Origin of the sequence: Maribellus luteus (assembly GCF_003576475.1) — a bacterium.
GTDB lineage: Bacteria > Bacteroidota > Bacteroidia > Bacteroidales > Prolixibacteraceae > Draconibacterium > Draconibacterium luteum.
Genome location: NZ_QWGR01000008.1, coordinates 115,343 through 173,013 on the forward strand (window position 1 = coordinate 115,343; position 57,671 = coordinate 173,013).

Consider the following 57,671-nt stretch of genomic DNA (forward strand, 5'->3'; position numbering starts at 1 on the left):
AACATGCTCAATTTCTACAAAATAGTAAAAGAGAACCTGAACTTTAACCGCTTTGAGTTCAAAGAAACAGTCTGCCTCGAATACACCTGCCCGATTGAAGCGGAAGAAATCGGGATCTTCTCCCGAAACGATTACATCGTATACGTTTTGAGCGGAAAGAAAACCTATAAAACGCTTCACGACGAATGGACATTGGAGCCGGGACAAACACTCTACCTGAAAAAAGGAGCAGAAATTATCCATCAGTATTTTGATGACCAGTATTGCATGCTGGGCTTTTTTATTTCGGATGAGTTAATTCGCGAAACCATAAAAGAACTTCAGGGAAACCAGGTTCTTAAAGCCGGAAACGACAGCAATAATTTTGCCGCCCGGCCCGTGCAGGCTTCCGATTACCTTGAAGGCTACTTCAATTCGATGCTCACCTATTTCAGGGGAATCAACCGCCCGCCCGATCCCATCCTGGTGCTAAAACTAAAAGAGTTACTAATCAACCTGGTGAATTGTGACCCGATTTTAACATCCTATTTTATCGCCCTCACTGAAACCGACAAACCGTCGCTTCGGCAAATTATGGAAAAGAATTTCTGTTTCAACCTCAAGATTGAGGATTTTGCCGAGCTTTCGCACCGCAGCCTCTCCTCTTTCAAAAGAGAGTTCAACAGTATTTTTAACGAGCCGCCCGGGAAATGGATACAAAAACGGCGTGTTGAACATGCCGCGCATATTATCGCCAATTCAAACCAGAGTGTCACACAAATTGCCTACGAAAGCGGCTTTGAAGATGTATCTCATTTTAGCCGTGTTTTCAAAAGTATCATCGGCAAAAGCCCTTCGGATTACAAAAAATCGCTGGCTTTCTGATACTTTTTTTTGCTCGTGAACCAATCAGACCATTTTTCGGACTTTTCAGCCAATTCGTTCGGAAGAATAGTTCTCAACTTTGTACCATCACAAAAACAGAGAACTATGAAAAACTTGATTTACACCAACATCATTGAATCTTCGAAACTAAAAAGATTCTTTTCCTTTACCTTTCTGAAAGGAACTTCAAAAACAAAAAATGAGCTCCAACTTGTTAGTGGTTACAGTGCATTCACCAAAGTGCTGGCGATTTTAATCATTGCTTCGCTTATCAACTCAAAAGTAAATGCGCTGACTTTACCGGAAACGGCAGGTGAGGTAAAAAACATTTACCTTCTTTCTCCTGATTCGGACCAAAAAGCAAGTGTAAATACAAGTGCACCTTTGCAAAACGATACCGAATTATCTGTCAGCTTATTGGAAGTTGAGCCCGAAGCCAGGCTTGAAATGAAAGTCTGGATGCTTGCAGCAACAACGTTTATCCCTACCATTGATAGTATTGAAACGGAAATGGAACCTGCATTGAAGTTGGAAGCCTGGATGCTCGATCACCAGAGTTGGAGTTATTGAAAACAAGAACAATGAACGGGAGCCGCCGCCTGACAGTCGACTGTCAGGCGGCGGTTTTGTTTATACGACTACAAAAAACAGATATTAGCTCCTGTTCAAAAGCATCAGAAACTACACATCCAAGGCATTTTCTGGCACTTTTTTAGCCGCTGAACCAAATAGACAACACTTCGGACTTTTCAGCAAAGCCCAGCCTCTCAATACTTCGCAACTTTGTACCAACGAAAAACAGAAAACTATGAAAAACTTGATTTACACCACAGCAAACGAATCCTCCTCCGTAAAAGGATTCTCTCCTTTCTTCTTTCTAAAAGGAAACCATAAAACAAACGATGAACTGGCAAACAATGTACAGACATCTTTTAATGCAAGCGGATTACTGACACCCGAAGCATCGCTTAAAATGAGTGCCGGAATAGTTCCTAATCTGTATTCGGTATGTCGCGACTTATTCAACACATTTCACACCTCCCGGGCTCCTTACTCGGCACTTCAGTTTTTGCCGGTCATACAACAGGTACGCGCCCTGGATCAGGAGCAGCTAAAAAGGTTTGTAAAGACCAGGGAAACCCGCCATGTACTGGTTGATAACACATGGATGAAAGTTGTTTTAATCCACTGGAAACCGGGAAAGGTAAGTTCCGTTCACGGTCACCCGGCCGGAGGTTGCGTTTTTAAGGTGCTGCATGGCAAACTGGAAGAGTTGCGGTATTCCACCGACGAAAAGCAACGAATACTGGCATCCAATGGTTACAAAGCAGGCAGCATCGCCTACATCGACGACCGGCTGGGATATCATGCGGTGGGAAATCCGTTTGGCACTTCGGCAGTCAGCCTGCACGTTTACACTCCCGGTTCGGCCAATTCAGTTAGCAAGAATATTTTTTAAGCAATCCATTTAATAATTAATCATTTAAAACTTTTTATCATGAAAGCAAAACAAAAATTAGTAGTAGTTATTTCGAGAGGTCACGACGACGAACGTTCATCCGTAGCATGGAGCATTGCAAACGGCGGTATTAACAACGGACTCGATGTATCCATCTTCCTGGTAAGCTCAGCCATCGACTGGGTGCGCAAGGGAGCCGCCGAAAAAGCACGGCCCAATCCGGAGGACCCGACCATGAAAGAAATGATCCGGAACGTGTTTAGCAACGGTTGCAGTATCAGTGTTTGCCCACCCTGTGCCAAGGTAAGAGGCTATTCGGAAGAAGACCTGGTGGAAGGCGTAAAAATAGTCGGCTCGGTGGCCATTCACGAACGAGTAAAAGAGGGAGCAGCTTTATTGAGCTTCTAACAAAGAGGTACTTTTTTATGATCGCTGCAATCACTGGAGTTTTCCGGTGGTTGCAGTTTTTTATAAAAATAATGGAAGCGCATTTTTCTGCTAGTTTACCCTCTCTCCTGTCCCCGTCCGACCAGGTCATCCGGGTGGATCTCCCTTACAAAGGGAAAGATGATTCGCCGGTGAGAATAAGTACAAAAATGAATAAATCGACTTTTATCAAAGAACAACTGACTTATCGTCCCTGCCTACCGCAGGCAGGCTTCCTTGCTCGCACAAAAGGAAAAGAGGATGGGTAAAAATAGATAATCCAAGTAGCTTTCGACATAAAAAAAGGGACGATCCGTTTTAAATGGACCGTCCCTTTAGTATTTTTTTGATTGACTGATTATCCTACAGCAATGTTGATGATCTTTTTCGGAACATAAATAAACTTCCGAACCGACTTACCTTCGATCCATTTTTCGGCGCGCGGATCGCTTAAAACGGCCTTCTCCACTTCTGCCTGTTGCATATCGAGCGGCAACTCCATTTTAAAACGCATTTTACCGTTGAATGAAACCGGGTATTCGTGTGTATCTTCGGTAAGCAAACTCTCGTCCACCAAAGGCCACGGTTCGTAGGCCAGTGTTTCGGCGTTGCCGTAAATCGACCAAAGCTCCTCACCCAGGTGCGGTGCATACGGAGCAAGAATTTTGGCAAAGGTTTCAGCGGTTGCTTTGGTTACCTTGCCTTTTTTGATGGCCAGGTTGTTAAACACCATCAAAGCAGAAATGCCCGTATTGAATTTCATGTTCTCAATATCGGAACCCACTTTCCGGATGGTTTGGTGCAACAGTTTTGCCACTTCGGGATCTTCCTCCCCTTCCACAATGTTTTCAGTATTGGAAAAGAAGCGGTAAACACGTGCCAGAAAATTGAAAACTCCTTTTACACCGTTTTCAGCCCAGGGTTTGCGCTCGTCAAGCGGTCCCATAAACATTTCGTACAAACGCAGCGAATCGGCCCCGTAACGTTCAATCACATCATCAGGATTTACCACGTTTTTCAACGATTTCGACATCTTGGCAACGATCTGTCGCAGCTCTTCTCCGGTTTGGGTATGGAAATATTTCCCGTCTTTCTCTTCTACCAAATCAGAAGTTACTTTTGCTCCGGTAAGCGTTTCGTAAGCAAAAGCCAGGATCATTCCCTGGTTGTACAACTTCTGGAACGGCTCGTCGGTCGAAACAATTCCCAGATCGAACAGCACTTTGTGCCAGAAACGCGAATATAACAGGTGCAATACGGCATGTTCAGCTCCACCTACATACAGGTCAACCGGCATCCAGTATTGCTCTTTTTTAACATCAAAAATCGAATCTGCATTCATCGGATCGATGTAACGCAGGTAGTACCAGCACGATCCGGCCCATTGAGGCATGGTATTGGTTTCGCGGCGGCCTTTTCTTCCGTTCTTATCGGTTACAATCAGCCAGTCTTCGGCATTCGCCAGTGGCGATTCGCCTGTTTCGCTGGGTTTGTATTCTTCCAGATCGGGCAACTCCAATGGCAGATTCTCATCTTCCACCAAAGTAACTTCACCGTCTTCCCAGTGAATAACCGGGAATGGCTCGCCCCAGTAACGCTGACGGCTAAACAACCAGTCGCGCAGTTTGAAGTTCACCGTCGCCTTTCCGATACCTTTTTCTTCGAGCCAGTCAATAATTCTTGCCATACCGGCGGCTTTGTTCAAACCGTTTATATCGATACCGGTTTCGGCGCTGGCAGAATTAATGTAAGCACCGTCTTCGGTCCAGCAAGCGTTTCCTGTCAAAACCTCATCACGGTTTTCCACCTCTTTTGGATCAAGGATACATATTACCGGAATATCAAATTCCTTGGCAAACTCAAAGTCGCGGGTATCATGCGCAGGAACCGCCATAATAGCGCCTGTTCCGTAACCGGTTAACACATAATCGGCCACCCATACCGGGATTTTTGTATTGTTCACCGGGTTAATGGCATAGCGCCCCGTAAAAACACCCGTTTTTTCTTTTGCCAAGTCGGTACGGTCCAGATCCGATTTCAACGCAGCTGCCTTTATATAAGCCTCCACTACCTCTTTTTTGTCGTCGGTTACCAGTTCGCCTACCAACGCATGCTCGGGCGCCACTACCATGTAGGTTGCGCCAAACAGTGTATCCGGACGGGTAGTGTAAACCCGTAGTTTTTTGCCCAGGCCATCGATTTCAAAATCCACTTCGGCCCCGGTTGATTTCCCAATCCAGTTACGCTGCATGTCTTTTACTCCAGCAGGCCAGTCAAGTGTGTCCAAACCGTTTAGCAGCCGTTCGCCGTAGTGCGGAATGCGCAGCAACCATTGTTTCAGGTTTTTCCGGATAACCGGATTGCCACATTTCTCGTGAGAGCCATCGGTTAAAACTTCCTCGTTGGCACAAACGGTTTTACACGAATCGCACCACCAAACCTGTGCATTGTCGTAATAAGCCAGGCGCTTCTCACTTATGTATGCTTTTACGGCTTCTTCGCCGTTTGCTTTTACCTCTTCCGGAATCACCAATTCAGAGATCGGACGGCCTTTTTGCAGTTCTTCATCAAACCAGGTATTGTACAGTTGTTTGAAGATCCACTGCGTCCATTTAAAATACTTCGGATCGGTGGTATTAATCTCCCGGTCCCAATCGTAACTCAATCCGATGGCCTTGATTTGTCTGCGGAAATTATCACAGTTATTCCCGGTTGTAACCGCAGGGTGTGTTCCGGTTTGAATCGCATATTGCTCGGCCGGAAGCCCAAACGCGTCGTACCCCATCGGGTGTAACACATTAAAACCTTTCATCCGTTTGTAACGGCTCAGAATATCTGTTGCCGTATAACCTTCCGGATGCCCCACATGCAAACCTGCCGCTGAAGGATAAGGAAACATGTCGAGGATATAATATTTCTGTTTCGAAAAGTCGTCTACTGTCTTAAACGTTTTGTTTTTTTCCCAATACTGCTGCCATTTCGGCTCAATTTCCGCAAATTTATATTCCATCTTATCGAATGATTATACACGATTCAAAGTTCAAGCGGCAAAGATACACAATTTGTTGGATGTGAAAGGGAAGTTGACCAAACCGGAAAGCAGGATTCAGAATATTAATTTTCCGTTTAATCTAAACGAATCTATTTATCATTTGTAAATATAAACCCGAAAATTCTTATAATTTCGTAGGCAACATACCTTCACTTTGACAGTATATAAAACAGACTAAATTTTTTTACCGGGTTATCCGGAAATCGATTTGCACTTTTAATCTTGAACAGAATAACATAATTATTTTTTACCGTATGAATTTTAGAGATCCAGCTCAGTACACTGAAGATTTTATCTCGTATTTAAAAGCAAAAAACCCAAGAGAAAATGAATTTCACCAGGCTGTTTCCGTAGTTGTGGAAAGCCTTGCCGAATTTCTGGTAAAAAACCCGCGCTACCTGCAGGCCAAGATACTCGAAAGAATGGTGGAACCGGAAAGGGTTATCATGTTCCGTGTTCCATGGAGCGACGACCTTGGCAATATACACGTAAACCGCGGATACCGGGTTGAAATGAACAGTGCCATTGGCCCCTACAAAGGTGGGTTAAGATTTCACCCGTCCGTCAACCTGAGTATTTTCAAATTCCTGGCTTTCGAGCAAGTTTTGAAAAACAGCCTTACCTCTCTGCCAATGGGAGGCGGAAAAGGTGGTTCTGACTTTGATCCCAAGGGCAAATCGGACAACGAAGTAATGCGCTTTTGCCAAAGCTTTGCAACCGAATTATCCCGTCACATTGGTCCGAATACCGATATCCCGGCCGGAGACATCGGTGTTGGAGGTCGCGAAGTTGGCTTCATGTTCGGACAATACAAACGCTTACGCAACGAGTTTACCGGCGTATTTACCGGAAAAGGAATCGAATGGGGAGGCTCTCTTATCAGACCCGAAGCAACCGGTTACGGAACCGTATACTTTGCCGAAGAGATGTTAAAAATGCGTGGCGACAGCATTAAAGGAAAAACAGTAGCCATTTCTGGCTCAGGAAACGTAGCCCAATATGCCGTTGAAAAAGTACTCGACATGGGTGGAAAACCGGTTACCCTGTCTGATTCGAACGGAACGATTTACGATCCGGAAGGAATTGACCGTAAAAAACTGGAATACGTAAAAATCCTGAAAAACGGATACCGCGGAAGAATCAAGGAATATGCAGAAGAGTACAACGTAACTTATTTTGAAAACCAACGTCCGTGGAGTGTAAAATGCGACGTAGCGCTTCCATGTGCCACTCAGAATGAAATTAGTGGTGAAGATGCGGACACTTTGCTCGGAAACGGATGTTTTGTGGTAGCCGAAGGAGCGAATATGCCTTCGACTTACGAAGCCAAACATAAATTTCTGGAAGCAGGCATTTTATATGCGCCGGGGAAAGCAGCAAACGCCGGAGGTGTGGCAGTTTCGGGTCTCGAAATGACTCAAAACAGCATGCGCATCAACTGGACACGCGAAGAAGTGGATCAGAAGCTGAAAACCATCATGGTTAACATCCACAACACCTGCGTAAAATACGGTCAAAATCCTGACGGCTCTGTTAATTATGTTAAGGGAGCAAACATTGCAGGTTTTGTAAAAGTAGCCAACTCAATGATTGCCCAGGGACTTGTATAAAACATATTATACATAATTTCAAAAATCCGGTTTCTTCAGGGGAACCGGATTTTTTTATCCGCACATCACCACACCCGTTTACAGGTACGATTTTTGTTACAATCGCGCGTAATTATACTTTTGCCAAAACTTGACGACTAAATATAAACGAATGAAACGACCATGATAAAAAGTTTCTGCTTTGTTCTGATTTTATGGCTGACCACCCTTTCCTTGCACGCACAAAATTATGTAAAAATAACCGACAGTAAATCAGGCGCCCCCATTGAAGGCGTTGTACTAATTTCCGACAGTTTTTCCTCGCAATCGGATGAAAACGGAAAAGCCAACATGGACGGCTTTTTACCGGGCGAAAAAATCCTGTTCAAACATTCTTCCTATCTGTCGCTCACTACTACCAAAGAAAAGATCAGCAAACAGGGCAACCAGGTCATATTGGTAGAAAACCCGGTTCGGCTTGACGAGGTGGTGGTTTCTGTTAACCGCTGGGCCGAATCAAAATCAGAAATCCCGCATTACATTCAAAGCATCCAGGCAGAGCAAATACAACATTACAACCCGCAAACTTCTGCTGATCTGCTTGGAAATCAAAACGGCATTTTTATTCAAAAAAGCCAGATGGGCGGAGGAAGCCCGATGATCCGTGGCTTTTCAGCCAACAGCATATTGCTTGTTGTTGACGGAATCAGGATGAACAATGCCATTTACCGCAGCGGCAACCTGCACAATGTAATTTCGGTAGATGCACAAAGCCTCGAAAGCGCCGAAGTTATTTTTGGCCCCGGCTCAGTCATCTACGGAAGCGATGCACTCGGGGGAGTAATGAGCTTCAACACGGTAAATCCCAAGCTTTCCACCACCTCGACCCCCGAGGCGTCGGGAAAGGTGTTCACCCGCTATTCGAGTGCCAACATGGAACAAACCGTTCATGGTACCTACAACCTGGGCGGCGAAAAATGGGGAGCTGTCTTGAGCACGACCTACACCGACTTCGACGACCTCCGGATGGGAAGCCAGGGGCCGGACGCATACCTTCGTCCCCAATATGTTGCGAACGGCCCGTTCAATGGCTTTGACAGAATTGTGGCAAACGACAACGACCTGGTTCAAAAATACACAGGCTACAGCCAGTTCAATCTACTGGGAAAACTGCGTTACCGCCCGTCGGATCGTTTCGACCTGGTTTTTAGCGCCAACCATTCGCGTACCGGCGATATTCCGCGCTACGACCGGCTGATTGAATACAAGAACGACAGGCTGGCCTACGCCGAATGGTATTACGGCCCGCAGATCTGGACACTGGCTTCGGCCCGCGCGCAGTACACCGCTCCGCACTTGCTCTTCGACCGCATTAGCCTGCAAGTGGGCTTCCAGGACTACACCGAAAGCCGTAACGACCGGAAACTGAACTACGAAAACCGAAGAAGCCGGGAGGAAAACGTAAAGGTTCTTTCTTTTAACCTCGACTTTGGAAAAGATTTTGACGAAAAAGCCGAACTGTTTTACGGTCTGGAAGCCTACCTGAACGATGTTGGCTCAAGCGGAATATCCAAAGACCTGCTTTCAGGTGAAACGGAAAACATTGCCCCACGCTACCCCGATGGCTCGAAATACAACAGCTTTGCTGTGTATTCTTCCTTTAAATACAATGTGAGCCCGAAGTTTATTTTCCAGGTGGGTGCGCGTTTTACCTACACTCAACTCGAAGGAGTTTTTGACAAACAGTATTACAATTTCCCCTTCGACGGATTTGACATGGACAACTCGGCTTTTAACGGCAACCTGGGAGTTGTTTGGCACCCGACGGAAGAATGGCAAATCAACCTGCACGGTTCTACGGGGTTTCGCTCCCCCAACATCGACGACATCGCCAAAGTGTTCGACTCCGAACCGGGCAACGTGGTGGTGCCGAACCCCGATCTAAAGCCCGAATATGCACGAAACCTGGAAATCAACGTTCTCCGGAATATTCACGACCATGCCAAATTCGAGATCACCGGTTTTTACAGCTGGCTGAAAGATGCCATGGTGCGGAGGGATTTCTCGCTGAACGGGCAGGATTATATCATGTACGACGGGGAATTGAGCAAAGTGGAAGCTCTGGTAAATGCCGAATCAGCCAAAATTTACGGGCTAAACCTGAACCTGGAAATACTGTTTGGCAACAACTGGCGTACCCGCCACGACATCAGCCTTACCCGCGGAGAAGATTCGGATGGTTTTCCGATGCGACACGTACCGCCCACCTTTGGCTCGTCGCACCTTGTTTTTGAAAATCAACTGTGGTATGTTGACCTTTACCTCAACTACAACGGAAAGCTCGGCTACAACGACCTGGCGCCCGACGAAAAAGACAAGCCACACTTGTACCTGCCGGATGAAAACGGAAATCCGCACCTGCCTTCATGGTGGACACTCAACCTGAAGTCGAATTACAGGATCCACCCTAAAATCACGCTTAGCGCGGGCGTTGAAAACATATTCGACAAAGGTTACCGATCCTATTCTTCCGGGATTGTGGCACCGGGAGTAAATTTCATGTTCTCGGCCTTATTCAAAATATAACTGAAGACGCATATTCGCAGACAATGAGTCAGTTATTGAATTTTCAATATCAAATCAATCAAAATAATCGATTTTATCTAATACTAAAAAAATTCATTTGCCGTTTCTAAAGCAGGAAGGCAGAAAATCATTGAGATTTTTTAATTTATTTAATTCGGTATTGCCTTCAAGAGGGGTGCTTGCATCCCTCTTTTTTTTTTACGGATTCCTACTAATCTCCGACAATGGAGGCGCAGTTAACTCTGTGGAAGACCTTTGGGGACTTTGCGTCTTCTTTGCGCAACTTTGTGTAAAAAAAAAGCGTGACACCAAGAACCGCAAAGAAAACACGGAGACACACGGAGAAAATAATCCTACTCGTTCCCCTTTCATTCAGGCCAACATTCAAATTTCAGAAATGCCTATTTTTATGGGATGAAGAAAATCAAAGATGAAGCAGAGTTTTTGGTTCTTTGTGATTGGTGTGCCGGGCAGGAATCCGCGCTGGATACCGTGATCCGGAAATATGCTTATCCGCCGTTCTGGCACCGCGATCCCAATTTTGCCACACTGGTACTTACCATTCTGGAGCAACAGGTTTCGCTGGCTTCGGCAAAGGCGGCGTTTGTTCGCCTGCGGGAACGAGTGGGAGAAATAACACCGGAAAATATTCTGAAATTGAGCGACGAAGAGCTGCGTTCCTGTTCTTTCAGCCGTCAAAAAACCGTTTATACCCGTTTGCTGGCCCGCGAGATTGTGGACAAAAAACTTGATCTCGATGCGCTAAATCAACTCCCCGAAGAAAGCATCCGCGAAAGCTTGCTCCGGCTAAAAGGAATCGGACACTGGACCGTTGATATGTATGTGCTGATGAGCCTGCACTTCTCCGATATTTTTCCGCCCGGCGACCTGGCTACCATAAAAGCAGTGTACGAACTAAAACTGGTTCCACCGGAAGCGTCAAAAGAAGAGATCATCCGCTACATGGAGAAATTTGCCCCTTACCGTTCGGTGGCTACTTACATTTTATGGCATTCCTACATTCAACGGCGCCAACTAACACTGGAATAAACAGTTTTGCTTAACCGCTAAAATTCGTAGCTTTGAGAATCAACAAGCAAAAACCATGACTCGTCCAAAATACTTTCTGTTTCTGTTTACATTGATTTACGCCTGTACTTCTTCCCCTAAAAAAACACCCGAACCACAACCCCTTCGAGTTGAATTAAGCACCGACAAGGGAAATGTACTGCTCGAATTGTCGAACGCAACTCCACTGCACCGCGACAATTTTGTAAAACTGGTAAAAGAAGGATATTTTGACGGAATGCTGTTTCACCGGGTCGTTAGCGGTTTTGGGATACAGTCGGGAGACCCCGACAGCAAAAATGCCCAGGCAGGTGAAGCGCTCGGAAACGGAGGCCCCGATTATACCATTCCGGCAGAAATAAATGCGGAACTTTTCCATAAACGCGGGGTACTGCTTGCTGCCCGCGATAACAATCCTGACCGTGCCTCATCGGGTTCGCAGTTTTTTATTGTTCAGGGAAAAGTTCAAACCGACAGTACGCTTGAGCGAGCCGAACAAAGAATCAACGACTGGCTGGCAGCGCATTATTTTGTAAACGACCCGGCCAACAAAGTCCTTCGTGATTCGCTGGAACTGGCCTTGCAGGAAGAAAACGAAGAAGCGAACCGGAAATGGTCAGACAGCATACAGTCGGGAAGTAAAAACTATACAAATTTTGAAAGATACTCGATCCCGGAGCCTCACCGCGAAGTCTACAAAAGCATTGGAGGCGCCCCGCATTTGGATCAGAATTACACGGTTTTTGGAGAAGTTATCGACGGCATGAGTGTGGTGGATTCGATTGCGGCCCTGCCTGTTGATTCGCTCAGCCGGCCATTCAGCGACATACGAATTGTTGCTGCCAGTATTATTGAACCATGAAGATCGACAACAAAATATCGCACTTTTTAACCGGCCCGTATATTTTCTTTGGCTTTCTTTTTATACCCCTGCTTTTGATGGGCTTGCTCGAGCATCATCCAGTCCTGGCCGGAGTCAGTTCGCTGGCCATAGCCTATTTGTTTGCCACCTATTCCGGAGTGGAAATAGATACGGAAACAAAGAAATTCAGAAACTACAACAAACAATTCGGGCTGTTTAAAACCGGGCGCTGGCGATCGCTCGACGAATACATTGGCGTAACACTTGTTCCCATACGAAAAGTTTACCGGATGTACAGCCGCTCTAACCGAAGCAACACTTCGCATAAAACCGAATACCGGATTTACCTGGTGAACCAAGCCAAACGCCCGGCCATTCCCATCAAAAAATGCAAAACACAAGATGACGGTTACAAATGTTTGGATGAATTTGCCATCTGGCTGCACAAACCGGTTTATTCTCCGAAGTAAAAACAGTATCCGGCCCGCTTAAACATCTCTCCCTCCCCAACCGTTTATTCAGGCAGATAAATCATACTATATTCGTGAGCGTAAAAATAAATGATCCTTACTTTTCGTTTTTTAGTTATTCAGTTCAGTAAAAAATTCAGATTCATGAAGATAACCGGCCTTTTACTCCTCCTTGTTATGCTGTCAACCACCGCTTTTACCCAATCAAAAAAACGCGACAAGGTAAAACGCAAGTACCGCAGCACCGAAGCGGTTACCAACGAAATGCCTTCGGTTTTTATCCGGGGATCGGTGTACGACGAAGATTACAATGCACTGCCGGGTGCCACGGTTACCATCGACGGGACAGCAAAGGGCGTAAATACCAACGAAGACGGGGAATACCTGATTACCGGTTTGGTTGAAGGCCGGACGCGGGTGCGGGTCTCGTTTATCGGCTACAAAACCCACACGGCCGACATTATTTTACGTAAGGGACAAAACGTAAAAAACGTCATGCTACCGCTCGACAACATTCATCTTGAACCCATTTTGGTGAACTCACAAAAACGCGAACAGCAAATACTCGATGTTCCAACGGCCATTAGTTCGGTCAGTGCCCAAGCCATGGAACAATCGAATATTACCGACCTTAGCCTGATGAGCGAGTTTGTTCCCGGCTTGTACATTCGCGAACAGGGCGCCAACCGCCCCACTTTTGCAATCCGCGGCCTCAGCAGCGACGAAGTAAGCCCGAGCGCCCAGCCGCGTGTTTCGGTGTATTTCAACAATGTTCCGATCAACCGTGCAAGCGGGGCCTCGCTCGAATTGTATGACATGGACCGTGTGGAAGTGCTAAAAGGCCCGCAGAACACGCTGTTTGGCCGGAGTGCCCAGGCCGGGGCCGTGCATTATGTCAGCAAAATGCCTACCGGAGAATTCAATGGAAGTATGACTGCCGGATACGGAGAATACGGACAAAAAGAAGTGCGCGGTTTTGTAAACCTGCCCCTTATAAAAGACAAACTGGCGGTGCGGGCAGCGGGTATTTACAACTACCGCGACGGCTATGTTGAAAATACTTTTGGCGGCGACCTGATGGGAAAAAACACCTACGGCGGACGTTTTTCGGTGCGCTTTAAACCGGCCTGGAACCACAAATTCGACCTGGTGGTGAATTACCAGAAAGACGATACCCCGGGAATTGCCTTTATGCCCGACAGTCTGGCCAACACCAACGGTACAGTCGGAATCTTTAGCGGCGTAGCCTCGCACGAACAGGGAACCAACCTGGGAACCGGGAAGGAAGTTTTTGACGTCACGCTGAATTACCGTCTCTACATGAGCGAACACAATTACTGGACGTCCATTACCTCGTACCGCACCAACGATGCTTCGGCGCGCTGGGACGGCGACGGAACGGCATCGGCAGCCATTGACATGGCAGAAAATTCGAGTGCCAGCCAGTTTTACCAGGAGATCAGGGGGAATTTCTCGCAAAACAGCCGCCTGAACGGAGTGCTGGGCGGAAGTTACTGGCGCGAAACGGCCGACCAGACTTACTGGTTTTCGCCCAACGAGCAACAACTGGCCAATCTTTTGCTTTCCAGTCCGCCCATGCCTTTGGTCGACAACAACGGGCAGCCAATATCAGTCCCCGTCATTCCCGTGGGATACGACTCTATAAACAACGTTCCCATTTATGTTGATCTTCCCACCAATCACCAGGAAGAAAACTACAGCAAGGCAACCAATTCGGCCCTCGAAGGTTTTATCGATGTAAGCTACCAGCTAAGCCGGAAGTTTTTTGTTTCGGGTGGTGCGCGCATTGTTTACGATCGTTATAAATTAGGAAATGAAGCCAGTATGACCGGTGGTGATCCCTCTGTTTTGGGCGGATACCTGGGCAATGCTCCCAACGTATTTTTCCGCCCAAGCGACTGGCAGGAGATCAGCAAAAGCACTTTATCGTTTACCTACCACGGGGGGGTGAAATACCGCTTGAACGAATACGGAAACCTTTTTGCCAATTATTCGCGCGGACGCCGGCCCAACGTATTGCAATTTACCTCTACCGGCGAAAAACAGGTACTGGATGCCGAAACACTGGACAACTTTGAAGCGGGTTTTAAAGCTGCTTTCTTCGACCGCATTTTTGTGGATGTTACCGGCTTTTACCAGCTCTACAAAAACTTTCAGACCCGTGCCTGGGTGGCCGATGCATCTACAGGTGAATTTAATTACATCTCGAAAGACGGAGGACAGGCCACTTCGTACGGAGCGGAAGCCAGTCTTCGGGTAGCGGTTATTGAGCAGCTTCACTTATTTGCCAATTACGCCTGGCTAAAGACCGAATTCGACTCTACCGATGTGGACGGGCAAACCCAGGAATACGCCGGAAACGTATTTAGCCTCGCGCCCGAACACAGCCTGAACGTGGGATTTCATGCACGGGTAAACATCACGCCCACCATTCAGCTTTTTGTAACGCCATCGTATGCATGGAAATCGCACATGTACTTCGAAGATGCCAACACTCCGGGGCTCGAACAGGATGCTTACGGTTTACTAAACATCAACGGAGGACTGGAATTGGATGATCCGAATCTTATCCTGTCGGTGTGGGCCAGCAATGTGCTGGATGAACCATACATTACCAGCGCCGGAAATACCGGAAGTTTGTTTGGGGTGCCGACTTTTGTTCCCGGCCCGCCCCGTATGGTGGGAACCAAACTCACGTGGAATTTCACCAAAAAACCAAAACCTTATTTTAAAAGAAGCAAGCGAAACAGGTAGCAGAGTATTGCAATAGTAGATTTCACGCAAAGCACGCCAAGCTTTACGCAAAAGAACGCAAAAACAGAAACTGAAATATCCTCTTTGCAAAAGGACTGGATTTGAATATCCGTCAACTGACGGAATAACCGATGGTGCTTGAATGAAGGTTATCTCTTCCCAATAGGAATTACACGTGACAGTAACATTCTTTTTTTATTTTATTCAACCCTATTCAGGGCTGGTGTTCGAATCCGTTTTCTACCGTGCGTTTCACACACGGTTATTCATGTTAAGTCCTTTCAGGACATTCGTAATTATCAATTGAATCAAATCAAACAAATACCAAACAACATGTCACAATATTTCAGAAGGTTACATGCAATCCCAATAATTAACGCATAGCTTTCGATGTCCAACTATAAAAAAGCCCGGCTCTACGGGCTTTCTGTCAAACTTAATTTTCCAACTTATGACAAATCTCTATTTGCCCATAAGATCTTCAGTTTCTTTATATGTTTCATTGATAATCATATTGAAAGGATCATGTTTCTTTGGCAACACATACGGGACCACAATTTTACATAACTTCGAGTTAGTCACTTTCAAATGAGCTTCTGCCAAAACCCAACATTCTTTATTCAGTTTTAACGGTGATAAAAGAAAAGCTACTTACTCATGGAATTGGTTGAATTCAATGACTCCATGGACCCGTTATAATTTGTTTTGAATCTCCTTGTATTTGTCCATCATCTTTAAACGGTAATAGACGTTTTTCAATGACTCACGTATAACTTCATCATTTGGATTTATCAGATAACATTTCTCCATATACGGCAATGATTTTCCCCACCATATCTCAGACTTTTTGATGAAACTTTTATATGCTTCCTGATCATTTACCGGAACATCTGCTGCCAACTCAACTTGTTTAACTCCCCGGTTATAATAAATAACACCAAGATTGTACAAAGCAATAAAATTCACTGAATCTACTTTCAACGCCTCCTCGTAAAGTTTTATTGCATTTTCTTCATCATCAATTTTATTATACAAGTCTCCTTTGGTAAGATAATAATCTATATTATCCGGTTTTTGGGTAATCGCAATATCGAGATATTGGATCGCCTCATCTCGCCTGTTAAGGTTTAATAAAATCTGAATCATGCTGTTCATGATTCTTTCATCGTTCTGATATTTGAGCAATGCTTTCTGCAAGGTTTCCAGTGCTTTTACTGTATCTTGCTCACTTTCGTATGCATTGGCAATCCAGATGAGAGCGGTTTCCTCATTGTACCCCAGTTCTGCTGCCCGTTCCAAATAATGAATAGCTTTGTCGTGCTGGCGGGCATTCATCGCTGCCAGTCCACAATTATAAACAATAGCCGTGTCAACCAAAGCATCTTTATCATCCTTCACAACAGGCATTTCATTAATTTCCAGTATTTGTTCGAAACGGGTTAACGCTTTATTATATACACTGTCGTTGTATGCATTTATTGCATCGCTCTGCAAATCGTTGACCAACAAAACAAGATTCACTTTCAAACTTTTCCCGTACCGATTTTTGATATCCAGTTCTACCGCCTTTTTGTACGAATCGAAAGCATCGGTTAAAGGATCGCTGCTTAAAGTGCCGTATTTCTTATCGGCCGATTTATAAATAGCCTGATATATTTCGCCCTGTACCTGCCAGGTTCGCGGCCAGCTAACCGACTTCGCTGATTTCTCATTTGCAGGATCAGTAGCTGATTGTATACATCCCAGGGCCTTCTCCAATTCGCCCGAATCTTTGTAAGTGACAGCCTTGGTTACCTGCCCTTTTTGAGCCAACAAGGCATGACAAACCATTACCAGTGCAATGGTAATAAACAATTGTTTCATAGGGTCTCTGATTTAAATGATTTAAAAACTGGAAGTGAAACTTACACTCGGCGAAGAACTTTACCTTTAATTTCGCCGAACATCCACCTTCAGAAAACCGGCCTCCAGCAACACTTTCGTTACCGCATCTATTTCTGCTTGCGTAGCGTTTTTATCGGGGGATATGCTGGTGTACAAACTATAATTCCCATTTTTTGACAAAAAAGCTTCTGCTTCGCGCTTAACCTTATCCAAATCAGGAAGACCGCTCCCCGACCATGCAAATCCAAACATTTGGGACGGTTCTCCTGCTTTTGTTCCCGGATTTGTTTCCCGAACCGAATGCTGCTGAATACTGTAACCAACCTGGTCGATGTTTACTTCCTTTAGCATGCGTTTTACAGTTTCTATCTGAAGATACGTAACCTCGTCTTCAACTTCCAACACAACATTTGTTTTTGCGGGCTGTTTGCCCATTTCCCTGAGTTTTGTTTCAAACTCCGTTAAAGTGTATTCCCGGTTATCCAGGTCAATCTTACCGTTTGCTTTTACCAGAACTTTGTGCTGTGCCACAGCGGCCGGTTTCTGTTCCATCTTCAAAACCGTTGTGCTGACTTTTACGAAAGGAACCTGGTTCAGCTCATTTAGAACGTTATTCAGTTTTTCTTTAGGAACATCGCTGAAAGACAAAACAGAAATCGTCGTTTTATCATCCCTTGACTTTACAGACTCTTCGACTTTCTGTTTAACGTTTTCAACGGCAGATATTTTGTTAAAAACCTCCAATCTATCTGGATAAACTCTCACATCGTATTTTCCAATATTTTGCAAAGAAGATGTATCATCTGCTGCTCTTTTAAAATTTGCGTTTTTTATCCCGGCAAAAAACAAAGTTTCTTTTAGCTCGGCAACTACTTTATCACTGGCGCCATTTTCGACGCTTACATTTACTCCCTGTTCGTGATTGGTCTCATTCTTTCGATTTGCTGCATCATTCAACTGATTCCGTTGTACTAAATAACGCTTTAGTTCTTCGATTGTAAGTTTTTTGTTTTCTATCAGCTGCCATTTTTCCTCTTTTGTTTTTGGCTCGACATAATACCTTTCAACATAAACACCTCCATCTTTTGTAATTTTTAGATTTACAAATGGCGGAGGAGGTGGTGGTGGAGTTGCTGAAGTTGTAACCTTTGGCTCCATGATCGAAACGCGTACCGGAAGCATTTGATTGATTACCTCCTTCTTTTCGGCAGACAAGGAGAAATAATCCTGATTAAACTTTTCCTGCGCCAGTTTCTGCCGCTTTTCAAGATAAATTTTCCCGATGGAGCGAAGCATTTTATCAACAAAGGCTTTATCTGTTTCAACGTCGTATCGCAAGGCAATTACCCCTTTTGAGATTTTCACGTCTCCCACGAGTGGCATATTTTTGCTTATTGCTTCCGGCCCTTTTTTGACCGTTTCAAAAGGAGGATTTCCGTTTAAGAATTTCGTTACCCCTTCAAGTACTCCATCAACAGTTGCGAAAGAACCACAGGCTAAAATCTTACTTTCCCGGTTAACAAGGATTGTCATAATATTCTCCGACGGTACCGGATCACCGTGTTTTGTTTTATCATACTTCGGCAAATTCGATGGTTTGCTTCCCGGCGGTGGAGGAGCAAGCTCAAATTGGTTCATCTCTAGTCCGTGGCTTATTTTCGACAGGTTCTGAATGTTCCAGTTATCGAGCCAAACTTCGGAGCTGTCTTTCTGAACACTCAATGAAGGTACCAGATCACTGATTTTATCAGGGATCATCTCAGGTCTTGCAAAAGCCTGTAAAAGCAGCGCTACAACCGGTACAAACAAAGCCAGTTTAAGGCTTGTGCGACGACGATTGGTTTTCATGTGCATCATTTTGATTCGTTTTAAAATTGGTTTTTGTGTAAAATGGTTGGCCAGGGCAAAACGTCTTTCGCCTACAGCCTTTTTAAGAACCAACAGTTGGTATGTTTTTGCATCGATGCCTTGGTTAAGTACGGCCTGGTCGGCCTGGTATTCGTGTATCAGTTTCAGATCGCGGCGCAACAGCCACACCACCGGGTTAAACCAGAAAAGGGCGGTAAACAGCTCGCAGATCATCAGGTCGAGCGCGTGTTTGTGTTGAATGTGGGCGTATTCGTGGGCTACCACAATGTCTTTGTTTTCTGTGAAATCTTTTTCCGACAAAACAATGTGCTGCAAAAAAGAGAAGGGCTGAATAAAATCTTTGACAATGGCCAAAACCACATCGCGGAAGTGTTGTTTCTCGGCCCGGCGTATGATTTGCCACACCCGCACCACCGAAAAGGCCAGCCGACCAACCAGCAGTCCGATCACCGAAAGGTAAAACACCACCCACGGGTTAAACGGCGCTTTTACGGGAGCTGACTCACGCAGCGGCAGGTTTTCGGTAACAACCACCGGCTCGCTTGCGACGGGTGCCGCTACCCACTCGTGAATAACTTCGAACGGCGGGATCACCTGTGTTTCGCGAATAAGCGGAACATCGGCAAAAGGAAGCACCACCGATGTGAGCAAAATACCCAGCAGCACCAGGCGGTTGGCGGTGTGCATTTTGTCGCGGCTAACCGCCAGCTTAAACACCGCATACAACAGCGCCAGACTTACCGACGATTTTAGCAGCCAGACCAGGAATGGGTTCATTGCGGGTTGTTTTGTTGATTTTCTATTTCTTCGATCAGCTTTTTCAGATCATCGAGCGAAAGGTTTTCTTCTTCCACCAGCAGCGACACCACGTTTTTATACGAGTTGTCGAAATACTTTTTCACCACGCTGCCCAGCGTAGTTTTGCTGTACTCTTCTTTTGTTACCGCCGCAAAATAGCGGTAGGTATTTCCAAACTGTTCGTGATCGATGAAACCTTTTTCCTCGAGTGCCCGCACCATGGTCGAAAGCGTGTTGTAATGCAGCTTTTGCCCCGCATACAACTCCTTTAACTCTTTTACAAACATGGGCCCGCGGTCCCAAAAAAAGTTCATGATCTCCTCTTCCTTCTGTGTCAGTTTTTTCATCTTTTCAGTATTTTAAGTATCGAGAATCAAGTATCGAGTATCGAGCTTGTAATAAACCAGATTCCTTCCCCCGAATACCCAGGGTCGGAATGACAAGGATTTCCCTGTTCATCCGCGGCGCAAAAACAATCGTTAACCAGCTATACCTATCACCGCGCCGCCAAACCATTATCCCGGTTCGTCATCCCGATCCCGTTCGTCAACTGACGAGGGAGAGGGATCTGAAACCGCTTCGAGCTTCGAGTATCGAGCTTCGAGTATCGAGCTTCGAGTATCGAGTGTCGAGTATCACCCCCTCCGTCATTCCGGTGGCTAATGCCCCGGAATTCCTCGTCCCCCTCTAAAAGGGGGACAAATCAGCAGGCGGTGAGCTTCGATCACTCTGAACTCTAACCTCTTTCAAAACAAATGTAACTATATTTTCTAGTTTTCAAACTATTTTTCATAGTTATTCGGGAAAACTTTTTATCAAAAACACGTACAATGCACTGTATCAGGCATCTATTTTTTATGTTTTAAAAAACATTTCTTGTTTTTAACGAGCAATCGGCTTATCTTGAATACACCATTAAACAAAATTCTAGTTCGTAACATTTAAATTTAATCCTCATGGAAAACATCGTAGATTTTATTATTCCCGACGAGGTAATTACCGACGTCCAAACAAAATTAGCCGAAGTACAAACAGCTTTACAGCCTTATTTAATTGCACTAACGCCCGAGGAGCGGCGCACCGTGCCAAAAATGAGTGACAAAACCCTTCCGTTTGTGGAGAAAACACTTGATTACACCACCTCCGACCCGCAGTTTGCACCGCCTTACATGGATAAGCAGGAACTGGCCAACGATATGAAGGTGGTAGGGCAACTGGTTCCGCTGCTGCGGATGGTTGAGCAGCTTAACGACGGGCTCGACGACACGCTGATGGCGGCAGGCGGCGAAAGCTACGTAAATGCACTGGGCTACTACAGCTCGGTGAAACAAGCCACCAAAATGAATGTACCCGGCGCCAAAGCCATTTTCGAGGACCTGAAGAAACGATTTACGAAAAGCCGCCCGGCAAGTAACGCTGAGCAAGCTTAATAACAGAGCTTTTAGTGAAAAAAGGAGGTGCGGCAAGTCTGCACCTTTTTTTTGGCCTGTTACGCAACTCAAAAAAACGAAAATGCTGAATAAAGAAAGTTGCCATTATTTTTGTTTTATGCTTTAACCTTGTGCGGGCACGTCAAAATTCCGTCAATCGGGCCAAATAGCTTCATTGAAAAATTGCCAAGGTTAATTTTGACTTGATTCTTTTTGCTTCGTTTTTCTCATCTAAGGAGAAAAATGAAGTGGGGTTTGGGGCAAAGCCCCAATCAGGCAACAACGCAATACAGTTTCGATGCAACCAGAGGACCACTGTGAAAATTATCGGGACAGTTAAAATACGAAATGGAAATTTCTGGCATCAATTTGACATGTGTAACTTGATTTGCCCCTCCGAGCCCCAATGTCACCCTTCCGAAGTACTCCTTTGGGCTTCAGAGAAACTAATTTCAGCCTCGGAAGAACTAATTTGAACCTCAGAGCCTCAAACGAGAGCCTTTTTGCCCCGAATTTTAACAATTGAGGCCCGCGCTTGAGCCTCAGAGCCCCGGCTTTTAACAAAAAAGGCTAAAATTAGTTTCTCGGAGCCTCAACGTTGAGCCTCGGAGGCCCAAACGCGGGCCTCTGAAGTACCCCCCCCCACTTCCGAAGTACCCCTCTCCCTATCAAAAAGCCTTGAATTGTACGTCATTGCGATCTGTTCGTCGGATCAGGAACGCAGAAGCAATCTGTAAGGTTAACCGGCCCCTAATGCTATTTTTTCATTCTTGCTGTTGCAGAATGTTCCGCCCCGATGGGGCTTATTTTTTCTCACCTGGAGTTTTCGATTAATAGCATCGCAACGCTGTTGCTAAAAAATCAGCTGCAGAGCAGCAAGATCGTTGTAGACAAACAGACAAAAAAACCGTTAAGCGGCAGCGCAGCGTAATCGATTTAATCGTCGGAATAGTTGTTTTTCCCGGACAGCAATGATTAAGAAACGTTTGTATTTTTCTTCGAGCTCCGGAAAAAATGTGCACCGGGAATCGCACTTCGGAAGTACCCCTATTAAACTGAAAACTACTCTATAACATATCGGCCGCTGTACTACCAACAATCTTTATGTTTATTTTAGAGCACGAAAAATCAATCATTCCCAATACATTGAAAATATCTCTTGCAAATACGAAACACAAATACACTTGGTTTTTCAGGATCAAAGCCAACGAAATCAACGACTTAAAACAACAACAACAACTAAAGTGTATCGCACAGTGTGATATACAGGTACGTTAGGCCCAAGTTAAAACCCAAAAATAAAAATGATGAAAACAACATCTTCGTTAATCTTAGCAATCTTTTTTGCAACATCTTTCATTACCTCAACCAACGCACAAAATGATTACCGTGACTTTAAGATAAGAGATACGGTAAAAGATGAGAACTTTACAATCTTCAATATGAACGACTTTAGGGATGCTTTGGTGCAATTGGGCATAAATGTTTATAAATGGGATATGCCTATTCCAAGAGACAATGACTACCAATTAGAATTTTATGTACAGGAATATGAAAAAGCAAAACTTATAAAAGATAGTGTAGTTAGAACCTGGACAACAAAATTTTGGGGATTCGATGAGAATAGTAGGGCAGAATTTCAGTATATCAAAAACCTAAGAATTATTAGTGAAATGCCAGATTTTAATGACAAATCAGATAAACTAAGACTCAAGGTTTCATTAAATTCAGGCAAATTCCAATTCACAACAAGTATATTACCGCGACCAATTTATGAATGTTATTATCTGATAAAGTTTGAAGAAACAAATTTTGAAATTGGAAAAGATATACCATTGCTATTATTCAACGCTGGTTGGGAAATAAATTTTGAAGGAGAATTGGTTCGTCAATATTGTGGACCGAATTTCATTCCGGCAGATTTAGATGATGATTCATTGCGCCAATCGGACCACTTCTTTGTTTTTGGATATCGTGTTGTTGACGAAGAGTTTTATAGAAGAGATTAAATCAATGATAAAAACAAATTAAAATATTAAAACCGGCGCATAGCAAGTGGTTAAAGTAACGGCTGGGTTTAGCTCTATTCGACACGGTCGAATCTCGTGCCAACCTCAGTTTCGGTCGGATAATCCCGAGTATTCGGGACCGCCACGACCTCATACCACCACCGTCAGCGGGAACATTGAAGATTTGAAATAGTGTAACCATGTTAGCATTCGAATAAATCATTGATAATTATTATAGAAAACTAAAACACTCAAAATTTTAGATCATGAAAACGATATTATCTCTTTTACTAATTCTATTATTTGCCTCGTGCAATAAGAAAGACGAAGAGCCTATAAATGAAAAACTCCCACCAAAAGTTTATATGAAAGAAATGATTGAGCCCGATACTTTAAATATCTATCAGGGGGAGTATTATATACGTGTAGACTTTAAAGAAAATGGTTCGTCAGGAAGTAAGGAATTAGTTTTTACAGAAACAACTCAGGATATGACAGTATGGCGGCATCCATCACAGCCGAGCCTTGGAATGTCATCTCAAGGAGTGATTTTTTCGGATTCTGAAACAGGTGAAAACCTCAGTGTAATGTTCTATTTTAACATTGAAACAGATACCCTGTTTACCTTGGCTTTTGCTGATTATCAATGGGCTAATCCATGGAAAAATAAAGCAGGAATGAATATTGAGCACTACGTACCTGTGCCTGATAATACAAGTACTTACCTCTATCTGGGTGGAAATTCGAGTGATAGTTACTGTCAAATTTCATACATCGGAAGCGACCGAATTAATGGAAGTTTTCATACAACCTGGCGCGAATGCTGTGGTGGCTCGGAGATTTTTGATGTTTATGGTGATTTCTCCATCCCCCGAATTAATGCTTCAGTTTATGTAACGCCTTGAATATTTTGAAAATGTAATCATACTGCAATCGAGCTATGACTAAATAAATTAAAATGCTAGCGCTAACACAATGTTAATCTAATCATATATGAAAAAATTTCCCATCATTATTATTGTTATTGTACTATTCAGTTTAATGGGCTGTCAGGAGGATAGCCTGGAAATCTCAGACATCAGATTTAAAGGAGATATCCTCGGTGAAACGATATCTCTGAATGAAAACAACTTGTCGTTTGTAGATATTATTGATTTAGACGGACCGTTTAATAGCAGGACTTTCGTTTCAATATTTAAAAAAGGGAACACATCCTATTCATTGAGTTTTGCCATACCCAAAGACTCTACGTCTAACTCATTATTATTTCCGGTTCAACAAACGGGGCAATACGGATTTGAAAGAGTTGGTAGTTATAACTCAAGTTCTCCTTTTCGGTTTAGTGTAGCTGAAAAAACAGGTCAAGAATGGATAATGCATTCAACATATTCAAACAATGATGATAACAAAGTTGAGATATTGGATATTGAGTTCGAAACAGATACAACACTGATTATTACGGGGACATTCGATTGTAATCTCAGTATCTTAACTAACGATGAAATTGTGGGTAATGCAAAAGATGTGGAATTCAAAACCAGGTTCTTAATAAAATAAACACCGGGTAAATTGCAAAGTGGGGCTTCCCACTTGCAAGCGACCATTAGCAACACAACATAAAACATCATGGATAAGCGCACCACTACAGAAACCATTATTGCATTGGAGACAGCGGCTCTTGATGCATGGCACCAGGGCAATCCCTCTCCCTATCTCGCACTTTATTCAAAAGACTTCACGTATTTCGACCCGGCGCATGAAAAACGGCTCGACGGGTGGGACACGATCAGAGAGTTCTACGAACGCATGCGCGGAAAGGTAAAAATGGATAAGTTCGAAATAATAGATCCCGTAGTGCAGGCAAGCGATACAATGGCGGTTCTTACCTACAACCTGCGTTCCTACTCGGGTGAAACGCTCTGGAAAGAGAATTGCACCGAAGTGTACCGGCTCGAAGAAAACAAGGAGTGGAAGATCATCCACAGCCATTGGTCGGTAACCCAGGCTGCTGTAGTTTAGCAGCCCATAGTGACACAAACTTGCCATGGGCGCTGCTAGCTTACAAAAGCAATTCACCCGGTGACTTAGAGTCACCGGGTGAATTATTTCGTAGCTATGCCTGTTGCAAAACTATTCCTTCCAGTCGATCAGTCGGCCGGGAGTCCACGGGGCATTGATCTTGTTTAGTTCGGCTTCCAATGCCGGAATCTCCTGTTCAACGATCTTTCTCAGGCTTTCCAGTACCGGCGGGAACTCTTCCTTCAGAATTTCGTATCCGCGTTTTTCGGTGGTGGTAATTCCACTGGTCGAACCCATGTGGGTGTAAGTAATATGTCCCAGGCGGTCGTTCAGCGGCACCTGTTCCGGTGGCACTTCTTCGCCACTGGCCTTGGCCGGAACTCCGTTCATTTTGTAGTTCAGTGCTTCCAGTTCCACACCCAATGCACGCGCTTTATCCATCAACTGCTGGCCGGCGCCCGGTGTAGAATAGATGGCTTGTTTTATCTGTTCCACTTTATCCATCGATTCGCTGATCAACCTTCCGGCTCCCACCACCGACAAGGCGAGCTTGTTGACTTTGGCCGCAAAATCAACATTTTCGCGGTAGTCTTCAGCCGGCAGCGTAGTGTTGTTCAGTTTCCGGCAAGTGAATTCAAGCGGCTCCACCAAAGTAGTCAGTTCGCCTTCGTGCCACAGCTGCATTCCTACTTTGTAAGTTCCCGGCAGCACCATAATACCCCGATTGCGCCCCGAAGAAATAGGATCGAACTTACCGCTAAAGCGCATACCGGCCGTGGCAGTGTAGGTCATGTTCCAGTTTACCCGGTTGATTCCTTTGGAAGGTGATTTGTTAAACTGACTCACCACATTTCCTCCCTGGTCGTAAACCGTAAAAATCAAGTGTGTTTTCTCCTGCTGATCTTCGAGTTGAAGTTCCCGCCAGCTGGGCTGCGGAATCGGTTTTCCTTCTTCGAACAATTTCTTTTCCTCGTCTTTCCGAAGTTCTTTTTTCGTCTTCGGAACTTCTTTCAGAAAATAAGTAAAAGTAGCTCCGTATTCCGGGTTTTTCGAATAAAAATACGTATCGCCCTGGTTGTCTTTTCCATCGGTTTGAATGTACATCAAAGCATCTTTCACCGGGAAAATTGCCGCTGCCTTGTTCTCCAGATCGGGTGTTACTTCGCGTAAAGAGCTGTAATCATCCAGAATGTAAAACCCACGCCCAAAGGTAGCAATCACCAGGTCGCTTTCGCGCTCCTGAATGGCGATATCTCGAACAGCAATGGTGGGCAGGTCTGCTTTCAGTTCTACCCAGTTTTGCCCGTTGTCAACGGTAAAATAAATGCCAAATTCGGTACCGGCAAACAACAATTCAGGGCGCAGGTAATCCTGTGCAAGTGTGTGCACGGTTCCGTTTTCAGGCAGATTACCTGTAATGGAGGTCCAGGTCTTTCCTTTGTCGGTACTTTTATACACGTATGGTTTAAAATCGTCGCGTTTCAGGTTGTCAAAAGTGGCATACACCACATTTTCGTCGTAGCGGTCGGCCACAAGATCACTCACATAAGTATATTCCGGAACACCGGGAAAAGATTTTACCTGCGTCCAGTTATCGCCGCCGTTTTCAGTGATGGAAATTACGCCGTCATCGGTTCCGGCATACAGCAAGCCCTCTTTTAACTTTGATTCGTCGAGCGAAACGATGGTTCCCCACTGCGAAGTAGAGACATCTTTCGCCACGGCATCAGCCGGCCAGTATTTGCCCATTACCGGGAAGGAATTACGATCCACCTGCGCTGTAAGATCATCGCTGATCACCTCCCAGGTATTTCCGCGGTCGTCGCTGCGGAACACCTTGTTGGCTGCCACATACAAACGCGTTTTCATGTGTGGGCTGACAATGAGCGGAGCATTCCAGTTCCACTTATAGGTAAGTTCACCTTTTCGCTCGCGTGGTTTAATACTGATGGTTTCTTCGCTTTTTTTATCGTAGCGGAACATATTACCGTACTGATATTCGGTATACACGATGTCGGGATTTCCAGGTTCGGTAGCCGCCCAGAAACCATCGCCGCCCATGGTAATGTACCAGTCGTCGTTGATCACACCGTTGCGGCTGGTATTGCGCGAAGGTCCTCCCATGGAGTTGTTGTCCTGCGTGCCACCGTACACATTGTAAAATGGTTCAGCATCGTCAACAAACACCCGGTAGAACTGGGTTACCGGAAGGTTTTCCTTAAAATCGAAGGTCTCTCCGCCGTCCCAGCTTTCATAGATCCCGCCGTCACCACCGATGATAAAATGTTCGGTATCTTTCGGAGCAATCCAAATCGCGTGGTCGTCCACATGGCGGGTTTTGGTGGTGATGTTGTTCCAGGTTTTTCCGGCGTCGGTTGTATACACCGAACGCGTTTCCACCGAATAAACTTTGTCCACATCTTTCGGATCGCAATAAATTTCGTTGTAATACTGTCCGCTCGAAGAATGGCTACTCATTTTCTCCCAGCTTTCCCCCTTGTCGGTCGAACGGTAGAAGCCACCCTTGTCCTCAGCAGCTTCCACAATCAGGTAAACCACGTTGGGATCTACCGGCGAAACATCAATTCCCATACCTCCCAACTGAACGCCTGGCAAACCTTTGCTAACCTTGCGCCAGTTTTCGCCGCCATCGGTTGATTTGTACACCGCCGACTCTGGCCCGCCACCGATTTTAGTGAACGAAGTACGACGCCGCTGTTCCGAAGTGGCATACATAATGTCCGGATTCGAAGGATCGATCTTTACATTATTGACACCAGTATTTTCACTTATCTCAAGTACTTTTTTCCAGTTTTCGCCACCGTCAGTCGACTTGTAAAGACCACGTTCTCCGCCCGGTCCCCAGGCCGAGCCTTCGGCGGCAACAAACACGACATCCGAATTCCGGGGGTCGATCACAATTCCGCCAATCTGCCGGCTTTCCTTCAGCCCCATATTTTTGAAAGACTTTCCGCCATCGAGCGACTTGTAAACCCCGTCGCCATACCCTAACGCCCGCTGGTGGTTGTTTTCGCCGGTACCCACCCACACTACGTTTGCATTATTGGGATCGAGTACCACCACACCAATCGAATAAGTTCCGTAGTTGTCAAAAACTGGTTTCCAGGTAGTCCCGTTGTTCTCGGTTTTCCATACATTGCCGCTGGCAACGCCCACATAATACTCCTTGGTGTTGTTGGGGTTTACGGCAAAATCGGCAATTCTACCACTTGCCCAGGCCGGGCCGATGCTTCGCCATTTTAGGCCGCTCACCAGGCCGGAGTTAATAAAGGATTTGGGTTCCTCTTTTTTCTCGTCTTCTTTCTTTTTTGCATTCACCACCGTCGAAAACAGAAATACGACGGCCAGTAATAGTAACAGTTTCTTCATAAGTTATCGTTTTTGTGAAAATTCAAGTTGTGGTAAAGTCAGGATAAATGCCGTGCGAAATGAGGTTGAGGAAAGTCAGCATGTCTAACGATCTTTCATTTCCGGTCATCATCTCAATGGTTTATGATTCAAATCAAGATCCTGAATATACTAATTATCTGCTTTCAGAAATAAGACAAAACTCACAAAGCTATTCAGGATGAGACAGAAGGGAAAAGTTTCAGGGGTAAAGGGCTTAGAGTTTACAGAAAACTCACAACAAACGAAGAGAATTTTACAGGCTGTGAGCCGCCAGCCCATACTGACCGCAGCACACAGCAACACCCAAGACGACGAGCCGTCGGCTAAGGGATTAGAAGTTGAGTATATCTTTCAGGTTTTTATACCCGGTTTTGGAGACTTTTAGCTTGGTTTTATCGTGAAGAATGACCACATACGACTCTTTTTCGTATTGCTGAATCTCAGAAATTTCGTTCACCTTAACAATGTACGAACGATGAATACGTACAAAATCATTGGGATTCAACGATGTTTCGAAATACTTCATGGTTTTTTGCTTCATCCAGCGGCCTTCGGTGGTGTAGATCATCACGTAATCATCCATCGACTCGATGTAACGAATGGCATCCACCGGCGCAATATGGATTTTATGACGGTCTTTCACTACCACACGGTCGAGATAACCTTCGCGCGGAAAATCGCTCACCTTCTCTGCCACGTCCGATTCGCGCCCTTCTGTCTGCATACGCTCTTCCACTTTTGCCACAGCTTCCACCAAACGATCTTTTGAGTAAGGTTTCAGCAGGTAGTCGGCAGCATTGTACTCAAAAGCCTTTAACGCATACTGATCGTAAGCGGTGGCAAATATAATCTGCGGTTTATGTTCGAGTAATTCGAGCATCTCAAAACCTGTAATTTTGGGCATTTGAATATCGAGAAAAACCAGGTCGGGCTTTAATTCATTGATCATTTTCACCCCTTCAAACCCGTTTTCACATTCGGCAATGATCTCAATGGATTCAATATCCGACAAAAAATTCTTCATAAGGTTGCGGGCCAGCTCTTCGTCTTCCACAATGATGGTGCGCAATTTTTCGGTCATTTTATTTCTGTTTTTGTGGTATGTTCAAAGTTACGGTAAATTCGTTGTTGTTGTCCTCGATCCTTAACAAATGCGGGTTTCCGTAAATCACCTGCAGCCGGTCGCGAATGTTGCGCAAACCAATGCCCTCCCCTTTTTTACTCACCACATTTTTATCGTAGGAATTGCTGATAACAATTTCGAGCATGTTTCCGTTGAGGCGACAGTGAGTAATCACATCGATGGTTTCAGTGGCTTCGTAAACCCCATATTTTATGGCATTTTCGTACAAAGGCTGAAGAATCATGTTCGGAATCTCGGCTTTCATACAATCCTCTTCGATGGCAAAAACCGGGTTCAGTTTTTTCCCGAAGCGTACTTTTTCGATGCTGAGATACAACTTATTATTTTCGAGCTCGCGCATAACAGTTACCTTCTCATCCTGGTCGTGTTTGAGCGAATAGCGCATCAGTTGCGACAGGTTGATCACCATTTCCTGTGCCCTTGCGGGATCGGTCATGGTAAGTGACGAGATACTGTTTAAACTGTTGAACAAAAAATGTGGGTTTATCTGCGATTTTAAAGCATGCAATTCAGCCTCTTTTACAAGCGCCTTCAGGTGTGTTTCGTTCTTCGATTTTTCTTTGAAGGCATAGTAGTAATTTACGGCATAGAAAAAAACCACAAAGCCAATATACATGATATATCCGGCCACCGTGCGACCTAAAACGGTTTGATCGAGCCACTGCCGCGCATTGGGATGAAAGGCTTTTACAAACACAACCCCAATGTACATCCAGATAAAAACGATAATAGTGGCTGCGATCAGATGCGCCAGAATAACCCGCAGAATGCTGTTGTCTTCGAGTGTACTGAACTTGATCACGTACCAGATAGCCGCTCCAATCAGGGCATAAAGAATAAGAAATGTAAAGGTTTCAACAACAGAGTTGCCGAGCGGAACTCCGTTTACCAATGTGGCAATCAGCACCAGAACCGTAGAAACAAGTATCCAGAACAGTCCGTAAGCGATGGTGAGCTTTGGATTGGATATAAACGGATGGCGGATGTCCATTTTACATGTATTTTACTTCCACTCCCCCAAACGCGGCAAATCCTTTTATGACCAGCGTTTTTGAAGGATCGGAAACAATATGATTAATGGAAGATCCGCGTTTATCGGTAAATGCCCCAAAAACAGCTGTAACTTCATTTTTAATGGTCCAGTCGGGCGGAACTTTAAAACTGCATCCTCCGAATATGGAAACACAGTCGATAACTGCTCCGTTTTGCGAAAGCTGCGCCTGACGAAGGTCGTAATCAGCGCCACCAAAAACAGAAGTTGTTTTTCCGCCCACAAAACTTTTTGAATCAATGTACACTTCCCTGCCGCCAAACATTACAAATTCATCAAAGTAATTAATTCCGTATGCTCGTCCGGGATCGAAGGTCGGTTGTTCGGGTTGAGTGTTGTGCTTTCCGAAATGCGTAACAAGCAAAACCACCCCGATGAGAATGATCAGCAATGGCCAGCCAATTCTTTTCAGTTCATACGGAATGCTCATCATCTCGGGCAAAAGAAAGAAACCGCCGATAACGATCAATACGGTTCCGCTTGTTTTGTTTCCTCCGATAAGTGAAAACACTCCGATACCAATCAGCAGCATTTGCCAGGAGATAAGAATATCGTTCCAGAAATCCGGAATCAGGTTGAGTCGTTCCATAATCCACAATACGCCGATAACGATCATGAATACGCCAAAGTATACTCTTTTATTCGATGATTCTTTTCTCTCCATTGCTCTCGAATTTTAGAAATTCAAAATTAGGTTCGTTGCTTCTAATGCCTGCTCTCTATTCGGTAAACAAAGCATAATTGTCGGTTAAGATACACATTATAACAATCGGGCAACAATTGCCACTCCAAATCCGATCAGAATAAGCGGTAATAAAAGGAAAATTGTAATTCCGGGGAAGAACAATTTGGGGATTAAAAAGATGCCTCCCACTACCAAAAGTACCAGTCCGACCGGACGCCGCCCAGCCATCAGCACCAGCCCGACAATGATCAGTATCATCGGCCAGGAGAAAATCAGATGTCCCAGTTTAGTGGCTGTCAGCTGAAAAGGAATAAAAACATTCTGAAAATGATGAAACGGGAACATCGAAAAAGCCCCGCCTTGTTTCATTAGCCACAAAATTCCGAATACAATCAAAAATACCGCCAGCAGTTTTTTTGAGTTGTCGTTGTGTGGTTTCTCCTGCATGATGTTGATGTTTTATGATTTCGGGATTAAAGGTAGGAAACACCTGCACACCGCGCAGTTTGCATTCGGTTAACAAAGGGGATATGTCGGTAAAAGGAAGATCGCAAACCGAAAGCATAAAAAAAGCGGGAAATGATCCCGCCTTCTACTTATTCTTTGCCCTGGGCTTTTGCCCACGAATCTCTTAATGCAACCGTTCGGTTAAACACCGGTTTTTCGGGAGTCGAATCCGGATCCATGTTAAAATACCCGAGTCGTTCGAACTGGAAATGGTCCAGCGGTTTCGAATCTTTAATAAACGGCTCCAGGTAACAATCGCTCAGTACGCTCAACGAATCAGGATTCATAAATTCCTTGAAATCTACGTCCTTGTGACCATTGGGATCTTCATCGTTAAAAAGACGATCGTACAAACGTACTTCTGATTTTACGCCATGTGTAGCCGACACCCAGTGAAGCGTTGCCTTTACCTTACGCCCGTCGGGTGAATTGCCACCTTTTGAAGCCGGATCGTAAGTGCAATGCAACTCTGTGATTTCTCCGTTTTCGTCTTTGATCACATCGGTGCAAGTCACAAAATAAGCGTAACGCAACCGTACTTCTCTGCCTGGTCCGAGACGGAAGAATTTACGTGGCGGATCTTCCATAAAATCATCGCGCTCGATGTAAAGTTCTCTTGTAAAAGGCACTTTACGCATTCCCATAGTTTCATCTTCCGGGTTATTGACCGCATCCAATTCTTCCACCAAATCCTCCGGATAATTGGTAATCACCACTTTCAGCGGGTTGATCACTCCCATTACCCGCTGTGCTGTTTTATTTAAATGCTCGCGTACACTGAATTCCAGCAGCGAAACATCGATCATTCCGTCCACTTTTGTTACCCCAATCTTATCCGAGAAATTCCGGATCGATTCGGGAGTATAACCACGGCGGCGCAAGCCTGAGATGGTGGGCATCCGCGGATCGTCCCAACCGTTTACGTGCCCGTCTTTTACCAGTTCGAGCAGTTTACGCTTGCTCATCACTGTGTAAGTCAGGTTCAAACGCGCAAATTCAATCTGGCGCGGGCGGTAGTCACTATCTTTTAGCTGATCGATAAACCAATCGTACAAGGGGCGGTGCACCTCAAATTCCAGCGTACAGATGGAGTGTGTAATTCCTTCCCAGTAATCGCACTGCCCGTGGGCAAAATCGTACATCGGGTATACACACCATTTGTCTCCGGTGCGGTGGTGATGCGCTTTCATGATCCGGTAAATGATCGGGTCGCGCATGTGCATGTTGGGCGAAGTCATATCAATTTTTGCCCGCAACACTTTTTCACCTTCATTGAATTCGCCGGCTGTCATCCGGTCAAACAAATCCAGGTTTTCTTCCACCGTGCGGTTCCGGTACGGACTTTCCACCCCCGGCTTCTGAGGGGTTCCTTTCTGGCTGCTGATGGTTTCCGCATTCTGATCGTCAACATAAGCCTTTCCCGCTTTGATCAGCTGAATCGCAAAAGCGTGCAGTTTTGGGAAAAAATCAGAAGCATAATACAGGCGGTCTTCCCAGTCGAATCCCAGCCAGTGTACGTCTTCCATAATGGATTCCACATATTCGGTCTCTTCTTTCGAAGGATTGGTATCGTCGAAACGCAGGTTGGTTTTACCTCCGTATTGCTGGGCAAGGCCAAAATTTAAGCAGATAGACTTTGCGTGGCCGATGTGCAAATAACCGTTTGGTTCCGGGGGGAAACGCGTATGAACCCGCTTGTCATTCTTCCCGGCTGCCAGATCAGCATCGATCTGCATGTTAATAAAGTTGGCCTTCTTTTTGGCTTCCGTATTGTTGGCTGTGTTATTTTCTGACATATTTTTAGAATTAACCCCTCATTTAAAAGCCTACAAAATTAAAAAATGATTTGTGAGAAAGGCGGCTACCCTCTCATTTTATTACTTTTGTGCCCACATATTTAAAAAACATGGGAGTTATTGAAATCGAGGGCATGAAGTTTTATGCCTATCACGGGCATTTTGCAGCAGAACAGATTGTTGGGAATAATTTTGAGGTGTATGCACGGATTGAGGCCAATTGCAGCAAAGCCGGAGAAAGTGATAATCTGGACGATGCACTGAATTACCAGGCGGTATACGAAACCATTCAGAAAGAAATGCAAATAAAATCGGCACTGCTCGAAAACGTAGCTACCCGGATTCTTGACGCGCTGTATGCTGAATTTCCGTCCATTGAAAAAGCAAAAATCAAAATTTCGAAAATGAACCCGCCAATGGGAGGCGAAATGGAACGCGTAAGTGTAACGCTGGAAAGATAGGGAAAGGTGGAGAAAAAGGCAAAGGCGGAGCAAAAAGGCGGAGGCGGAGGCTAAGGCGGAGGCGCAGATGTTCGAAATGTTTACTCCTTTATGGTTAAGTCAACAGGCTTCGTTATTGAAGGCATAAATGCATAAATTACAAAATAAGCTACCAGCAACAAAGAGCAAGTGATTGGTTATTCAATATTGGATATTGAAAATTCCTTTATGCCTGAAGAATGAGAGTGGGAACTCAACTCTCAATCTACCGCAATCCATCCGTCGAATCAATCCTCTTCCCCCGTTAATCAATCACAAGGATGTTATCAAATATTTAATTACCAATGCAATCCTGACATTTATCAAATTTTTCAAATTTTTAATTCGTATTTTCGAAAACACAAATATCAACCTTTACAACCATGTTTTTGAGTACGAAGAATTTGAGCGAAGGAGGCTGCCGCGACAAGTGTTTCGGCGGACGAAAGAGAGAGTTGCAGGAGGGAAAGAACCCAAAGTCGACACAAGAGAATGCGTATGTTGCACAAGGCACACATGTAAATTCTCACTGGCAAAAATTGCGGAAATAAGCACGATTTATCGTTCCCTGTTGCAGGAACTAATAAAATTTATATTTTTGCACACCGAAACAAACAAGGTTCCTTGGCCGAGTGGCTAGGCAGCGGTCTGCAAAACCGCGTACGGCGGTTCGAATCCGCCAGGAACCTCATCACAAAAATGCAATGACTTAAAAAAAGAGAACCTTAACGGTTCTCTTTTTTTAAGTCTAGAAAATATCTAAGCAATCCTGTATTTTTTTTACAATTTATTTCCCGAGACATGAATACCCAAGCATTTGCATGCCCTACCTCATTTTTTCAAATTTTGTTTGTGGAAACGGGTAATACGTCCTACTTTCCAAATTAAAACGTCCGAGTTTCTGAAAATTGTCGATTGCCCAGGTTTACCCCGATAATTTTGGTGAAAAATTTAATCATCAAAATTAAAAGTCATGAAAACAATTTTTGCAGTTCTATTCATTATTTCCATCTCAGTTGGAAATTTTTTTATTCCGCGAGATAAGCAAATCGGAATAAGCCCATGGGGGAAAAAAGACGAGATTGGAACACTTATTAAGATGCCCGAAAAATCTCAATTTCAAGTTTCATCAAAAAAAGGCAACCAAAATGAGCAAGCCAAAGTAGTCGCTCAACAGGCAAATAAAGAAGATATCACACTATCATTTAGTGATGGTAGAGAAGATGCCGTAGGTATAGTAGATATTAATGCTGTATTGCGTTCAGTTGGCGTGCAAGTAAGCACTGTAGAATTGCCGGAAAAGGTAAAACCAATTCTTGAGACATCAAAAACAAGAGCTTTAAATGAGGACGAGGCTAAAAATTTGATTGCTGCCTTTCATTTAGACAGAGATGCTTTACTCAATCAGATAGAAAGAGCAGGTAGAAAGCCAGTTGCAAAAAATGGAGGTTCTCTAACTACTGGAGAAGACAACATGGCTCCTTATCCTAAAGTGTATGATATGAAAGCATTATCGCCCGAATTAACAGTGTTTCTTCAGGATAAATTTGGAAAATTACATGTAAACAGCAATGATGATGGAATGGGAATCGATGAAGTTATGACGATCGTTTCTGGAGGTCCATGGACATGGTTTTTTGTATTGCCAGATAACGTTGTTGGCAAACTAACTTTGGGGCATGTGGAGGTTGATGGATTAGGATGGAGAATAAGCTACCCTGGACTTGGCCCGCACGGAGGTTTTTTTGATGCTGAATATGGTTTGGTAGTAGCATTTGCTCATGGCCCTGAAAGATTTGTAATGCGCTATCAAGACCCCGGGGTTAAATTAGATAAATGGATGGGGAAAAATCCCTGGATAGATTTTTCAGACGGCACACCTGAATTATTAGAAAACATCGATAATTTCGAATACTAACCTTTAAACAAAAAGCATGACAAATGTAGCTAACATAAGTCTTAATTCAATCGAATTTCCAGAGCCCATCATAATTTCAGTCAATGGTGTAGAGCTCGAAGTATTTGAAGCAGGTATGCAAAATGTGGGTAAACCGATAATACTCTGTCATGGTTTTCCAGAGCATGCATTTTCATGGAGGTATCAAATCCCTGCTCTAGTCGCAGCCGGTTATCATGTTATTGTTCCAAACCAAAGAGGGTATGGGAACTCATCTAAACCGATCGAAGTAACATATTATGACATAGAACATTTAACAGGTGACCTTGTGGCATTACTCAATTATTATGGGTATCATGACGCAACTTTCGTTGGTCATGATTGGGGAGCAAATGTAGTTTGGAATCTTGCGCTATTACACCCTACGCGGGTAAACAAAATAATAAATTTGGCTTTACCTTATCAAGAGCGAGGGAAAAAACCTTGGATTGAGTTTATGGAAGAGGTATTTGGTGAGGACTTTTATTTTGTACACTTTAACAGAAAACCGGGAGTAGCAGATAATATATTTGAAAAATATACTTCTCAGTTTCTTCGTAATCTGTTTCGCAAGAATATACCTCCTGCACCGCCAGAGTCTGGAATGTTAATGATAAATCTAGCCAGAGCAGCTAAACCACTTGGTGAGCCGATAATGACGGATAACGAACTGTCTGTTTTCGTTTCTGCTTTCGAATCATCAGGTTTTACAGGAAGTATAAATTGGTATAGAAACCTTGACCGCAATTGGCATTTTATGGCAGATGTGAAGCCAATGATTCTACAGCCGACATTGATGATATATGGCGAACGAGATATAATCCCCAAGTCTCAAAGCCTAAAAAATTTCGCACCAAATCTTGATGTGGTTAGCCTGGATTGCGGCCATTGGATTCAACAAGAGAGGCCAGAGGAAACAAACCATGCTATTTTAAAATGGTTGGAGCAAGAGAATACCCAAAAATAGATGTTTGTATTACGGCAGCGTACTAAAATTAAGAGGAGGAAGTGGATCTTTAATGCGACCAATTGCAATCCCCGAAAAGATTACAGCAAAATAGAATTTGGATTTCAACAATGAATTTAATAAACGCAAATATCGACAACATAACACAGTTGTGGACTACTGTCGGGATGAGAACAGCCACGTTTCATTCAGAGAAGAATATTGAATATTGCACAATTACTAATTCCGAATGGCCGAACAGGTTGTGGTTTACAGGAAGTTTCAACGTGTCGATAATAGAAAGAGCGAGAGAGATTCTCTTACGATCAAAAGTGCCAATGAAAGTTTCATCGTGGCACAATTCAGATTTCAGTGACGAGCTGTTTGTTCAATACAATTTTGCTCAAATATCAGAACAAACAGGAATGTCAGTGAAACTAACTTCTGAATATGAATCCGATCCGGGCATTGAACTTCGGAAAGTTTCCACACAACAGCAGGCTACTCTCTGGTCCGAATTACTCATTCATTCATTTGGATATAAAATCAGTCAAAAGGTGATAGTTCAAAGTTCTGCAGAAGTGAATTATTTTGTTTGTTACTGCAATAATTCTCCGGTTGGAGTCTGCCTTTTATACCACAACAATTCACAAATCATTGGAATTCATGCCATGGGTATTATCCCGGAAATGAGGAGAAGGGGATTTGCAGAAGAAATTCTAAGAAAAATCCTCACGAACTCGAAATACCTGGGATTTAGTTATGCTGTTTTACAGGCCTCAAAAACCGGTAAACCACTTTACCGCAAATACGGATTTACAGAAGAATTTACAATGAAAAATTATCAACTTAAAGTTTAAAAGTTATGGAATTAATAAAGAACATGGAATGGCGTTACGCCACAAAGAAATTTGATCCGGAGAAGAAAGTCAATCCCACTGAAATGGAAAAACTAAAACGCGCTATTCAACTGTCAGTATCCTCATACGGACTTCAACTCTACAAAATGCTAATTATCGAAGATCAGGAAATTCGAAAAGAATTGAAGCCAGTTTCATGGGATCAAAACCAGATTACGGACGCATCACATCTGTTTGTATTTTGTAATTACAGCGAAGTTAAAAAGGAGGATATTGATGCATTTATTCGGTTAACAGCCGAAACCAGAGATATTGATTATAACGATTTAAAAGGGTATGGCGATTTTATTGAATCGAAACTGAACGAGAAGACAAAAGCACAACAACGCAACTGGTTGGAGCGACAGCCTTACCTGGCGCTAAGTACGCTTTTAATGGCTTGTGCTGAACTAAAAATTGATGCCTGCCCTATGGAAGGTTTTGAAGCTGATGAATACAATAAAATTCTGGGACTGGAAGAAAAAGGGCTCAACGCTTGCGTGATTGCTACCATCGGATACCGAATTCCGGGCGACAATTCACGTTATATCCCAAAAGTCAGAAAGTCGATGGATGAGTTATTTGAAGAAATCAAACAAACGGTATTTCTTCCTCTTTAATTTTTTAATTGATTGCTCAGAAAACAGAATAGAGCTGGAACAGCCCTAAAGGATTATGAACAAAGCTTGTGATGCTACTGCTTCAACCAAACCATTTAAGAAAGAAGAAATTAAAGTTCATATTCATCCTTTTCAAGATTATATTGTTGGAAATACTACAGATGATTTCATCCACATGTTTGGGACATCATGGAAAGAAGCCCAAGGAACAAAAAAGAAATTTGTCAGAAATAATTATTGTTGAATTGAAAAAAATATTTCCAGCAAACACCAACATACCATTAAGTGTGAAAGATTAGAAATTAGACACCACGCGATTACACACAGATTAAAGACTGCTATTTTCGGCAGTCTTTTTTATTTCAGTCAAATTGGACAAGGAAATTCTAAACATTTATAAAAGGTATACTGTTTTAACTACATCACAATCAGTAAACTAATTTATTAAATGCAATTTTTGGTATTATTAAATTTTGCAGCGGCCATTCAAGGCCTGTTTTTAACGTATATAATTGCACATAACCGGCTAAAAGATACTAAATCGGTTGTTTTGGGGTTGCTTACTTTTGTACTTTCGTTAAGTCTTTTAGGGGGTATTTATGGAATGTCAGGTTTTTACAAAAGCTTCCCACATTTCACCAATGTTGCCGATCCGCTATTTTTACTTTACGGGCCACTGCTTTTTATCTATATTTTTGCGCTCACTCAAAACCGTTTACCACGTAATTACTTATTGCACGGCCTGCCATTTCTTATTTACATAATTTCGTTTATTCCCTTATATATGAAGAGTGGGGAGGAAAAAATTGAATGGGCCGAATATATTTTCCTTAACGATCATGTGCCACTAAAAGGACTGCTGATGCAGTTGTTGCGCGTCGTTCATATTTCTGTTTACATTGTTTTTAGTCTTCTTACAGTAAAAAAATACCAAAAAAAGATTAAGGACAATTTTTCTGATATCGAAAAGATTTCATTGAACCAGGCAAAAAATATTCTCTATTTCTTTTTATTTGCACTTGTTGTAGCCTGCATTTCATTTGTTTTTGGGTATTTGTTTTCCTACAGTTTTAGCTTATCAAATAATATTATTGGGTTGGTTATCGGCATCACTATTTTTGCACTGGCTTATTCTACCTGGAATAAAAAAGATATTCGGACAATGGTATCGTCAAAGCTGGTTGATAATACAGAAGATATTAGTGACAATCCTCTCCTGGAAGAAAGTAAAACCAAAGGACGCAGCGTTTTTGTCCTAAATCAGGAACAATTGGAGGATTATAAAACCAGGCTTGAAACAGCCATTGAGAAAGAAAAGGTTTTTATCGAAAATGAGCTGTCTTTAGCTGAATTGAGTAGACGCATAAACATCCAGGCTTACCAGCTATCTGAATTGATCAGCAGACTTTACAATGAATCTTTTTTCGATTTCGTAAATCGTCATCGCGTTGAAGAAATCAAGTTGCGCATTGAAGATCCTGCATCTGATTCTTTTTCATTACTTGGGATTGCCATGGATTGTGGATTTAATTCAAAATCGTCGTTTAACACCGCATTTAAAAAGTTTGCAGGTATAACACCCAGCGAATACCGGAAGCGACAATTGGTAGAACAAGAAGTGTAACAAGTATTTTTGAAGTAGGAACCGATGCTAAAATCTCCATCGATGGAAAAAACAATAGCCGTACTTCCGTTTGTAAACATGAGTGCGAACGAAGAAATGGAATATTTCAGCGATGGAATTACCGAAGAAATCATTAATGCACTTGCCGGTATTTCACAATTAAAAGTCACCTCCCGAACTTCTTCGTTCTTCTTCAAAAACAAAAACATCACAATCGGGCAAATTGCCAGGGAGCTGAATGTGGCAACTATTTTGGAAGGAAGCGTCAGGCTGGCAGCCAAAACCATTCGAATTACGGCACAGCTGATTCATGCAGAAGAAGACTTTCATTTTTGGTCGGAATCGTGGGACCGCAAACTGGAAAACATTTTTGAAATCCAGGATGAGATTAGTTTGTTAATTGCTGACAAGCTACGCGAACAATATGGGCACTTCGAGATTCAGGATCATTTGGTGGAAAAGAAAACAGACAATTTGCATGCTTATGAGTATTTTCTGAAAGCCCGTTTTCATTTTAACAAATGGAATCCGGAGGATGCGAATAAAGCGATTGAATTATATGAAAAAGCCATTGCATTTGATTCGAAACATACCGATGCGTATGTTGGTCTTGCAGATGCTTATAGCTTTTTTGCAGTTACCGAGTTGATGCCCAAAGAAGAAGCCTGGCAAAAGTCGTGGGAATACATGGATAAAGCATTTGCTTTAAATCCGGACAATGCAGGTGTACATTATTTGCTGGCTAATTATTCCTTTTTTTACGACGCCAATTTCCACCAAGCGCTTAAACACGTATTAAAATCAGTTGAATTAAAACCCAACTATCCCGAGGCACAACAATTTATTTCGTTGTTGTATTTAATATCGGGTGAAACAGCAAAAGCCAAAGAACATTTGGATGTGGCACACAGTATTGATCCGCTTTCGCAGGAAACCTTATTTTACCGTGCGTATTATCAGTACCGCACTGAGAATTTCTCAGAAGCCTTATCATTATTCGATGAAGCACTGAAAAATAATCCGCAAAATATTCCGGCATACATTGTTCGTAGTTATTGTCTTTTAAAACTGGGGCGATACAACGAAACCATTTCCTTTCTTGAAAATATGCCAAATGAAATTGTGGTGCATGATGAACGTTTAGGGATATTGAATCTGGCTTACATCCTCAAAAAAGATGCTGTAAACCCTGAAGAATATTTTGACCAGTTATTCGAAGCTGCCCAGAATCCCAAATCATTTCAGGCACATTCCTATTTGTATCTGGCTTATGCAAATTTGAAGGAAACTGATAAAGCGTTTAATTTGTTGAAAAAAACGATCAAATTAAAATCATCGGTACTTTTGTTAAATTATACCGATCCGCTTGCCAATTCTCTAAAAGATGATCCTCGCTTCGTTGAATATAAAAACAGGCTTTATAAATATCATCAGGTTGAAGTAAACAGCGCTAAAGAAAAAACTCCCCTGCTGGATGCAGCAACAGTAGAGATTTATTGTAATAAATTAACGCAGTTTGTAGCAGAAGAACAACCCTTCTTAATTCCAAACCTCTCACTCCGGTTGTTGGCCGACCAGGTTGAAATTCATCCGAACAAACTTTCGTGGCTATTAAATGAACGGATAGGGAAGAACTTTAATGAGTTCATTAACTTTTACCGAATCGAGTATTTCAAGGAACTGGCACTCGATCCAAAGAATAATCACATTTCATTAATAGGATTGGCCTATGAAAGCGGCTTTAATTCAAAAACCGTTTTTAATACCTATTTCAAAAAAGAAACAGGAATGACTCCCAAGGAGTTCTTAAGCAGAATGCATAAATAATAGGAGTAAAATAATCCACGGAGAAAATTGTCCATCCACCAACGAAGTTTGTCCATTTTACAGCGGTAGATTACCCCGCATCTTTGTACTGTCAATAATGACACAGAACATAGAACAGTTAAAAATGGAAAACTTAGTAAAAACAGCATTTAATGTCCCAACACGAGAAGAAGTATCTGCAACCAACCAGGAGATTTTTGATGCATTAACGAAAGCTTTGGGTTTTGTCCCGAATCTTTATGCAACAATTGCTTATTCGGATAATGGCTTAAAGCGCTTTTTGGATTATCAAAATGCCAAAACATCATTATCGAACAAAGAGAAAGAAGCCGTAAATCTTATCGTTAGCCAGGTAAATGGATGCATTTATTGCCAGAGTGCACATCTTGTATTGGGTAAAATGAATGGCTTCACCGACGAGCAGCTACTGGATATTCGTCATGCAAAGAGCGAAAATGCTAAGCTAAACGCCCTGGTAAAATTGGCAGCAGATTTAACCGAAAACAGAGGGAATGCAAATGCCGCTAATGTAGAAGACTTTTTCGAACAGGGTTATACCAAAGAAAACCTGGTAGATCTGATTCTTCAAATTAGCGATAAAACCGCCATGAATTATCTCCATAATCTTACCAAAATACCGGTAGATTTTCCCATTGCATCAGTTCTTTAATTTACAACTCAGGAGAGGAGAAATAGAGGTAATCGATTTTCTCCTTTCTTAAAACTAATACAAAATGAATAACAACGAAAAAAGATATCCGCTGCCGCCATTTACAATGGAAACTGCCCTTGAAAAAGTACAAAAAGCAGAAGATGCGTGGAATAGCAAAGACCCGGTAAAAGTTGCACAAGCATATACCATTAATTCTGAGTGGAGAAACCGGACTCAGTTTATAAATGGGCGGGAAGAAATAGTTGAATTTTTAACCGGCAAATGGGGAAAAGAAAAAAATTATAAACTAAAGAAAGAGCTTTGGGGTTTTAGAGAGAACCGTATTGCAGTAAAATTTGAATATGAGTTTCAGGATGCAAACGGCCAGTGGTACCGTGCCTATGGAAACGAGCTTTGGGAATTCGATGAAAACGGATTGATGCAAAAACGCTTCGCAAGTATTAACGACTTAATGATTGAAGAAAAAGATAGAAAGTTGACCTAACTTCATGCTTATGATACAGAACAACGATTTCGCGCTTATCGATCCGCAAAACGGCAACCAGGCTTTCAAACTGTTTCGTTTTGAAAAGAATAATCCGTTTGATGATATTCAACGATTGAATTACTATTCAATGATTTGGTTGGAAAGTGGAACGGGTAATGTAAAAGCTGATTTCTCGGAATATAGTTTTCAGGAGAACGTTCTGCTTTCATTTTCACCTTTCCAACCTTTTATGCTTAATCTGAAAGGGGAAATCAGGGGCTGGGTTATCAATTTTCATCCCGATTTTTTCTGTATTCACAAGCACCACAAAGAAGTAGCATGCCACGGCGTTTTGTTTAATAATATTTACAATCCCCCATTTGTTTACATCGATAAAAAAGCTTCAACAAATTTTGAAATGGTGATCGAACAGTTTAAAGCCGAAATGCAAAATCCGGCATTGGCGCAGTATGAGTTGCTGATTTCGTACCTAAAGATATTCCTGATCACAGCATCGAGACTGAAAGCGGAGCAGCAAACGAAGGCCAAACAAGCAACAGCTAAAGAGAAAGAACCGTTTATCTTACGAAACCTGAAAAACGCTATTGAGATGCACTACAAGACAAAACACAGTGCCAGCGAGTATGCCGATCTTTTAGCGATAACACCCAAAGCATTAACCCGGATTACCAAAACTCATTTCAACAAAACCTTAAGTAACTTAATTGCTGAACGGATAATTATTGAAGCCAAAAGAGAATTATACCTCACCAATAAAACGGTTAAAGAAATTGCTTACGATTTAGGTTATAACGATGAATATTATTTTAGCCGGTTTTTCAAAAAGAATGCCGATGTATCTCCGCAATATTACCGCGAAACGGTTGGTTTTGCTAAGGCTTCTGCGGTATTAAGTAAATAGAAAAATTAATAATGTAAAGTGCCTAATAAATCGGGGCTGTTTATATAGTATAACAAATTAAGCTCGGTATTAGAATCCAGAACAATTACCGGAGTTTGAGTTTATATTTGTGTTGATTTGATTATCAGACAAATAGACCGGCTATGAAAAAAGTTATAAAAATTATACTTCTTTCTCCGCTTGTAATAATACTTGCAGCACTGGTCATATTACCAGTAAAATATTCTCCAACCTATGTTTATCGACTAATTAGTCAGAATGTTGCCGATGTTTATGACTACCAAAAATACGAGAACCGCGTAATTAAAGGATCGGATGATACTTTTCAGTTCGAGAAAAAATTGGATGAGGCTTATGTTGAAGCCTTGTTTCAGGACAGGGTTGTAAACTCAGGTTTTAAAACTTTTGATGAGTGGGCCGAAAAATCGCAAACTACAGCATTGATTTTTATCCGAAAGGATACCATTTTGCATGAGAAGTATTTTTATGATGACACCGGAAACTACGCCTGACGAAATTGAAGCTATGTTTAAGTTTCCCGGGAAGAAAGGAGATACCATTATCGGGAATGATGTGTGGATTGGGATGGAGGCCATTGTAATGCCAGGTGTCACTATCGGCGACGGTGCAATTATCGGGGCTCGTTCGGTGGTTGTGAAAGATGTTGAGCCTTCAATTGTAGGAGGGAATCCTGCCAAAGCAATTAAAAAACGATTTACTGAAAAGGATATAAAAACGCTTCTTGAATTAAAATGGAGGAATTGGGAAGTGCAAAAAATCGAACAAAACCTTGACGCGATTCAAAATTCAGACATTGACAAATTACTACAACTTAAATGACAATTCCTAGCATCATCAATTGGATGAGATAAATTATACAATAACATTTCCATACTTTCTCACCCCTGTTAGAACCTCCCTTTCGGAGGTTTTTTTATTGCCATTTGGTTCGCAATTATAATTCAGAACTTCGGAAATTTTTTCCCGAACGAATTTTACTAGCAACTACCAGACTTTTGTGGTTATAAAAAGATATGGACATGCCAGAAAATTATACTGCTTTATGAATACTTTAGAAATTAAAAATCTCAGTCTTACATATCAAAATAATCACCAGGCAATTAAAGATATTTCCTTAAAAGTTGGTAACGGAATGTTTGGTATCTTAGGTCCAAACGGTGCCGGAAAGTCATCTTTAATGAAAACAATTGTTGGCCTGCAGAAACCATCATCCGGTAGTATATTATTCAACGATATTGATATCATTAATAATCCTGGTTACATAAAAAAAAGCTTGGGATTTCTTCCGCAGGATTTTGGCGTGTATCCAAAAATTAGTGCCTACAATCTTTTAAATCATATTGCCCTGTTAAAAGGAGTCAAAGACCGTGTCGAACGCAAAAGTCAAATTCAATATCTGTTGAATAAAGTGAATTTATGGGATTTTAGAAACAAAGAAGTTCATACATTCTCGGGTGGGATGAAGCAGCGTTTTGGCGTGGCTCAGGCATTACTTGGAGATCCAAAAATTATTATTGTGGACGAGCCAACGGCAGGGCTTGATCCGGCAGAACGCAATCGTTTCAACGCTTTACTAAACGACATCAGCACAGAAGTAATCGTAATTCTTTCAACACATTTGGTTGAAGACGTACGAAATTTGTGCTCGGAAATGACAATCATTAATAAAGGTGAAATTCTGACCACGGGTAATCCCAAATCGTTAATCGCTGAACTGGAAAATAGAGTTTGGTCGAAGACAATCAGTGCGGATGAGCTGGATTTTTACCAAACAAATTGCCAGGTTATCAGCCAGCAATTAATTGAACGGGAATTGCAAATTACCGTATTTTCGGAAGAACAACCCAATGATTTTATTCCCACAAAACCATTGTTGGAGCACGTTTATTTTTATGCGCTAACTAAAAATAAATAGCTATGAATTCAATCGTTAGATTCGAATTAGTGAATACCTCAAGGAGTTGGCTCACCTACTTCTTTGCCATTATTTTAGTATTGTCAGGTGTTTTTGGTGGCAACAAGTTTACGCTTACTGCCGGAGAAGGAATTTACCTTAATTCACCTTACTCCATTGGTTTTATGTTGGGCATGTTGAGTTTATCCATTATATTTTTTGCGATTTTATACTCAACTCAATTCCTTTTTAAGGAATGGGATGCAAAGTTCGACCTTGTATTTTTTTCACTTCCATTCTCCAAAATGACTTATTTGAGTGGGAAATTCTGGTTTTTCTATCTGAAAACATTTTCCAGCTTTTTGTTTCTGGTTTTAGGATTTGTGATTGGTCAGACTTTGAGGGGAGGAAATGAAATGCAGGCAGGCTTAAATCTTTGGCATTATCTGTATCCTCTCCTGATTTTTGGATTGCTAAATAGTTTTTTTGTATGTAGCTTTTTGTTTTTTCTGACCTATACAACCCGCAAAAAGTTATTGGTAGTTGTGGGAGGCTTGTTGCTTTATGTGCTTTACATGGTGCTTTTGGTATTTTCCAATTCGCCTTTCATGTCAGGCAGTACACCCCAATCTGCAGAAGCACAACAGATCTCTGCGTTATTAGACCCGTTTGGCTTGTCCGCCTATTTCTTTGAAGCCGGGGTTTTCTCCGTTCAGCAGAAGAATAACTTAATCGTTCCTTTGTCGGGATGGCTATTAATTAACAGAACTGCTTTTTTTCTGGTATCGATACTGTTCTTACCAATCGGGTTCAGGTTATTTTCGTTTTCAATACGACCTGGTAAAAGAGCAAATAAAGGAAATGAATTGGAGTCTTCCGCAGTAATCGGAAAGTTAGACAATTTCCAAACTCAGAAACCCGACTTTGGAATTCTGGCAGGTTTTAAATCCGTATTGTCGTTCATGAAAACCGACTTAAGCTATTTGTTTAAAAGTATTACCATTGTTGCTGTTTCCATCTTACTTGTGTTTTATATAGGAATGGAAATGTTTGCCGAAATAGATAAAGGTATTCGATTACCGGAAAAATATGTTAGTTCCGGATTAATGGCTACCTCTGTTTCCTCAAACTTCCATTTATTAGGATTGCTGATACTGGCTTATTTTGTCAACGATTTGTATTGGAGAAGTCAGGGCTCCAATTTTCTATTGATTGAAAAAAACACCTATTTCTCCAATAGCAAATTAGCAGGACACATTCTTTCAGTTAGTATTCTATTGATATTCCTGACTGGGATATTAATTCTTGAAGGATTGATATTTCAACTCAGCTACTCATACACAAGGATTGATTGTTATGCCTATTGGGGAGTGGTAGTTTTCAATACTTTCCCATTGATTCTTTTTTCAGCTTTTTTATTGCTGATAAATGATAATATCAGCAATCGGTATATTAGCCTTGGAGTTTCAGTTGTAAGTGTTTTTGTTTTGGCTAGTCCTTTTTCAAAAACAATTATCAAATATCCTTTATTTCAGATATTTTCGGGATATAAAGGTGTTTTCAGCGACTTTAATGGCTATGGAATCTATCTTTCTGCTTTCTCTCAACGACTGTTGTTCGGATTAGGTTTTATTGGATTGTTATGGTTCTTAAATGATTATGCCAAAACAGGAAAATGGAACATACGCAAATCTATTCCCGCATCTATATTGATTATTATGAGCGTATTAAATGGAGTGCTTTTTATGAAAGGATATGTTCCTCAAGATAAGGAAAGCACAATATTAGAAGCTGTTCATTATGAAAAAAATTTCCGGGCATATAAAAACAAACCACAACCGACCATTACAGATGTTGTAGCGAAAGTTCATCTTTTCCCGTCTCGAAATGCCTATCAGGTTGAGGGAGAATATGTCTTGAAAAATCAAACAAAATTTCCCATCCAAAAGGTGTTGATAAACTTTAGCCCGGATTTAAAAATTGAATCTGCAGTATTGAACAGCTTGAATGAAAGCATTGCGATAAATGAATTTGTAACCGAAATCAATTTAAACGAGTCATTACAGCCAAATGAAAAAGCGAAATTGAACTTTATCTTATCGTATAAATGGTTTGCTGTTAACGGACACCAATCTGTCAATGCAATTATAGGCAATGGATCTTTTGTGAGAATAAGCAGATATTTTCCCTTAATAGGTTATCAGGAAGACAGGGAGGTTGGCGATGATCAGCAAAGAGCAAAATATGATTTAGGTGAAGCATCTGAATTAAAAAAATTGGAAGCCCCGGAAGTATTTGATAGGGATTTTATCAATTTAAATTTGACTCTTTCTACAGTAAAAGGTCAAACTGCATTAGGTACCGGTGATTTAAAGAAACAATGGTCAGCAAATAACAGGAATTATTTTGAGTACAGTGCAAAAAATATTCCTTTCCGTTTCGCGATTTCATCTGCAGCTTATCAGCATAAAAAGGTCCGTCATAAAGACGTTGAAATCAATATTTTTTACGATGAAAATCATGCAGAAAATGTTGATCAACTTATCACAAACGCAAGAATTACATTAGATTATTGCAGCGAGAATTTTGGTAAATATCCTTTTACAAGTATCAATTTTGTTGAAGTATCTTCTTTTACCAAAGGTTTTGCAGCCACGGCATATCCCTCTGCTGTATTTATGACCGAGAATAAACTCTTCCATGCGAATATTACTGCAGATAAAAAACAGGATGTGATTAATGAACTGGCAGGACATGAATTATCGCACTTATGGTGGGGAAATAACCAAATAAAGCCGGATGCCAGAGAAGGAGCTGCAATGCTCACTGAAACATTGGCCATGTATACTGAAATGATGCTATACAAAAAGATGTATGGCAAGGATAAAATGATGGAGCGAGTTGGAATCCATCAGCTAATTTATGAAACCCGGAAAGGATTAGATGGTGACCAGCCTCTTTACAAAGTTACCCACGAGAATATACATATATCATATTCAAAAGGAGCTATGATTATGGTTGAATTAAGTGAGTTAATTGGAGAGGATAAAGTAAACCTTGCCCTCCGGAATTTTTTGAAGAATAATTCATATCCAAAGAAACCAACCTCTTTGGATTTACTTGCCGAGTTTTATGCAGTCTTACCAAACGAAAAAATGAAAACCAAGGTTGATAGCCTGTTCAAAACAGAGTAAATCAATATGCCTATTGGGAAAAAATTATAACCAGATGAAGAACTATAATTATCTCATTATGAAAAGAATGACGAAATTGTTTATGATTACAGGAATATTGACCATAGCATTCTCATGCTTTGCTGATGGAAAAAATATACAACAGAAACTTCGTATTGAAAAACAGGATGACAATAACCAGATCTTAATTGCAGCAGGAAAGCCAGAAACAAAAGCTGGTTTGCTTGATGACAAATGGGAAGATATCGACTTGGTAATAAATACAGGTGAAACACAGCTTGGCGGAACCTTAACGATTCCGAACAAACTTGAAACATCGTCTTTGGTTATAATGAGTTCGGGGAGTGGAGATCAGGACAGAGATGAAACACTGGATGGTTTTAGAGTTTTTAAAATTATAGCTGATCATCTGGCCTCAAAAGGAATTGCCTCTTTTCGTTATGATGACAGAGGTGTTGGCACAAGCACCGGAAATTTTGTTAATAGCACCCTGGAAGATCATGTGGCCGATCTGGAAAGTATAATGGATTATTTTAAGTCAGCAGAAGAACATCAATTCAATGAATTCACCTTGTTTGGCCATAGCCAGGGTGGAATTCTTGCTGCCAAAGTTGCAGTTGGAAATGAGGCGGTGAAAAAAGTAATACTAATGGGTGCAACGGCAGTTCCGCTTGTTGACGTTGTGCTTTATCAGGTAAGGCAGGAATATAGACAGACGAATATCCCGAAGTCGATTATTGAAGCCAATGTATCGGCACATAACAAATTAATGAGGGCTATTGAGGACAATAGAAATATAAAAGAAGTTCTTCATGAATTCCGGGAAAGTACAAAGGCCATTTTGTATGAGTTGTCATCGACAGAACAAGTTGCGGACACCCTAAAAATAGAAAAGGAGGCTACCGCCCAGACGAATGAATTCGAAATAATTTATGCTTTGCCATCACTTACATCCTTTCTTTACTATGACCCGGCAAAAGATTTTGAAAAATTGGAAGTACCGGTATTGAGCTTGTTTGGCGGTTTAGATAAACAGGTTACCATCGATCAAAACAAAGACCGAATGGAAAATGCACTGCTCAAATCAGGAACAGATTATCAGCTATTAACTTTTGATAAGGCCAATCATTTATTCCAAGAAGCAGAAACCGGCAACAGAGAAGAATATGCAACGCGTGAAAAGAAATTTGTGGATGATTTTTTAGTGGAGATATCACAATGGATCCTACGAACTGAATAAGTAGCTTCCATTATGTTGGATTAATATTTCTTAACCTCCCATAGTGGAGGTTTTTTATTGCTATTTAGCCCCTAATTATAATTCCGAACTTCTGCAAAGTTTTCCCGAACGACTCGTGCATCTGACTGCTCTACCTTTGTTTCATGATTTCGTTGAAAATCAAAGAAAAGAATTTCAAATACTAAAAATAGATGTCATGAAAAAAACAATGTAAGCAATTGTAGCAACAGCTTATGGAGGTCCGGACGTTCTAAAATTACAAACCGTGCCAAAACCACAAATAAAAGCAAATGAAGTTTTAGTAAAAGTTGTGGCCACTACCTCAACAACTGCCGATGGAATGATGCGTACCGGGAAACCCTATTTCGGACGTTTAATGACCGGGTTGTTTAAGCCCAAACATGCCATTCCCGGAACCGGCTTTGCCGGCTATATTGCAGAAACCGGCTTAAAAGTTAAAAAATTCATTCTCGGCACCCGGGTATTTGGTGAAACCACCTTGAGAATGAGTGCCAATGCCGAATTTGTTGCGGTGCCAGAAGACGGAGTTATCCTGCCTATGCCTGATAATATGACCTACACCGAAGCCGCCACTTATGGCGATGGGCATGTAACTTCGTTAAACTTTCTGAAAGAGATTGCCAAAATAAAACCCGGACAAAAAGTATTGATCAATGGAGCATCCGGAAGTCTTGGTACGGCAGCCGTTCAGCTTGCCCGTAATTTTGGCGCCGAAGTAACCGGGGTTTGCAGCTCGCGAAATGTAGGTTTGGTAAAATCGCTGGGGGCCGATCATGTTATTGACTACACCCGCGAAGATTTTACTACCGGCAAAATTAAATACGACCTTGTTTTTGATACCGTTGGAAAAAGTTCATACTCAAAAAGCAAAAACATTCTTACTGATTCAGGAAAATATGTGTCGCCGGTACTAAAATTCTCTTTGCTAATGCAAATGTTTTGGACCGCAGTTTTCAGTAAAAAGAAAGCCATGTTTGGAGCAACAGGATTGCTTTCTGACAGTGAACTTCGCAATTTAATTTCTCAGCTGTCAAACTTTTTCACCGAGGGGCATTTAAAAACAGTTATCGATCGACAGTACCCGCTTGAGAAAGTTAGTGAAGCACACCGCTATGTAGCTTCAGGGCATAAAAAAGGCAATGTTGTAATTATTGTTGATCCAAAAAACACATAGCCCAAACGTGCTGCAAAATTTATTTTCAACCCGATTCATTTAGCGATTGAAGAAAGGATGGTCTGACTTTCGAAATCCGAACGTCCGACTTCTCCAAATACGTCGAATGCCATATCTCTGCAATGTAATTTTGATTCTAATTTATTCAAAATCAAAACGATGATGATTTTTCTAAAAATAGAAGAGATAAGCATGCTATTCCTTTCATTCTATGTGAGTTTACTTCTGGGATACGAATGGTGGCTATTTATACTCTTCTTATTTACTCCGGATATCAGCATGTTTGGCTACTTGCTGGGAAAGAAAATTGGCGCCGCTATATACAACATCTTTCATTACAAATTTTTGGCAGTGTTTATCGGGATTATCGGATTTGCTATTTCAATAAAAGAACTGGCTTTTGCAGGAGCCATTTTATTCGGACACAGCTCGTTCGACAGGTTATTTGGTTACGGCTTAAAATATTCGGAAGGATTCAATTTTACGCACCTCGGAGCCATTGGGAACAAAAACAATGAAAACAGAAACAATTAAACAAGATGAAAAACAATTCGAAAACGAGAAACAAAATCGCACTTACACTGCTGATGGTTTTTGTAACTGTATCGTCGGTTTTAGCCGACGAAACGGTTACCATTAGCGGATATGTGCGAAGTGCCGAAACCGGCGAAGGCCTGATCGGTTCAACCATTTATGTAGAAGAACTTAAAACCGGAACGGCAACTAATGCCTATGGTTTCTACTCATTAACAATTCCGAAAGGAAATTACACCATTCGATATTCGTACATCGGTTACAGGCATAACCAACTTCCACTTAGTTTAACCAGGAACAACAGTAAAGATGTCGAACTACTGCCGTCATCTGCTGAAGTAGAGGAAATTATTGTCCGCAACGAAGCCGAAGATAAAAACATCAGAACGGCAGAAATGGGTGTTATAAAATTATCGCCCAGGGAAACGAGAATGATTCCGGTGATATTAGGCGAACAGGATATTCTGAAAACCATTCAATTGTTGCCCGGCGTGAGTTCCGGAACAGAAGGTACTACAGGATTTTATGTGCGCGGTGGTGGTGTAGACCAAAACCTGATTATTCTTGATGAAGCACCCATTTACAGCGCCTCTCATCTAATGGGATTCTTCTCGGTATTTAATTCCGACGCCATTAAAGACATGAAACTGTACAAAGGCAATGCTCCTGCTGTTTATGGTGGCCGCTTGTCATCCATTCTCGATATCCAGATGAACGAGGGCAACGCCAAAAAATTCAGTGCATCGGGCGGCCTCGGGCTCTTAGCTTCGCGGTTAACTATTGAATCGCCAATTGTAAAAGATAAAGGCTCGTTTATTATTTCAGGGCGGCGAAGTTATGCCGATATGTTTCTGATTTTTCCGAACGACAAATCACAAAAGGAAACCGACCTTTATTTCTACGACCTGAATGCCAAAGCAAACTACAAGATCAATGATAATAACAGGATTTATTTGTCGGGATATTGGGGACGCGATGTATTTAATATCGATGATTTATTTGCGCTGAAATGGGGAAATAAAACAGCAACGTTCCGCTGGAATCACATCTTTAACAATCAGTTATTCCTGAATAGTTCATTGATTTACAGCAACTACGATTACGGATTTGGATACAACTTTTCGGATAATATGATTTACATTAATTCCGGTATCCGCGATATAAACTGGAAAGAAGATCTGCAATACTATATTAATGCCAAACATACATTGAAATTTGGGTTTAATACGATTTACCACACCTACAGTCCGGGAGAAATCAATGCCGAAAATAATGACGTGTTCAATTCAGTGTTTATGGGAGAAAAACAATCGTTTGAAGGAGCTGTTTACCTCTCACACAACTGGAATATTTCCGATCATTTTAGTGTAAATTACGGATTGCGCTATTCGGGTTTTATGGCAGTTGGCCCCGACACCGTGTATACCTATAACGAGCAAGATGAAAGAGTGGACAGCGAAGTTTTTGCCAATGGCGATGTTATTCAGAAATATAAGGAGATCGAGCCCAGGATAACCTTCAATGTCATTTTTAACAGGAATAGTTCGCTGAAACTTTCGTATGCCAGAAATGCCCAATACATTCATCTGCTCTCAAACTCGTCGGCATCGCTACCAACCGATGTTTGGATACCAAGCAGCAGGAATGTGAAACCCCAGGTTGCCGATCAAATTGCGGCCGGCTATTTTCGAAACTTTAAAAACAATATGTTTGAAACCTCGGTTGAGGTATACCACAAAGATCTTTACAACCAGATCGATTATCAGAATGGGGCAGAAATTCTGTTAAACCAGGATGTTGAATCTCAATTGGTTTTTGGCAAAGGAAGAGCTTACGGCCTCGAACTTTATGTAAAAAAAAGAACCGGCAAATTAACCGGCTGGTTTGGCTATACGCTTTCCAGGACCGAGAGGTCGATGGACGAAATTGAAAATGGCAGATGGTTTCCTGCCAGGCAGGATCGTACGCACGATATTTCGGTAGTGGGGATGTACCAGTTAAATCAAAAATGGAACCTGTCAGCCAACTGGGTTTTTAATACCGGAAATGCAGTGACGTTCCCAAATGGAAAATATTCGGTTAACAAATTTACCGTGCCGGTTTATACCTCGCGTAACGCTTCCCGCATGCCCGATTATCATCGCCTGGATTTGGGAGCCACTTACATGCCGAAAAAGAAAAAGCGTTTTGAATCAAGCTGGAGTTTCTCGCTTTACAACGCTTACGGCAGAAAAAATGCTTTTTCGATCACTTTCCAGGAAAATGAAAACAATCCAACACAAACGGAAGCAGAACGTTTAGCTCTGTTTCAAATGATTCCATCTGTTACCTACAATTTTAAATTTTAAAGCCATGAATACAATAAAAACATTCACATTACTATTGGGCATCGTTGCCCTGTTCACTTCTTGCCGGGATATTATCGACATTGAACTTGACTCTGTTGAGCCCAAGCTGGTAATCGACGGAGCTGTTACCGACATAAACGACACACTTGTTATTCAGCTAACAAAATCTGTCGATTATTTCGAGCCGGGCATTTATCCTCCTGTACCGGGCGCTGTTATCGCCGTTTCAGACAATTTGGGAAATACACACCAACTCAATGAAACGAGTTCGGGCGTGTACACCGACTACCTGCCCGGTACTGAAGGCAACAAATATACATTGTCAGTTGAGGTTGAAGGAGAAAAGTATACTGCAGAAGTAGAAATGCCATACAAAGTTTTAATCGATTCAATTTCGGTTGAACCAACTCCCGATTACCTGGAGTTCTCAGGAGGCTACCTTGTAAATTGTCATTTGCACGATCCGTTTGGGGTCGAAAATTTCTATCGACTAAAAGTTTCACTTGTTAATGATCTGGAGGAACCAGACGATGTTCTCGTTGTTTACGACGATGCTTATGTTAACGGTAACCAGATTACACTGCGGTGGGACGAAGAGCAGTTTTTCCCGCAAGATACAGTCGTGGTTGAACTGCAAACGCTGGCAGAATCGACTTACGAATACTATCGCACACTGTCTGCTCTTTTCGAAAGCGGGATGATCGGCAGCGCAAATCCGGCCAATCCAATAACCAATCTTTCGGGAGATGTGCTGGGTTACTTTGGTGCATATACGGTTAGCCGCGATACAATAATTATTTCAGAATAATAAAGCCATGAAAACGATTCAGTCTATAAAATCCAATGCGCATGCGGCAGGTATTTTCTACTTGCTTATAATTATCACAGGTTTGTTTAGCGAACTATTTGTACGTTCTGGAATCATTGTTTCAGACGATGCTTTGGCAACCGCTAAAAACATTGCTGACAACTCTTTTTTATTCCGAATCGGTATCATCAGCGACCTGACAATGGGAATGTGCGATGTTGCTGTGGCCTTGTTTTTCTACCTGGTGCTGAAACCGGTAAATCAGGGGCTTGCTCTGTTGACCGCATTTTTCCGCTTGGCGCAGGCAACAGTAATCGGGTTAAACCTGCTCAATTATTATATGCCGCTGCTGATACTCGGCAACAGCGAAGCAATGACAGGTTTTTCAGGCGAACAGTTAAACTCTCTTGTACTTCTTTTTCTGAATGCGCATAGGTATGGATACCTCATTAGCGGTGTATTCTTTGGGGTAAGTTGTGTAATCCTGGGCCATCTGATTTATAAAGCGGTGTATTTCCCGAAGTGGTTGGGAGCTTTGGTAGTTGCCGCCGGAATAAGTTACCTGCTCGATGCTGTGGTTAACTTCTTATTCCCTGAATTGGCTTCGTTAAGTGAATTTCTTGTAATGACAGTTGCTGTTGTGGCAGAAGTTTCGCTCTGCTTCTTCCTGTTAATAAAAGGTGTTAGAGTTGGCGCATCAACCTTCCCATCATCCTGAAACAATTAGAATTGAGAAATCATGAGAGCGTTTTTTATAAAATACATCGTTCAGAATACACTGATCGGATTCACAATTTTGCAGTCAATTTCGGCCTCGGCCGGAGGTGAATCACAACTACAATTTAGCCAGGAGAATTTTGTGGGCAATCGCTCCAACAATTATCAGCATATTATTGGTGCAAAGATTTCGGAAAAACTATGGTTTTCGAGTTTTGCCTATCTCGACAGCGACTACAGTACCAAGGAGAATTTGTACAATATTCGTAACACAATTTCTTACGATTTGGTGAAAAGTTGGTCTTCTATCCTTGCTTTCGGATTTAAAAACCCAGGATTATATACTACTGGCTCTCTTCAGCTAGGTAAGAAATATAATGCCTTCTCATACCTTTTGCAAACAGGTGCAACCTATCAAAAGAGTTGGACGTCGGAAAGCTTTGCAACAGCTTTATATGCTCCAAAAATCACGAATAACTTAACGGCCTTTTTCAAAGCAACTTTATCGCTAAATATGAATTCAAAAGGCATCACACGCGCCCTGCAACAATTTAGGGCTGGCATTAAAAATAAACAGCTGGTTTACGGGTGGGCAAGTAATTTCGACCAGTTTAACTACAACAAAAAAACACTAACCAACCACGGACTTTTTTTACGAATAAATTATTAAAAAGGGTTAATCATGAAAACAACAAACAACATAAAAAATCAGAAGGTTCTGGCAAACATAGGATTGGGAATTGTTACACTTATCGTTGGCCTATCTTTTATTTTTGTAAAAATAGGATTACGCAATGTTGATGCCTATGATTTACTGGCGCATCGTTTTACAATTGCATTGTTATTGATTTTTATACTTGCTATTTTCGGGAAAATTAAGATGCCAAAGATACGTTCAAAAGATTGGCTGTCTATTTTATTTGTTTCGCTTTTTTACCCTATTCTATTTTTTGGTTTTCAAACCATAGGGATGGAAACATCCACCGCATCGCAAGCCGGAATTATATTTGCTTTATCGCCTACATTTACCATTATTGCCGGAGCGCTCTTTTTAAAAGAAAAAACTACCTTATTGCAAAAAACAGGCGCTGCATTATCGTTTCTCGGCCTGTTGTATATCTTTTTGTACAAAGGCAGTTTGGAAACTCAAGGCTGGATGGGAAACTTGTTTCTGATTCTTTCTGTGCTTTGTACAGTTGGCTATTACATGATTGGCAAAAAACTCATGCAACGCTATGAATCTTCAAGCCTCACAGCCATAATGATTTGTATTGCGTTTATTGTGTTTAATACTGTAGGGATTATTAGGCATCTGAGCAGCGGAGATTTAATTACCTATTTCGAACCGCTTTATGAACCATCTTTCTTGCTTTCGGCCTTGTATCTGGGGACGTTATCGTCGGTTGTTACTTCGTTTCTTACCAACTATGCATTAGCTTTTGTTCCTACAAGTGCTGTAAGTATTTACAACAATCTTAATCCTGTAATTGCAATTATGGGTGGGGCTATTTTTTTGAGTGAACACTTGTATACCCATCAGCTAATTGGAGGTTTGGGAGTTATTTCAGGTGTTG

The 57,671-nt window shown here is 42.2% G+C and carries 49 protein-coding genes, 1 tRNA gene and 1 pseudogene (1 of these 51 cut by a window edge); 41 read left to right on the top strand and 10 right to left on the bottom strand.

Annotation, left to right across the window (positions count from 1 at the left end; all coding sequences use genetic code 11):
- The first annotated feature begins 3 nt into the window (after positions 1 to 3).
- The 5 genes from D1614_RS14865 to D1614_RS14885 all read left to right on the top strand — a co-directional run bounded on the left by D1614_RS14865 (position 4) and on the right by D1614_RS14885 (position 3,018).
- Positions 4 to 864 (top strand): AraC family transcriptional regulator, encoded by an 861-nt coding sequence (locus D1614_RS14865; protein WP_162304513.1) that lies wholly within the window; start codon positions 4 to 6, stop codon positions 862 to 864.
- 105 nt (positions 865 to 969) lie between these two features.
- Positions 970 to 1,434 carry a hypothetical protein gene (locus tag D1614_RS14870; RefSeq protein ID WP_119438751.1) on the top strand — a complete coding sequence of 155 codons (465 nt, stop codon included), beginning with the start codon at positions 970 to 972 and terminating at the stop codon, positions 1,432 to 1,434.
- Between the two features lie 238 nt (positions 1,435 to 1,672).
- Positions 1,673 to 2,323 carry a cysteine dioxygenase gene (locus tag D1614_RS14875; RefSeq protein WP_119438752.1) on the top strand — a complete coding sequence of 217 codons (651 nt, stop codon included), beginning with the start codon at positions 1,673 to 1,675 and terminating at the stop codon, positions 2,321 to 2,323.
- A 39-nt stretch (positions 2,324 to 2,362) separates the two neighbouring features.
- Entirely contained in the window at positions 2,363 to 2,731 is a 369-nt protein-coding gene (locus D1614_RS14880; protein WP_119438753.1) for a DsrE family protein, read from the top strand.
- Between the two features lie 17 nt (positions 2,732 to 2,748).
- Positions 2,749 to 3,018: a hypothetical protein gene (locus tag D1614_RS14885; protein WP_119438754.1), complete on the top strand. Its 270-nt coding sequence runs from the start codon at positions 2,749 to 2,751 to the stop codon at positions 3,016 to 3,018.
- An 89-nt stretch (positions 3,019 to 3,107) separates the two neighbouring features.
- Here the strand turns inward: D1614_RS14885 and leuS are convergent, their stop codons facing one another.
- Entirely contained in the window at positions 3,108 to 5,759 is a 2,652-nt protein-coding gene (leuS, locus tag D1614_RS14890) for a leucine--tRNA ligase (RefSeq protein ID WP_119438755.1), read from the bottom strand.
- A gap of 296 nt (positions 5,760 to 6,055) precedes the next feature.
- Between leuS and gdhA the strand changes: the two genes are divergently transcribed.
- From gdhA to D1614_RS14925, 7 genes are all read left to right on the top strand, one after another.
- A complete protein-coding gene (gdhA, locus tag D1614_RS14895; RefSeq protein ID WP_119438756.1) occupies positions 6,056 to 7,411 on the top strand; it encodes an NADP-specific glutamate dehydrogenase in 1,356 nt (451 codons plus the stop codon).
- Between the two features lie 162 nt (positions 7,412 to 7,573).
- On the top strand, positions 7,574 to 9,976 hold the full coding sequence (locus tag D1614_RS14900) for a TonB-dependent receptor (RefSeq protein ID WP_119438757.1): 2,403 nt from the start codon (positions 7,574 to 7,576) through the stop codon (positions 9,974 to 9,976).
- A gap of 97 nt (positions 9,977 to 10,073) precedes the next feature.
- Positions 10,074 to 10,394, top strand: coding sequence for a hypothetical protein (locus D1614_RS14905; protein ID WP_119438758.1), 321 nt, complete (start codon positions 10,074 to 10,076; stop codon positions 10,392 to 10,394).
- Complete coding sequence (locus D1614_RS14910) at positions 10,391 to 11,026, top strand: DNA-3-methyladenine glycosylase family protein (protein ID WP_119438759.1); 636 nt, start codon at positions 10,391 to 10,393, stop codon at positions 11,024 to 11,026. Before D1614_RS14905 ends, D1614_RS14910 begins: the two co-directional genes overlap by 4 nt.
- Before the next feature lie 55 nt (positions 11,027 to 11,081).
- Positions 11,082 to 11,906, top strand: a complete 825-nt coding sequence (locus D1614_RS14915) for a peptidylprolyl isomerase (RefSeq protein WP_119438760.1) — start codon at positions 11,082 to 11,084, stop codon at positions 11,904 to 11,906.
- On the top strand, positions 11,903 to 12,376 hold the full coding sequence (locus tag D1614_RS14920; protein WP_119438761.1) for a hypothetical protein: 474 nt from the start codon (positions 11,903 to 11,905) through the stop codon (positions 12,374 to 12,376). The genes D1614_RS14915 and D1614_RS14920 overlap by 4 nt, the downstream gene beginning before the upstream one ends.
- A gap of 144 nt (positions 12,377 to 12,520) precedes the next feature.
- Entirely contained in the window at positions 12,521 to 15,151 is a 2,631-nt protein-coding gene (locus D1614_RS14925) for a TonB-dependent receptor (protein ID WP_162304514.1), read from the top strand.
- 693 nt (positions 15,152 to 15,844) lie between these two features.
- On the opposite strand, the gene D1614_RS14930 is transcribed toward D1614_RS14925, so the two are convergent.
- The 3 genes from D1614_RS14930 to D1614_RS14940 form a co-directional block, all read right to left on the bottom strand.
- A complete protein-coding gene (locus D1614_RS14930) occupies positions 15,845 to 17,014 on the bottom strand; it encodes a tetratricopeptide repeat protein (RefSeq protein WP_119438763.1) in 1,170 nt (389 codons plus the stop codon).
- A 66-nt stretch (positions 17,015 to 17,080) separates the two neighbouring features.
- Positions 17,081 to 19,681, bottom strand: a complete 2,601-nt coding sequence (locus D1614_RS14935) for a M56 family metallopeptidase (RefSeq protein ID WP_119438764.1) — start codon at positions 19,679 to 19,681, stop codon at positions 17,081 to 17,083.
- The gene (locus D1614_RS14940) at positions 19,678 to 20,049 is read right to left on the bottom strand and encodes a BlaI/MecI/CopY family transcriptional regulator (RefSeq protein ID WP_119438765.1); all 372 of its coding nucleotides are present in this window, start codon (positions 20,047 to 20,049) and stop codon (positions 19,678 to 19,680) included. Before D1614_RS14940 ends, D1614_RS14935 begins: the two co-directional genes overlap by 4 nt.
- Before the next feature lie 609 nt (positions 20,050 to 20,658).
- On the opposite strand from D1614_RS14940, the gene D1614_RS14945 reads away from it, so the two are divergent.
- The 5 genes from D1614_RS14945 (at position 20,659) to D1614_RS14970 (ending at position 25,160) form a co-directional block, all read left to right on the top strand.
- Positions 20,659 to 21,132: a hypothetical protein gene (locus D1614_RS14945; RefSeq protein ID WP_119438766.1), complete on the top strand. Its 474-nt coding sequence runs from the start codon at positions 20,659 to 20,661 to the stop codon at positions 21,130 to 21,132.
- 1,304 nt (positions 21,133 to 22,436) lie between these two features.
- Complete coding sequence (locus D1614_RS14955) at positions 22,437 to 23,141, top strand: DUF5041 domain-containing protein (protein WP_119438768.1); 705 nt, start codon at positions 22,437 to 22,439, stop codon at positions 23,139 to 23,141.
- 266 nt (positions 23,142 to 23,407) lie between these two features.
- Positions 23,408 to 24,046 (top strand): hypothetical protein, encoded by a 639-nt coding sequence (locus tag D1614_RS14960; protein ID WP_147384239.1) that lies wholly within the window; start codon positions 23,408 to 23,410, stop codon positions 24,044 to 24,046.
- A gap of 88 nt (positions 24,047 to 24,134) precedes the next feature.
- A complete protein-coding gene (locus D1614_RS14965) occupies positions 24,135 to 24,698 on the top strand; it encodes a hypothetical protein (protein ID WP_119438770.1) in 564 nt (187 codons plus the stop codon).
- A 69-nt stretch (positions 24,699 to 24,767) separates the two neighbouring features.
- Positions 24,768 to 25,160 carry a YybH family protein gene (locus D1614_RS14970; RefSeq protein WP_119438771.1) on the top strand — a complete coding sequence of 131 codons (393 nt, stop codon included), beginning with the start codon at positions 24,768 to 24,770 and terminating at the stop codon, positions 25,158 to 25,160.
- Between the two features lie 111 nt (positions 25,161 to 25,271).
- On the opposite strand, the gene D1614_RS14975 is transcribed toward D1614_RS14970, so the two are convergent.
- From D1614_RS14975 to D1614_RS15000, 6 genes are all read right to left on the bottom strand, one after another.
- The gene (locus D1614_RS14975; protein WP_119438772.1) at positions 25,272 to 28,550 is read right to left on the bottom strand and encodes a WD40/YVTN/BNR-like repeat-containing protein; all 3,279 of its coding nucleotides are present in this window, start codon (positions 28,548 to 28,550) and stop codon (positions 25,272 to 25,274) included.
- 352 nt (positions 28,551 to 28,902) lie between these two features.
- Complete coding sequence (locus D1614_RS14980; RefSeq protein WP_119438773.1) at positions 28,903 to 29,652, bottom strand: LytR/AlgR family response regulator transcription factor; 750 nt, start codon at positions 29,650 to 29,652, stop codon at positions 28,903 to 28,905.
- 1 nt (position 29,653) lies between these two features.
- Entirely contained in the window at positions 29,654 to 30,706 is a 1,053-nt protein-coding gene (locus tag D1614_RS14985; RefSeq protein ID WP_119438774.1) for a sensor histidine kinase, read from the bottom strand.
- 1 nt (position 30,707) lies between these two features.
- Entirely contained in the window at positions 30,708 to 31,430 is a 723-nt protein-coding gene (locus D1614_RS14990) for a LiaF transmembrane domain-containing protein (RefSeq protein ID WP_119438775.1), read from the bottom strand.
- Positions 31,431 to 31,526: 96 nt separating this feature from the next.
- The gene (locus D1614_RS14995) at positions 31,527 to 31,898 is read right to left on the bottom strand and encodes a LiaF transmembrane domain-containing protein (RefSeq protein WP_119438776.1); all 372 of its coding nucleotides are present in this window, start codon (positions 31,896 to 31,898) and stop codon (positions 31,527 to 31,529) included.
- Between the two features lie 149 nt (positions 31,899 to 32,047).
- Positions 32,048 to 33,754: a glutamine--tRNA ligase/YqeY domain fusion protein gene (locus tag D1614_RS15000; RefSeq protein ID WP_119438777.1), complete on the bottom strand. Its 1,707-nt coding sequence runs from the start codon at positions 33,752 to 33,754 to the stop codon at positions 32,048 to 32,050.
- A 110-nt stretch (positions 33,755 to 33,864) separates the two neighbouring features.
- Between D1614_RS15000 and folB the strand changes: the two genes are divergently transcribed.
- The 24 genes and pseudogenes from folB to D1614_RS15125 all read left to right on the top strand — a co-directional run.
- Positions 33,865 to 34,215, top strand: coding sequence for a dihydroneopterin aldolase (gene folB / locus D1614_RS15005; RefSeq protein WP_119438778.1), 351 nt, complete (start codon positions 33,865 to 33,867; stop codon positions 34,213 to 34,215).
- Between the two features lie 636 nt (positions 34,216 to 34,851).
- A tRNA-Cys gene (locus D1614_RS15015) sits at positions 34,852 to 34,922 on the top strand.
- Between the two features lie 284 nt (positions 34,923 to 35,206).
- Positions 35,207 to 36,151 (top strand): hypothetical protein, encoded by a 945-nt coding sequence (locus D1614_RS15020; protein WP_206610037.1) that lies wholly within the window; start codon positions 35,207 to 35,209, stop codon positions 36,149 to 36,151.
- A gap of 16 nt (positions 36,152 to 36,167) precedes the next feature.
- Positions 36,168 to 37,136, top strand: coding sequence for an alpha/beta fold hydrolase (locus D1614_RS15025; protein WP_119438780.1), 969 nt, complete (start codon positions 36,168 to 36,170; stop codon positions 37,134 to 37,136).
- Positions 37,137 to 37,246: 110 nt separating this feature from the next.
- Positions 37,247 to 37,975, top strand: coding sequence for a GNAT family N-acetyltransferase (locus D1614_RS15030; protein ID WP_119438781.1), 729 nt, complete (start codon positions 37,247 to 37,249; stop codon positions 37,973 to 37,975).
- Between the two features lie 5 nt (positions 37,976 to 37,980).
- Positions 37,981 to 38,634, top strand: a complete 654-nt coding sequence (locus D1614_RS15035; protein ID WP_119438782.1) for an NAD(P)H-dependent oxidoreductase — start codon at positions 37,981 to 37,983, stop codon at positions 38,632 to 38,634.
- Between the two features lie 55 nt (positions 38,635 to 38,689).
- On the top strand, positions 38,690 to 38,878 hold the full coding sequence (locus D1614_RS15040; RefSeq protein ID WP_147384241.1) for a tautomerase family protein: 189 nt from the start codon (positions 38,690 to 38,692) through the stop codon (positions 38,876 to 38,878).
- 204 nt (positions 38,879 to 39,082) lie between these two features.
- The gene (locus tag D1614_RS15045) at positions 39,083 to 40,258 is read left to right on the top strand and encodes a helix-turn-helix domain-containing protein (protein WP_119438784.1); all 1,176 of its coding nucleotides are present in this window, start codon (positions 39,083 to 39,085) and stop codon (positions 40,256 to 40,258) included.
- 42 nt (positions 40,259 to 40,300) lie between these two features.
- Positions 40,301 to 42,085, top strand: a complete 1,785-nt coding sequence (locus D1614_RS15050; protein ID WP_206610038.1) for a tetratricopeptide repeat protein — start codon at positions 40,301 to 40,303, stop codon at positions 42,083 to 42,085.
- 124 nt (positions 42,086 to 42,209) lie between these two features.
- Positions 42,210 to 42,755: a carboxymuconolactone decarboxylase family protein gene (locus D1614_RS15055; RefSeq protein WP_119438829.1), complete on the top strand. Its 546-nt coding sequence runs from the start codon at positions 42,210 to 42,212 to the stop codon at positions 42,753 to 42,755.
- A gap of 64 nt (positions 42,756 to 42,819) precedes the next feature.
- Positions 42,820 to 43,242 carry a nuclear transport factor 2 family protein gene (locus D1614_RS15060; RefSeq protein ID WP_119438786.1) on the top strand — a complete coding sequence of 141 codons (423 nt, stop codon included), beginning with the start codon at positions 42,820 to 42,822 and terminating at the stop codon, positions 43,240 to 43,242.
- Between the two features lie 10 nt (positions 43,243 to 43,252).
- Positions 43,253 to 44,146: a helix-turn-helix domain-containing protein gene (locus D1614_RS15065; protein ID WP_119438830.1), complete on the top strand. Its 894-nt coding sequence runs from the start codon at positions 43,253 to 43,255 to the stop codon at positions 44,144 to 44,146.
- A 143-nt stretch (positions 44,147 to 44,289) separates the two neighbouring features.
- Positions 44,290 to 44,658, top strand: a complete 369-nt coding sequence (locus tag D1614_RS15070; protein WP_119438787.1) for a hypothetical protein — start codon at positions 44,290 to 44,292, stop codon at positions 44,656 to 44,658.
- A 31-nt stretch (positions 44,659 to 44,689) separates the two neighbouring features.
- Positions 44,690 to 44,873: pseudogene (locus D1614_RS27835) on the top strand (DapH/DapD/GlmU-related protein); the annotation flags it as partial.
- Positions 44,874 to 45,209: 336 nt separating this feature from the next.
- Positions 45,210 to 46,082, top strand: a complete 873-nt coding sequence (locus tag D1614_RS15080) for an ABC transporter ATP-binding protein (RefSeq protein WP_119438789.1) — start codon at positions 45,210 to 45,212, stop codon at positions 46,080 to 46,082.
- Positions 46,083 to 46,084: 2 nt separating this feature from the next.
- Positions 46,085 to 49,255 (top strand): M1 family aminopeptidase, encoded by a 3,171-nt coding sequence (locus D1614_RS15085; protein WP_119438790.1) that lies wholly within the window; start codon positions 46,085 to 46,087, stop codon positions 49,253 to 49,255.
- A gap of 34 nt (positions 49,256 to 49,289) precedes the next feature.
- Positions 49,290 to 50,495: an alpha/beta hydrolase family protein gene (locus tag D1614_RS15090; protein ID WP_206610039.1), complete on the top strand. Its 1,206-nt coding sequence runs from the start codon at positions 49,290 to 49,292 to the stop codon at positions 50,493 to 50,495.
- Between the two features lie 265 nt (positions 50,496 to 50,760).
- Positions 50,761 to 51,690, top strand: coding sequence for an NAD(P)-dependent alcohol dehydrogenase (locus tag D1614_RS15095; RefSeq protein ID WP_206610040.1), 930 nt, complete (start codon positions 50,761 to 50,763; stop codon positions 51,688 to 51,690).
- Between the two features lie 159 nt (positions 51,691 to 51,849).
- The gene (locus D1614_RS15100; protein ID WP_119438791.1) at positions 51,850 to 52,224 is read left to right on the top strand and encodes a DUF4260 domain-containing protein; all 375 of its coding nucleotides are present in this window, start codon (positions 51,850 to 51,852) and stop codon (positions 52,222 to 52,224) included.
- 5 nt (positions 52,225 to 52,229) lie between these two features.
- Entirely contained in the window at positions 52,230 to 54,572 is a 2,343-nt protein-coding gene (locus D1614_RS15105; protein ID WP_119438792.1) for a TonB-dependent receptor, read from the top strand.
- Positions 54,573 to 54,576: 4 nt separating this feature from the next.
- On the top strand, positions 54,577 to 55,380 hold the full coding sequence (locus D1614_RS15110) for a DUF4249 domain-containing protein (protein WP_119438793.1): 804 nt from the start codon (positions 54,577 to 54,579) through the stop codon (positions 55,378 to 55,380).
- 7 nt (positions 55,381 to 55,387) lie between these two features.
- Positions 55,388 to 56,098, top strand: coding sequence for a DUF4386 domain-containing protein (locus tag D1614_RS15115; RefSeq protein ID WP_119438794.1), 711 nt, complete (start codon positions 55,388 to 55,390; stop codon positions 56,096 to 56,098).
- Positions 56,099 to 56,119: 21 nt separating this feature from the next.
- Positions 56,120 to 56,767, top strand: coding sequence for a hypothetical protein (locus D1614_RS15120; RefSeq protein ID WP_119438795.1), 648 nt, complete (start codon positions 56,120 to 56,122; stop codon positions 56,765 to 56,767).
- Between the two features lie 12 nt (positions 56,768 to 56,779).
- Positions 56,780 to 57,671: the 5' portion of a DMT family transporter gene (locus tag D1614_RS15125; RefSeq protein WP_119438796.1), read on the top strand. The gene runs 101 nt beyond the window's last position; the window shows 892 of its 993 coding nt (coding positions 1-892); the start codon lies at positions 56,780 to 56,782; its stop codon lies off the right edge, out of view.

Bases quoted from the DNA above. Each gene is read 5' to 3' on its own strand.
- D1614_RS14870 (WP_119438751.1), top strand. From the start codon at position 970: ATGAAAAACTTGATTTACACCAACATCATTGAATCTTCGAAACTAAAA.
- folB (WP_119438778.1), top strand. From the start codon at position 33,865: ATGGGAGTTATTGAAATCGAGGGCATGAAGTTTTATGCCTATCACGGG.
- D1614_RS14900 (WP_119438757.1), top strand. From the start codon at position 7,574: ATGATAAAAAGTTTCTGCTTTGTTCTGATTTTATGGCTGACCACCCTT.
- D1614_RS14995 (WP_119438776.1), bottom strand. From the start codon at position 31,898: ATGCAGGAGAAACCACACAACGACAACTCAAAAAAACTGCTGGCGGTA.
- D1614_RS15025 (WP_119438780.1), top strand. From the start codon at position 36,168: ATGACAAATGTAGCTAACATAAGTCTTAATTCAATCGAATTTCCAGAG.
- D1614_RS14910 (WP_119438759.1), top strand. From the start codon at position 10,391: ATGAAGAAAATCAAAGATGAAGCAGAGTTTTTGGTTCTTTGTGATTGG.
- D1614_RS14875 (WP_119438752.1), top strand. From the start codon at position 1,673: ATGAAAAACTTGATTTACACCACAGCAAACGAATCCTCCTCCGTAAAA.
- D1614_RS15045 (WP_119438784.1), top strand. From the start codon at position 39,083: ATGCAATTTTTGGTATTATTAAATTTTGCAGCGGCCATTCAAGGCCTG.
- leuS (WP_119438755.1), bottom strand. From the start codon at position 5,759: ATGGAATATAAATTTGCGGAAATTGAGCCGAAATGGCAGCAGTATTGG.
- D1614_RS14980 (WP_119438773.1), bottom strand. From the start codon at position 29,652: ATGACCGAAAAATTGCGCACCATCATTGTGGAAGACGAAGAGCTGGCC.
- D1614_RS14965 (WP_119438770.1), top strand. From the start codon at position 24,135: ATGAAAAAATTTCCCATCATTATTATTGTTATTGTACTATTCAGTTTA.
- D1614_RS15110 (WP_119438793.1), top strand. From the start codon at position 54,577: ATGAATACAATAAAAACATTCACATTACTATTGGGCATCGTTGCCCTG.
- D1614_RS15040 (WP_147384241.1), top strand. From the start codon at position 38,690: ATGAACAAAGCTTGTGATGCTACTGCTTCAACCAAACCATTTAAGAAA.
- gdhA (WP_119438756.1), top strand. From the start codon at position 6,056: ATGAATTTTAGAGATCCAGCTCAGTACACTGAAGATTTTATCTCGTAT.
- D1614_RS15100 (WP_119438791.1), top strand. From the start codon at position 51,850: ATGATGATTTTTCTAAAAATAGAAGAGATAAGCATGCTATTCCTTTCA.
- D1614_RS14990 (WP_119438775.1), bottom strand. From the start codon at position 31,430: ATGGAGAGAAAAGAATCATCGAATAAAAGAGTATACTTTGGCGTATTC.
- D1614_RS14960 (WP_147384239.1), top strand. From the start codon at position 23,408: ATGAAAACGATATTATCTCTTTTACTAATTCTATTATTTGCCTCGTGC.
- D1614_RS15050 (WP_206610038.1), top strand. From the start codon at position 40,301: ATGGAAAAAACAATAGCCGTACTTCCGTTTGTAAACATGAGTGCGAAC.
- D1614_RS14945 (WP_119438766.1), top strand. From the start codon at position 20,659: ATGGAAAACATCGTAGATTTTATTATTCCCGACGAGGTAATTACCGAC.
- D1614_RS14970 (WP_119438771.1), top strand. From the start codon at position 24,768: ATGGATAAGCGCACCACTACAGAAACCATTATTGCATTGGAGACAGCG.
- D1614_RS14930 (WP_119438763.1), bottom strand. From the start codon at position 17,014: ATGAAACAATTGTTTATTACCATTGCACTGGTAATGGTTTGTCATGCC.
- D1614_RS14955 (WP_119438768.1), top strand. From the start codon at position 22,437: ATGATGAAAACAACATCTTCGTTAATCTTAGCAATCTTTTTTGCAACA.
- D1614_RS14935 (WP_119438764.1), bottom strand. From the start codon at position 19,681: ATGAACCCATTCCTGGTCTGGCTGCTAAAATCGTCGGTAAGTCTGGCG.
- D1614_RS14915 (WP_119438760.1), top strand. From the start codon at position 11,082: ATGACTCGTCCAAAATACTTTCTGTTTCTGTTTACATTGATTTACGCC.
- D1614_RS14985 (WP_119438774.1), bottom strand. From the start codon at position 30,706: ATGGACATCCGCCATCCGTTTATATCCAATCCAAAGCTCACCATCGCT.
- D1614_RS15070 (WP_119438787.1), top strand. From the start codon at position 44,290: ATGAAAAAAGTTATAAAAATTATACTTCTTTCTCCGCTTGTAATAATA.
- D1614_RS14885 (WP_119438754.1), top strand. From the start codon at position 2,749: ATGATCGCTGCAATCACTGGAGTTTTCCGGTGGTTGCAGTTTTTTATA.
- D1614_RS14975 (WP_119438772.1), bottom strand. From the start codon at position 28,550: ATGAAGAAACTGTTACTATTACTGGCCGTCGTATTTCTGTTTTCGACG.
- D1614_RS15115 (WP_119438794.1), top strand. From the start codon at position 55,388: ATGAAAACGATTCAGTCTATAAAATCCAATGCGCATGCGGCAGGTATT.
- D1614_RS15035 (WP_119438782.1), top strand. From the start codon at position 37,981: ATGGAATTAATAAAGAACATGGAATGGCGTTACGCCACAAAGAAATTT.
- D1614_RS15065 (WP_119438830.1), top strand. From the start codon at position 43,253: ATGATACAGAACAACGATTTCGCGCTTATCGATCCGCAAAACGGCAAC.
- D1614_RS15030 (WP_119438781.1), top strand. From the start codon at position 37,247: ATGAATTTAATAAACGCAAATATCGACAACATAACACAGTTGTGGACT.
- D1614_RS15000 (WP_119438777.1), bottom strand. From the start codon at position 33,754: ATGTCAGAAAATAACACAGCCAACAATACGGAAGCCAAAAAGAAGGCC.
- D1614_RS14865 (WP_162304513.1), top strand. From the start codon at position 4: ATGCTCAATTTCTACAAAATAGTAAAAGAGAACCTGAACTTTAACCGC.
- D1614_RS15080 (WP_119438789.1), top strand. From the start codon at position 45,210: ATGAATACTTTAGAAATTAAAAATCTCAGTCTTACATATCAAAATAAT.
- D1614_RS14925 (WP_162304514.1), top strand. From the start codon at position 12,521: ATGAAGATAACCGGCCTTTTACTCCTCCTTGTTATGCTGTCAACCACC.
- D1614_RS15060 (WP_119438786.1), top strand. From the start codon at position 42,820: ATGAATAACAACGAAAAAAGATATCCGCTGCCGCCATTTACAATGGAA.
- D1614_RS15090 (WP_206610039.1), top strand. From the start codon at position 49,290: ATGAAGAACTATAATTATCTCATTATGAAAAGAATGACGAAATTGTTT.
- D1614_RS15120 (WP_119438795.1), top strand. From the start codon at position 56,120: ATGAGAGCGTTTTTTATAAAATACATCGTTCAGAATACACTGATCGGA.
- D1614_RS15105 (WP_119438792.1), top strand. From the start codon at position 52,230: ATGAAAAACAATTCGAAAACGAGAAACAAAATCGCACTTACACTGCTG.
- D1614_RS15055 (WP_119438829.1), top strand. From the start codon at position 42,210: ATGGAAAACTTAGTAAAAACAGCATTTAATGTCCCAACACGAGAAGAA.
- D1614_RS15020 (WP_206610037.1), top strand. From the start codon at position 35,207: ATGAAAACAATTTTTGCAGTTCTATTCATTATTTCCATCTCAGTTGGA.
- D1614_RS14880 (WP_119438753.1), top strand. From the start codon at position 2,363: ATGAAAGCAAAACAAAAATTAGTAGTAGTTATTTCGAGAGGTCACGAC.
- D1614_RS14940 (WP_119438765.1), bottom strand. From the start codon at position 20,049: ATGAAAAAACTGACACAGAAGGAAGAGGAGATCATGAACTTTTTTTGG.
- D1614_RS15085 (WP_119438790.1), top strand. From the start codon at position 46,085: ATGAATTCAATCGTTAGATTCGAATTAGTGAATACCTCAAGGAGTTGG.
- D1614_RS14920 (WP_119438761.1), top strand. From the start codon at position 11,903: ATGAAGATCGACAACAAAATATCGCACTTTTTAACCGGCCCGTATATT.